51 protein-coding genes (1 of these 51 running past the window's edge) are annotated in these 57,671 nt (G+C 61.8%); 21 read left to right on the top strand and 30 right to left on the bottom strand.

Annotated elements, in window-relative coordinates; all coding sequences use genetic code 11:
* The 5 genes in view from GOX01_RS07310 to GOX01_RS07290 are tightly spaced (at most 14 nt apart) and all read right to left on the bottom strand, a layout consistent with a single transcriptional unit that may run on beyond the window.
* Positions 1-1,223, bottom strand: the 5' portion of a protein-coding gene (locus GOX01_RS07310) for a tetratricopeptide repeat protein (protein ID WP_011252268.1). It extends 1,321 nt beyond the left edge of the window; only the first 1,223 of its 2,544 coding nucleotides appear in the window; it begins with the start codon at positions 1,221-1,223; its stop codon lies beyond the left edge, outside the window.
* Positions 1,220-1,969: a MotE family protein gene (locus GOX01_RS07305; protein ID WP_011252269.1), complete on the bottom strand. Its 750-nt coding sequence runs from the start codon at positions 1,967-1,969 to the stop codon at positions 1,220-1,222. Before GOX01_RS07305 ends, GOX01_RS07310 begins: the two co-directional genes overlap by 4 nt.
* A 6-nt stretch (positions 1,970-1,975) precedes the next feature.
* Positions 1,976-2,473: a DUF6468 domain-containing protein gene (locus GOX01_RS07300; RefSeq protein ID WP_011252270.1), complete on the bottom strand. Its 498-nt coding sequence runs from the start codon at positions 2,471-2,473 to the stop codon at positions 1,976-1,978.
* 14 nt (positions 2,474-2,487) lie between these two features.
* A complete protein-coding gene (gene fliM / locus GOX01_RS07295; protein WP_024716633.1) occupies positions 2,488-3,606 on the bottom strand; it encodes a flagellar motor switch protein FliM in 1,119 nt (372 codons plus the stop codon).
* Positions 3,603-4,076 carry a flagellar basal body-associated FliL family protein gene (locus GOX01_RS07290; protein ID WP_011252272.1) on the bottom strand — a complete coding sequence of 158 codons (474 nt, stop codon included), beginning with the start codon at positions 4,074-4,076 and terminating at the stop codon, positions 3,603-3,605. Before GOX01_RS07290 ends, fliM begins: the two co-directional genes overlap by 4 nt.
* A gap of 63 nt (positions 4,077-4,139) precedes the next feature.
* Here GOX01_RS07290 and GOX01_RS07285 point away from each other — a divergent pair, with 63 nt between their 5' ends.
* Together GOX01_RS07285 and GOX01_RS07280 are read left to right on the top strand one after the other, a co-directional pair.
* The gene (locus GOX01_RS07285) at positions 4,140-5,399 is read left to right on the top strand and encodes a lytic transglycosylase domain-containing protein (RefSeq protein WP_024716634.1); all 1,260 of its coding nucleotides are present in this window, start codon (positions 4,140-4,142) and stop codon (positions 5,397-5,399) included.
* Positions 5,400-5,590: 191 nt separating this feature from the next.
* The gene (locus tag GOX01_RS07280) at positions 5,591-7,006 is read left to right on the top strand and encodes an amino acid permease (protein WP_062269670.1); all 1,416 of its coding nucleotides are present in this window, start codon (positions 5,591-5,593) and stop codon (positions 7,004-7,006) included.
* A gap of 69 nt (positions 7,007-7,075) precedes the next feature.
* Here GOX01_RS07280 and GOX01_RS07275 read toward each other — a convergent pair whose 3' ends face one another.
* Genes GOX01_RS07275 through pstC form a run of 7 tightly spaced genes read right to left on the bottom strand, consistent with a single transcriptional unit; the run spans position 7,076 to position 14,624 of the window.
* Positions 7,076-9,178: a prolyl oligopeptidase family serine peptidase gene (locus tag GOX01_RS07275; RefSeq protein WP_024716635.1), complete on the bottom strand. Its 2,103-nt coding sequence runs from the start codon at positions 9,176-9,178 to the stop codon at positions 7,076-7,078.
* Between the two features lie 37 nt (positions 9,179-9,215).
* Positions 9,216-10,469 (bottom strand): sensor histidine kinase, encoded by a 1,254-nt coding sequence (locus GOX01_RS07270; RefSeq protein WP_024716636.1) that lies wholly within the window; start codon positions 10,467-10,469, stop codon positions 9,216-9,218.
* 18 nt (positions 10,470-10,487) lie between these two features.
* Positions 10,488-11,210, bottom strand: a complete 723-nt coding sequence (locus GOX01_RS07265) for a response regulator (RefSeq protein ID WP_011252277.1) — start codon at positions 11,208-11,210, stop codon at positions 10,488-10,490.
* A complete protein-coding gene (phoU, locus tag GOX01_RS07260) occupies positions 11,207-11,941 on the bottom strand; it encodes a phosphate signaling complex protein PhoU (protein ID WP_011252278.1) in 735 nt (244 codons plus the stop codon). The genes GOX01_RS07265 and phoU overlap by 4 nt, the downstream gene beginning before the upstream one ends.
* 6 nt (positions 11,942-11,947) lie before the next feature.
* Positions 11,948-12,736, bottom strand: a complete 789-nt coding sequence (pstB, locus tag GOX01_RS07255) for a phosphate ABC transporter ATP-binding protein PstB (RefSeq protein WP_041112638.1) — start codon at positions 12,734-12,736, stop codon at positions 11,948-11,950.
* A gap of 38 nt (positions 12,737-12,774) precedes the next feature.
* Complete coding sequence (gene pstA, locus GOX01_RS07250) at positions 12,775-13,647, bottom strand: phosphate ABC transporter permease PstA (protein ID WP_011252280.1); 873 nt, start codon at positions 13,645-13,647, stop codon at positions 12,775-12,777.
* Entirely contained in the window at positions 13,644-14,624 is a 981-nt protein-coding gene (gene pstC, locus GOX01_RS07245; protein WP_011252281.1) for a phosphate ABC transporter permease subunit PstC, read from the bottom strand. Before pstC ends, pstA begins: the two co-directional genes overlap by 4 nt.
* Before the next feature lie 374 nt (positions 14,625-14,998).
* Here pstC and dps point away from each other — a divergent pair, with 374 nt between their 5' ends.
* Positions 14,999-15,538: a DNA starvation/stationary phase protection protein Dps gene (gene dps, locus GOX01_RS07240; protein WP_011252282.1), complete on the top strand. Its 540-nt coding sequence runs from the start codon at positions 14,999-15,001 to the stop codon at positions 15,536-15,538.
* A gap of 63 nt (positions 15,539-15,601) precedes the next feature.
* On the opposite strand, the gene GOX01_RS12870 is transcribed toward dps, so the two are convergent.
* Positions 15,602-15,985 (bottom strand): hypothetical protein, encoded by a 384-nt coding sequence (locus tag GOX01_RS12870; RefSeq protein WP_155720762.1) that lies wholly within the window; start codon positions 15,983-15,985, stop codon positions 15,602-15,604.
* A 442-nt stretch (positions 15,986-16,427) separates the two neighbouring features.
* On the opposite strand from GOX01_RS12870, the gene GOX01_RS07235 reads away from it, so the two are divergent.
* Positions 16,428-17,387: a glycosyltransferase family 32 protein gene (locus tag GOX01_RS07235; protein ID WP_024716639.1), complete on the top strand. Its 960-nt coding sequence runs from the start codon at positions 16,428-16,430 to the stop codon at positions 17,385-17,387.
* A 36-nt stretch (positions 17,388-17,423) separates the two neighbouring features.
* Here GOX01_RS07235 and GOX01_RS07230 read toward each other — a convergent pair whose 3' ends face one another.
* The 7 genes from GOX01_RS07230 to GOX01_RS07200 all read right to left on the bottom strand — a co-directional run bounded on the left by GOX01_RS07230 (position 17,424) and on the right by GOX01_RS07200 (position 29,608).
* Positions 17,424-18,656: a glycosyltransferase family 4 protein gene (locus tag GOX01_RS07230; protein ID WP_062269668.1), complete on the bottom strand. Its 1,233-nt coding sequence runs from the start codon at positions 18,654-18,656 to the stop codon at positions 17,424-17,426.
* Between the two features lie 137 nt (positions 18,657-18,793).
* Positions 18,794-19,786, bottom strand: a complete 993-nt coding sequence (locus GOX01_RS07225; RefSeq protein WP_011252286.1) for a hypothetical protein — start codon at positions 19,784-19,786, stop codon at positions 18,794-18,796.
* A 185-nt stretch (positions 19,787-19,971) separates the two neighbouring features.
* Positions 19,972-22,917, bottom strand: coding sequence for a glycosyltransferase (locus GOX01_RS07220; RefSeq protein WP_231139134.1), 2,946 nt, complete (start codon positions 22,915-22,917; stop codon positions 19,972-19,974).
* A gap of 5 nt (positions 22,918-22,922) precedes the next feature.
* A complete protein-coding gene (locus tag GOX01_RS07215) occupies positions 22,923-24,695 on the bottom strand; it encodes an SEL1-like repeat protein (RefSeq protein ID WP_011252288.1) in 1,773 nt (590 codons plus the stop codon).
* A 93-nt stretch (positions 24,696-24,788) separates the two neighbouring features.
* The gene (locus GOX01_RS07210) at positions 24,789-26,249 is read right to left on the bottom strand and encodes an HlyD family type I secretion periplasmic adaptor subunit (RefSeq protein WP_011252289.1); all 1,461 of its coding nucleotides are present in this window, start codon (positions 26,247-26,249) and stop codon (positions 24,789-24,791) included.
* 2 nt (positions 26,250-26,251) lie between these two features.
* On the bottom strand, positions 26,252-28,402 hold the full coding sequence (locus tag GOX01_RS07205; protein WP_062269678.1) for a peptidase domain-containing ABC transporter: 2,151 nt from the start codon (positions 28,400-28,402) through the stop codon (positions 26,252-26,254).
* Between the two features lie 432 nt (positions 28,403-28,834).
* Complete coding sequence (locus tag GOX01_RS07200; RefSeq protein ID WP_011252291.1) at positions 28,835-29,608, bottom strand: SDR family oxidoreductase; 774 nt, start codon at positions 29,606-29,608, stop codon at positions 28,835-28,837.
* Between the two features lie 131 nt (positions 29,609-29,739).
* Between GOX01_RS07200 and GOX01_RS07195 the strand changes: the two genes are divergently transcribed.
* Positions 29,740-30,657, top strand: coding sequence for a LysR family transcriptional regulator (locus GOX01_RS07195; RefSeq protein WP_011252292.1), 918 nt, complete (start codon positions 29,740-29,742; stop codon positions 30,655-30,657).
* An 85-nt stretch (positions 30,658-30,742) separates the two neighbouring features.
* Positions 30,743-32,197 (top strand): protein adenylyltransferase SelO, encoded by a 1,455-nt coding sequence (locus tag GOX01_RS07190; protein ID WP_062269664.1) that lies wholly within the window; start codon positions 30,743-30,745, stop codon positions 32,195-32,197.
* A gap of 33 nt (positions 32,198-32,230) precedes the next feature.
* Here the strand turns inward: GOX01_RS07190 and GOX01_RS07185 are convergent, their stop codons facing one another.
* On the bottom strand, positions 32,231-32,437 hold the full coding sequence (locus tag GOX01_RS07185) for a hypothetical protein (protein ID WP_024716644.1): 207 nt from the start codon (positions 32,435-32,437) through the stop codon (positions 32,231-32,233).
* Between the two features lie 251 nt (positions 32,438-32,688).
* Between GOX01_RS07185 and GOX01_RS07180 the strand changes: the two genes are divergently transcribed.
* From GOX01_RS07180 to mdoH, 7 genes are all read left to right on the top strand, one after another.
* Positions 32,689-33,969: an adenosylmethionine--8-amino-7-oxononanoate transaminase gene (locus GOX01_RS07180; RefSeq protein WP_011252294.1), complete on the top strand. Its 1,281-nt coding sequence runs from the start codon at positions 32,689-32,691 to the stop codon at positions 33,967-33,969.
* Positions 33,966-35,144 (top strand): aminotransferase class I/II-fold pyridoxal phosphate-dependent enzyme, encoded by a 1,179-nt coding sequence (locus tag GOX01_RS07175; RefSeq protein ID WP_011252295.1) that lies wholly within the window; start codon positions 33,966-33,968, stop codon positions 35,142-35,144. The genes GOX01_RS07180 and GOX01_RS07175 overlap by 4 nt, the downstream gene beginning before the upstream one ends.
* Positions 35,141-35,767, top strand: coding sequence for an alpha/beta hydrolase family protein (locus GOX01_RS07170; protein WP_062269662.1), 627 nt, complete (start codon positions 35,141-35,143; stop codon positions 35,765-35,767). Before GOX01_RS07175 ends, GOX01_RS07170 begins: the two co-directional genes overlap by 4 nt.
* Positions 35,754-36,560 carry a methyltransferase domain-containing protein gene (locus GOX01_RS07165; RefSeq protein ID WP_011252297.1) on the top strand — a complete coding sequence of 269 codons (807 nt, stop codon included), beginning with the start codon at positions 35,754-35,756 and terminating at the stop codon, positions 36,558-36,560. The genes GOX01_RS07170 and GOX01_RS07165 overlap by 14 nt, the downstream gene beginning before the upstream one ends.
* Positions 36,557-37,207 (top strand): dethiobiotin synthase, encoded by a 651-nt coding sequence (gene bioD, locus GOX01_RS07160; RefSeq protein WP_062269660.1) that lies wholly within the window; start codon positions 36,557-36,559, stop codon positions 37,205-37,207. Before GOX01_RS07165 ends, bioD begins: the two co-directional genes overlap by 4 nt.
* 162 nt (positions 37,208-37,369) lie before the next feature.
* Entirely contained in the window at positions 37,370-38,938 is a 1,569-nt protein-coding gene (locus GOX01_RS07155) for a glucan biosynthesis protein (protein WP_011252299.1), read from the top strand.
* Complete coding sequence (gene mdoH / locus GOX01_RS07150; protein WP_011252300.1) at positions 38,914-41,100, top strand: glucans biosynthesis glucosyltransferase MdoH; 2,187 nt, start codon at positions 38,914-38,916, stop codon at positions 41,098-41,100. The genes GOX01_RS07155 and mdoH overlap by 25 nt, the downstream gene beginning before the upstream one ends.
* A 77-nt stretch (positions 41,101-41,177) precedes the next feature.
* Here mdoH and GOX01_RS07145 read toward each other — a convergent pair whose 3' ends face one another.
* Positions 41,178-41,690 (bottom strand): DUF2501 domain-containing protein, encoded by a 513-nt coding sequence (locus tag GOX01_RS07145; protein ID WP_024716645.1) that lies wholly within the window; start codon positions 41,688-41,690, stop codon positions 41,178-41,180.
* A gap of 266 nt (positions 41,691-41,956) precedes the next feature.
* Between GOX01_RS07145 and GOX01_RS07140 the strand changes: the two genes are divergently transcribed.
* Positions 41,957-44,068, top strand: coding sequence for a S9 family peptidase (locus tag GOX01_RS07140; protein WP_034953381.1), 2,112 nt, complete (start codon positions 41,957-41,959; stop codon positions 44,066-44,068).
* Between the two features lie 108 nt (positions 44,069-44,176).
* Here GOX01_RS07140 and GOX01_RS07135 read toward each other — a convergent pair whose 3' ends face one another.
* The 4 genes from GOX01_RS07135 to GOX01_RS07120 all read right to left on the bottom strand — a co-directional run bounded on the left by GOX01_RS07135 (position 44,177) and on the right by GOX01_RS07120 (position 47,994).
* Complete coding sequence (locus GOX01_RS07135) at positions 44,177-45,127, bottom strand: efflux RND transporter periplasmic adaptor subunit (protein WP_062269658.1); 951 nt, start codon at positions 45,125-45,127, stop codon at positions 44,177-44,179.
* A 52-nt stretch (positions 45,128-45,179) separates the two neighbouring features.
* Positions 45,180-45,380 (bottom strand): DUF1656 domain-containing protein, encoded by a 201-nt coding sequence (locus GOX01_RS07130; RefSeq protein ID WP_011252304.1) that lies wholly within the window; start codon positions 45,378-45,380, stop codon positions 45,180-45,182.
* Positions 45,374-47,383, bottom strand: a complete 2,010-nt coding sequence (locus GOX01_RS07125; RefSeq protein WP_011252305.1) for an FUSC family protein — start codon at positions 47,381-47,383, stop codon at positions 45,374-45,376. Before GOX01_RS07125 ends, GOX01_RS07130 begins: the two co-directional genes overlap by 7 nt.
* A gap of 167 nt (positions 47,384-47,550) precedes the next feature.
* A complete protein-coding gene (locus GOX01_RS07120) occupies positions 47,551-47,994 on the bottom strand; it encodes a hypothetical protein (RefSeq protein ID WP_024716647.1) in 444 nt (147 codons plus the stop codon).
* A 215-nt stretch (positions 47,995-48,209) separates the two neighbouring features.
* Here GOX01_RS07120 and ykgO point away from each other — a divergent pair, with 215 nt between their 5' ends.
* The 3 genes from ykgO (at position 48,210) to GOX01_RS07105 (ending at position 49,382) form a co-directional block, all read left to right on the top strand.
* The gene (gene ykgO / locus GOX01_RS07115) at positions 48,210-48,335 is read left to right on the top strand and encodes a type B 50S ribosomal protein L36 (protein WP_007281615.1); all 126 of its coding nucleotides are present in this window, start codon (positions 48,210-48,212) and stop codon (positions 48,333-48,335) included.
* A gap of 41 nt (positions 48,336-48,376) precedes the next feature.
* Entirely contained in the window at positions 48,377-49,048 is a 672-nt protein-coding gene (locus GOX01_RS07110; RefSeq protein WP_011252307.1) for a tetratricopeptide repeat protein, read from the top strand.
* 91 nt (positions 49,049-49,139) lie between these two features.
* On the top strand, positions 49,140-49,382 hold the full coding sequence (locus GOX01_RS07105) for a hypothetical protein (RefSeq protein WP_062269647.1): 243 nt from the start codon (positions 49,140-49,142) through the stop codon (positions 49,380-49,382).
* A gap of 19 nt (positions 49,383-49,401) precedes the next feature.
* Here the strand turns inward: GOX01_RS07105 and GOX01_RS07100 are convergent, their stop codons facing one another.
* Positions 49,402-51,642, bottom strand: a complete 2,241-nt coding sequence (locus GOX01_RS07100) for a primosomal protein N' (protein ID WP_011252309.1) — start codon at positions 51,640-51,642, stop codon at positions 49,402-49,404.
* A gap of 33 nt (positions 51,643-51,675) precedes the next feature.
* On the opposite strand from GOX01_RS07100, the gene GOX01_RS07095 reads away from it, so the two are divergent.
* Entirely contained in the window at positions 51,676-52,641 is a 966-nt protein-coding gene (locus GOX01_RS07095) for a tyrosine recombinase XerC (RefSeq protein ID WP_011252310.1), read from the top strand.
* Positions 52,638-53,558 carry a retroviral-like aspartic protease family protein gene (locus GOX01_RS07090; RefSeq protein ID WP_011252311.1) on the top strand — a complete coding sequence of 307 codons (921 nt, stop codon included), beginning with the start codon at positions 52,638-52,640 and terminating at the stop codon, positions 53,556-53,558. Before GOX01_RS07095 ends, GOX01_RS07090 begins: the two co-directional genes overlap by 4 nt.
* A gap of 82 nt (positions 53,559-53,640) precedes the next feature.
* Here GOX01_RS07090 and GOX01_RS07085 read toward each other — a convergent pair whose 3' ends face one another.
* Positions 53,641-54,354, bottom strand: a complete 714-nt coding sequence (locus tag GOX01_RS07085) for an alpha/beta fold hydrolase (RefSeq protein WP_231139133.1) — start codon at positions 54,352-54,354, stop codon at positions 53,641-53,643.
* Between the two features lie 219 nt (positions 54,355-54,573).
* Between GOX01_RS07085 and GOX01_RS07080 the strand changes: the two genes are divergently transcribed.
* Positions 54,574-55,083 (top strand): MerR family transcriptional regulator, encoded by a 510-nt coding sequence (locus GOX01_RS07080; protein WP_011252313.1) that lies wholly within the window; start codon positions 54,574-54,576, stop codon positions 55,081-55,083.
* Here the strand turns inward: GOX01_RS07080 and GOX01_RS07075 are convergent.
* The gene (locus GOX01_RS07075) at positions 55,080-55,772 is read right to left on the bottom strand and encodes a type 1 glutamine amidotransferase domain-containing protein (protein ID WP_011252314.1); all 693 of its coding nucleotides are present in this window, start codon (positions 55,770-55,772) and stop codon (positions 55,080-55,082) included. The genes GOX01_RS07080 and GOX01_RS07075 overlap by 4 nt on opposite strands.
* 151 nt (positions 55,773-55,923) lie before the next feature.
* On the opposite strand from GOX01_RS07075, the gene GOX01_RS07070 reads away from it, so the two are divergent.
* Positions 55,924-56,853 carry an SDR family oxidoreductase gene (locus GOX01_RS07070; protein ID WP_011252315.1) on the top strand — a complete coding sequence of 310 codons (930 nt, stop codon included), beginning with the start codon at positions 55,924-55,926 and terminating at the stop codon, positions 56,851-56,853.
* Positions 56,854-57,035: 182 nt separating this feature from the next.
* Here GOX01_RS07070 and GOX01_RS07065 read toward each other — a convergent pair whose 3' ends face one another.
* Positions 57,036-57,560 carry a hypothetical protein gene (locus GOX01_RS07065; RefSeq protein ID WP_011252316.1) on the bottom strand — a complete coding sequence of 175 codons (525 nt, stop codon included), beginning with the start codon at positions 57,558-57,560 and terminating at the stop codon, positions 57,036-57,038.
* Positions 57,561-57,671 lie beyond the last annotated feature (111 nt).

Below are 57,671 nucleotides of genomic sequence, written 5' to 3'. Positions count from 1 at the left end.
AGCATCCGCATCATTCCGCGCCAGAGCTGGTCTTCCGGCGTACTCCCGCCATCTTCTACCAGCGAGGAAGAGCCCGGCCGGGCATTGAGCACCGCCGATATCTGTTGCAGCCGGCGTGCTTCGGGCTTTTCCACACCCGCGGGCCAGTCCTGCAAAGCCACGTCCATGACTTCGCCCAGAAGAGGGCCATTGCCAGCCCGTGCTGCCGCCTGCGCAACCCGCATCCGGGCACCAAAGCGATCACCCGAAGACGCCATGGCAGCAGAAGCCACACTCCTCCTGAGCGCTTCCCGCAGTTCTTCTGGGGTTCCCATCCCCAGACTGACACCGCTCAGGGACGAGCCATAGGGTTGAAGCCGGTTGGATGCCATCAGCGGAAAACTGTCCGGCCCCATCGTATCCAGGATCAGTTTCCCACCCGCCTGACGCAGCTCTATGGTATCGGAATCAGCCGCAACCACGACACCAATCAGACTGCTCCGGACCGCGAACCCGGTTCCCAGGCGCCGCATGGGCTGCTGAATGCGGCCTGAGCGCGTCATTCCAAGCAGCAGCCTTCGCCCTGAATCAGGATCATCCAGCGCGACAACCTGGGGCAGACCTTCCGCAACCGGCGGCGTGAACGTCAAGGCGTTTGCATCCTGCCCGAGCAGCATATCGGCCTGAGGCTTTACATCCATGGCAACTGACAGCGTCCACCCGGCCCCGACAGGACGAAGAACAGGATCGCGCTCGTCGGACAACGTTACGGTAATGACCGTCACATCTGACAGGATCCGGCTGGAAACAGATCTGAAAGGTCCGATCCCGGCCAGACCCGCCGTATCCAGGACATGCCGCCCCGCCGCCACGAGCACGATATTCTGCCCATTGCGGAACGCCGCAACAGACGTCAGTTCACCCAGAGGCAGCCACAGTCCGGTTGCGCCCGGGACCTGCACGGATGTTCCATAAGTGGGAGCTATCGTCGCCTGTGACTGGGTTCCGGTGACGGAAACCGGCCCAGCAGAAACCCGTTTTTCCTGTACTGCTTTTTCAGGATGCGGAAAAAGCGGCGACGGATCGTTCAGGAAAGCCCAGCCCGCAGGCAACAGCTTCTCATCAGCGGCTTTTGCAGGCGCAGTTTCTACCTTTTCAGGCTTGGCACCAACGGCTTTAGGCGCAGCCACAGCCGTTTCGAGCAGCGACAGGCTCAGTGCAGTGGCCAGAAACGCCCGTTTCATCCGTTACCACCGATCCGGGTGGCAGGCCGCGCATGAGAGTTCACAAGGAGTTGCGTGGCGAGAATGGCGCGCTGCGGGGACATTGCCTCCATGATTGCGGACGCCTTGCGCGGATTCATCCTGTTGAGCAGCGCTACGCCAACACGCAGATCAAGGATATTGAAGATTGCTGCGGCATCTTCGGGTTTCATCGCCTGATAGATCTTGACCAGCCTGTCAGCATCATCATTCCGCAGCTGGTCCGTATGCTGTTCGCTGTTCTCAAGGGCAGTCCGGGAATTTTCCAGCGCTGTCATCCGTCGCTGCAACTCTTCCTCAGCCGCATCGACAAGGCGCTGGCGGTCATTCAGTGCTGCATCACGCCGATCCAGCTCCTTTTCCCGGCTAGCGAGCTGTTCCACGAGTGCGGGATCTGCTGGCTGAGCCGTTGGTGCTGGCGCAGCTGGCACGGGTCCCTTGCAGCCCCCATGCGCACACAGATCATCCGTTTTCGGAAGAGCCATCGCTAGGGTGGGGGCAGCTCCCGCGGGCTTGGGTGCCGCCGGCGGAGCTTCTGTCGGCGCAGCGGGCGGAGCAGCTTGCGGCTGCGGCTGCGGCTGCGGCTGCGGCTGGGCCATCGCAACAGTTGTCAGAGACGAAGAAGGAGAATCCGCGTCGCCCATCAGATCACCCGCGATCGCGTAGATCTTGACCCCGAGAAGAACGATCATGAGACCGCAGGCAAGATGCAGGATACGGAAAAACATGACGTCTTATCCCTGCTTCTGACGAAGAGCGCGCAGAAGTTCACGCTCGGCAGCACTCTTGCTGCCACTGGGCTTCATGGTCCGCACTTCGTCCGGCTTCAGGCGAAGCGCAGAGCGGAACGGGGCTTCCTCGGGCCGTTCCTCAACACGGGGAGACGCCTTCATGCCTGCGGTGGCGACACGGCCGGCGGGAAGGAGAGATTCCAGTTGCTGGGCCAGCGTCTCGGAGCGTTCGCACAGCATGGCCAGATCCCGCTTCAGGCTCTTGCCGGACTCAACGGTTTTCCCCAGGGCACGCCCGACGAGTTCCGTTGTCTGGCGCAGATGATCAATGCCGGACTGAGCCTGCGCACTGCTGGACTGGAGACTGGCGATCAGGGCATCGAGCTGTCCGCGGTCACGCCGCAGGACGGAGAGGGCACGCCCCAGATAGAGACTGTAGAAAATCGTCACCAGCAGCAGCACTGACAGGGCGATCTCGATCCCAAGCTGAAATCTGTCCATGAAATATGCTCCGCTCAGCTATAGGATGTGGCACGATCCGTGCCGGGTTTCTGGTTAAGAACGTCTTCGATCTTGACGGCGACCTGCCCCTGCTTTCGCCCGACACGCCCCGTAAAAAGGACGTGTTCGCCACACCGCAGGCTGACGGAAGCATCCGGCTTGCGACGCAGGACAAGCTGATCCCCCGGAGCGAGCTTCATGATGTCTTTCAGATTCATGGTCTGCTCTTCCAGAACGGCATCCAGGGTCAGATCCGTCTGCCAGAGCTCTCGGGCGAGATGGTTTTCCCAGATGCCGTCATGACCGAATTTCTCGCCCATGAACTGCTGCAGCAGAATGTCTCTGACAGGCTCGAGCGTGGCATGGGGCAGTACGATATCCACGTCTCCGCCGCGGCCTTCCATATCGATGCCGAACCGTGCGGTAACCACCCCGTTTCCGGCCCGGCAGATCATCGCGAAACGTGAATTCATTTCCAAGCGTTCGAAATGAAAATTGACGGCGCAGAGCGGGCTGAAACTCGTTTCCAGATCATCCAGGATGATCCTGACCATCGGCTCGATCAGCGCGCGCTCAATGGCGGTATGATGCCGTCCGGTCTGGCGGCTGGCCGGAGCGGTAAGAGCGCTGTCGCCACGGACATGCCCCCCAAGAAGGGCATCGACGATGCTGTAGATCAGAGAGGAACTCAGTACGACGACGCCGTAATTGTCCCACTCTTCCGCCTTGAAGACCGCGAACATGGCCTGTCCCGGGACGTTTTCGAGGTAATCTCCAAAACGCTGTGAGCCCAGGCGGTCCATGGACGCCTCGACGTTGTCGCTGGTGAAATTGCGCAGGCTTGTCGTCAGGATTCTGGTAAAACGGTCGAAGACCACTTCAAGCATCGGCAGCCGCTCGGACGAGACACCCGATGTGCTGACCACGCGCTCGATGCCACTGCTGTCAGCAGCGCCCGTGACCACAGAATCCTTGCCGAAAAAGCTGTCGATCTCGGCCTGGCTGAGAACATGGTCTTCATCGCTGTCATGGCCCAGCCCTGCCATGCCCTGTCCAGACAGGGGAAAGGCGGCGGCGGGTATGTCCGTGCCCTGGTCCGCGAAAGCGGTATCAGCCTGTCGGTCGTCACTCACTGCACCAGCACCTCTACGAAAAAGAGATCCCTCACACGCAGGGGCGCCACGATATTGGTGATCTGTGCCAGCATCGTTTCGCGCAGCCGGTAGATACCGCTGCCGGAAAGCTCCGAAGGCTGCATTCCGTGCAGACAGGTCTGGAACGCATCCTGGATCTGCGGCATCAGGGCCGCGATATTGGCGGCGTCCTTGCCGTCCTCGACCTCAAGCCGGGCACCGATCCGGACGTATCGCGTGCGATCCGTACCGGAGTCGAGATTGGACAGAATGGTCGGAATGGTGATGGTGGTCCACTTCACCGGCTGAGGGGCAGTCTTGGCGACCGGGGTTGCCGCATGATGAAAATGCTTCCATGCAAAGGCTCCACCACCAGCCAGAAGCAGGCATGCCAGCACTGCAAGGATGATGATCTTGCGCTTACCCCCCTTCTTGACCGGGGTTTCGTTTTCCGGAGTCTCCGTCGTCACCGTTTGTCTGCCTTCTCTTTCGGACAGCGCTCATCATCGGCATAAAAGATTAACAGTGGGTTTATGATGCTCAGGAAAAGGCGAGTCTTCCTTCAGACGGGAACCATCATCCTGAGCCTTGCGGCCCTTGCAGGCTGCGCGTCCCAGCGTTCTCCGTACAACCGGTACTATTCCTCAAGCGGCGCCTATCGCGCGCCCGGTCCGGCCAGTGATCCGTGGGGTCCGTACATCATCCAGGCCGCAAACCGCTTCTCGATTCCCCAAGACTGGATCCGTGCCGTGATCCATCAGGAATCGGGCGGTCACCAGTTTCTGGACGGGCGGCCCATCACGTCCCATTCCGGGGCAATGGGCCTGATGCAACTCATGCCCCAGACCTATGCCGACATGCGCTCGCGCTACGGTCTGCGTTCAGATCCTTATGAGCCGCATGACAACATCATGGCAGGCACGGGCTATATCAGCATTCTCGCCCGGAAATACGGGGCTCCGGCCTTTCTGGCCGCTTACAATGCCGGGCCGCAGCGGCTTGAGGACTATCTGTACGAAGGGCGGCAACTGCCCAACGAAACCGTCAATTACGTTGCGAGCATCACGCCGCATCTTGGCACGCAGGTCGCCATGACAGGTCCGCTGGCGGCCTATGCCACCGCCGATCAGCTGAACGCCTCGCAGTCGGGCACGGCCCTGGCAGGCCTGGCCCCGGCCCAGACAGCGCCTGCGCCGGTCATGACGGCGTCCGCCCGCAGTGTGGGGCAGGTCTGGGCCAGCCGGCATGTCACGAGTGCCGCCGCCCAGACACCCATCGCAGCCCCCAGCGCCGTTCCGTGCAACCCGGACGATGCCTACGATCCCGATGTGCCGTGTGCCGTCCAGCCCGTCAGCACGCCCCCCCTCGCCGCACCGTCCCCGACCTTTGTTTCCAGACCTGCTGGCGATACGCTGACCATTCAGGAGCCGGTTTCTTCCCGGCCACTCCCGCCTGCCCCCGTCATTCCGACGCCCCATACGCTGCCGACACAGCCAACAGAATCGACCACCATGGTCGTCGGCTACAGGCGTCCCGGAAGCTATGGCCCCTGGGCGGTTCAGGTGGGGGCCTTCGGCAGCATCGGACAGGCGAAGTTTGCGGCCACCATGGCGCGACAGGCCGCGTTTACGTCGCTTCAGTCCGCCCGAATCGAAGTTCATCCCACTCCCAGCCATGGCACTACGGTCTGGCGTGCCCGTCTGACGGGGATCAGCCGTGTCGGAGCGGCGCAGGCCTGCTCGACTCTTTCCGGACAGGGAATGGCCTGCATGGCTGTCCCGCCGGGACATTGAAGGCACAGTCCGGGGAACAGTTTCGGCCTCAGAAGCAATCCGCGTTGGCAATGCGGTCACTTTCGCCTATGTTCCCATGCATGCCACACATAGCTGACGCGCATGAAGCGTAGGCCCTCACGGCCCGGCCTCTCTTCATGCCCCATACAGCTTTACCGACACCTTTTACGACGACTTCCCAGGACGCGCAGATGACGACAAGCCCGGCTCCCGATCACACCCCGACCCATGCAGGGGCCATCAGTGAGGAAGGCTATCACAAGGACCTCGGACGCCGTCATGTGCAGATGATCGCCATCGGTGGCGCCATCGGAACAGGGCTGTTTCTGGGCGCGGGCTCACGGCTTCAGGTGGCCGGGCCGTCCCTTGCGATCATCTATGCGATCTGCGGCGTCTTCTCGTTCCTGATCCTGCGTGCGCTGGGCGAACTGGTCATGTACCGCCCGACCAGCGGCAGCTTCGTGACCTATGCGCGTGAGTTCCTTGGCGAGCGGGCCGCATATATGGCGGGCTGGCTGTCCTTCCTGAACTGGGCCATGACCGGCATCGTCGATATCACCGCCGTGGCGCTCTACATGCATTACTGGGCGGTGTTCCTGCCGGTTCCGCAATGGGCCTTCGCGCTTGCGGCCCTGGCGATCGTCGGCACCATGAACATGATCGGCGTGCGCTATTTCGGCGAAATGGAGTTCTGGTTCTCCCTCATCAAGGTCGTAGCACTGGCGCTCTTTCTTATTGCCGGTGCCATCATCCTCGGGACACGCATGCCGGTAGCGGGCCATACGACCGGCTTTCATCTGATTACCGAAAACGGCGGAATCTTCCCGCATGGCCTGTTCTCCGCCCTCATGCTGCTTCAGGGCGTGGTGTTCGCCTATTCGGGCATCGAACTGCTGGGCACGGCCGCAGGCGAGTGCGAGGACGCGCGTGAGATCCTTCCGCGCGCCATCAACAGCGTCATCTGGCGTATCGCCCTGTTCTATGTCGGCTCCGTCATTCTGCTGGTCTGCCTGCTGCCCTGGACGGAATATCACGCTGGCACGAGCCCGTTCGTGACGTTCTTTCAGGCGCTTGGCATCCCGGGAATCGGCACCATCATGAACATCGTGGTCCTGACGGCCGCGCTTTCCAGCCTCAATTCCGGCCTGTATTCCACAGGCCGCGTCCTGCGTGCCCTTGCCCTTGGCGGCTCCGGCCCGAAGGCTCTGGGCAAGCTGAACCGCAGTTCCGTGCCTTATGTCGGCATCCTTACGACGCTGGGTGTCTATCTGGTGGGCGTGATGCTGAACTACCTCATCCCGTCGCGCGTGTTCGAAATCGTTCTGAACTTCTCGGCGCTCGGCATCATCAGCACCTGGGGCTTCATCCTGCTGTGCCAGCTCCGTCTGCGGGCTGCGATCAACCGCGGAGACATCGCGCCGACAGGCTTCAACATGCCCGGCGCGCCCTATACGACCTGGGCCACTCTGGGCTTTCTGGGCTTCGTCCTGATCATGATGGCCTTCGACTACCCGGACGGCACGATCACGATCGGCGCCATCCCCCTGATCGGTGCCATCCTGATTGGCGGCTGGCGCCTGCTGGATCGCGGTCGCCGCCACGGCTGATCCTCTTTCCCGGCACAAAAAAGGGCGCTCCTGGGAGCGCCCTTTTTCATGTCCGCATGATGCGAAGCCTCACTGCGTCCGACCGAGTTCGGACCACAGATAGGCGTAGCTCAGCGCCTGCGTCTGGGCGATTTCCTTCTGGCTCGCACCAAAACCATGACCGCCCGCCACCTGCTCCCAGTAATAATACGGCAGCTTCAGCTCGCTCATCCGCCATGCAAAACGACGGGCATGAACCGGGCCAACGCGATCGTCCTTCGTGGTCGTCTCGATGAACGGTACGGGATATTTCACATCCGGCTTCAGGTTCTGAAGCGGAGAAATCCCACGCAGGAACGCTTTCTGCTCCGGGATGGAGACCGTCCCATATTCACCCACCCAGGACGCACCCGCCGACATGTGCTCGTAATTCATCATGTCGAGCAGCGGGACTTCGATATCAACAGCCTTCCAGAAATCCGGATGCTGCGTGAACTCGACACCCATAAGCAGACCACCGTTGGAGCCGCCCTGAATCGCCAGATGCTGCGGGGAGGTCACTTTCCGGTCCATGAGATCCTTCGCGACGGAAGCGAAGTCGTCATAGATCCGCTGACGATGCGTCTTCAGCCCTGCATCATGCCAGGCCGGTCCAAATTCCCCGCCACCACGGATATTCGCCAGAACATAAACCCCACCCCGTGACAGCCAGTTATTGCCGATTCCTGCCGAATAGAACGGGAAAAGCGGCACTTCAAACCCGCCATAGGCATAAAGCAGCGTCGGGTTGGTGCCATCCAGCTTCATGTCCCGCCGATGCACGATGAAATACGGAACACTGGTTCCATCCGTCGAGCGCACTTCCTGCTGCTCCACCGTCATGTCCGAGGCATCGAACTGTGCCGGCAGCGTGTGCAGCTTCTGCACCGAAGCTGTATCGCTGTTGAGTTCCCACAGGGTGGTCGGGCTCAGAAATCCGGTCGAGACAGCATAGGCCACCGGGCTGTCCTCGTCGACGCTGGCCAGATCCACCGACATATTCTGCGGCAGCGGCAGATCCCGGTGCGTGAAACCCGTACCGGACGGCGTATAGATCGAGATCCGGCCCCGCACGTTGTCATAAAGCGTGACGATCAGATGGCCGTGGCTCGTGGACACTTCCTCGATCATCTGCTTCCCGGTCGGCGCAACCAGAAGCTGGGGCGCAACGGTTACGGCCGCCGGATCGACCAGCACCACACTCCCCTGCCGGAAAGTCTGCGTCCCGACCTTCCAGTCTTCCTTCAGCTGAACGACCAGACGGCCATTAAACAGCGCCGCCACGTCTGCCTTCAGGGGAATGGCAACCGGCGTCACCTGACCATCGCGATACAGGAACACTTTTGCCGAAAATGCGTCCAGACCTTCGCGGATCAGCGTAACCTGATGCCCCGCCCCGTCATGCAGGACTTCCGGCCCGACCTCGACGTCCTTGCGATTGCCGGTAAAGACCGTCTGCGCTTCGGCCAGAGACTGCCCGCGCTTGAGAAGCTTCACGATATACGGATAGGACGATTCCGTAACATCGGCATCTGTCCAGGGATAGCTGACCAGAAGCGTGTCCCGGTCCAGCCAGCTGGAACCCTGCTTGGCATGGGGCAGGCTGAACCCGCCTTCAACAAACTTTCCGGTCCGCAGATCGAACTCCCGGACGGTCCTGGCGTCCTCGCCCCCATCCGAAAGATGCAGCAGGCAGAGATTCTGCTGACTGTGCAGGCAGTGCACGCCCTCATAAACCCAGTTGCGCTTTTCCTTCGCCGCCAGCGCATCGAGATCCAGCGCCATCGTCCATTCCGGATGCTCGGTCGCGTAGGAATCCGGCGTTGTCCGGCGCAGGATGCCCCGCAGATGCTGGTCATCGCGCCAGAAATTGTAGATCATCCCGTCAATCTGCATCGGCGATGCCAGACGGTCGTGCGTCTGAAGCAGTTTCAGCGATGTGTTGTACAGACCCTGATACAGCGGCCCATGACCCAGAAGACGCAGGGTCCGGTCGTTCTGTGCCTTCACCCAGGACATGGCCTGCGCGCCGTCGATATCGCTCAGCCAGGCAGGGATGGTGTCGGGGGCATCGGCCGCATGAAGCGGCGTGAACATGCTGCCCGTCAGCAGAGCGGCCAGGCCGACACGGCGGAAACTGCGGAGAACTCTCACTGTCACAACACCTTCTGATTGTTTCAGAAGGAGACTGTCATTCCACCACCGAAACCGCAAGTGTCGCCCCCGCAGGCGGCAGCCAGACCAGACAGGTCGTCCCTTTTCCCGGCGCACTCGCAATCCGCAGTCGCCCGCCATGCCGGTCCAGAATGTGCCGCACGATGGACAGACCCAGCCCTGTCCCCTGCCCGGCACCGTCCGTCGGCGCGCCCACACGGTAAAAACGCTCGGTCAGGCGAGGCAGATGATGCGCTTCCATCCCGCAGCCATTGTCCTCGATCCCGAGAATGACGCCTCCATCAGCAGGCCAGCGATCATCCGGACTGGCCGCACGCCGTGCGGACAGGGTGATGGTCAGCGGATCGCCCTCCTGTGCGCCATAACGCAGGGCATTTTCGATCAGGTTGAGCAGGACCTGCACCATTTCATCTTCGTCAGCGCGAACCAGCAGGTCGTTCTCGATCTCCAGCTTCAGAGTGCGCCCTTCCTGCTCGAAACGTGGCGCAACTTCCCCGAGCACCACCGCCATGAGATCGGCCACGTCCACCACGTCCCGGGGGCGCTGATGCTCATGCGCCTGTACGCGCGACAGGTACAGCAGACGGTCGATCAGCCGTTTCAGCCGCTCGGACTGCTGGCGCATGATGTCGAGGAACTGATGCCGCATGACCGGATTTTCCCCGGCCGCCCCCTGCAACGCATCGATGAACCCGCTCAGCGAGGCAAGCGGCGTGCGCAGCTCGTGGCTGGCATGGGCGACGAAATCCATGCGCATCCGGTCCGCAGCCTGCGCCTCGCTCCGGTCGGTCAGCACCACCAGAACACGCCTGTCCTGCCCCTTTCCGCCCGGGAGCCGGCGCAGCATCAGGTGAAGCGTGCGCGGAACCGGCACATCGAGCGTAAAGGTCGTGGAGCAGACCGGCGGCAGATCCCCCCGATTGCTGCTGCCTGATGGACTGGCCGGAACCGGTGCCCGCAACGCCGCGGAAAGTGCGGCGCGCGCTGCAGGGTGACGCAGGATGGCGCCAACCGTTTCCCCGAACTGGGACGCTGCCTCCTCGTTGACCTGCACGATCGCGCCAAGCCCGTCCAGCACCACGGCGCAGGCTGGCAACGGATCAACCGGCAGGTCGGCCGGCGACACAGGTGTCAGATAATCGTCAGGCGGAGACGTCGGCACCCGCGGCTGGCGCAGAAGCAGCCAGACCGCCAGCACCCATCCCGCCAAGGCCACGCAGACGAGGACCATGCCCACCTGCAGGGGCAGCGTATCCGCTGCAGGCGGCAATCCTCCCGGCGGCACGCGTCAGCCGCCGTCCGTCGTCGGGCCGTCATCCAGGGCATAACCGGCCGCGCGCACGGTCCGCACCAGATCGACTTCTCCCGGACCGTTGATGGCCTTGCGCAGACGCCGGATATGGACGTCGATCGTCCGGATCTCGACATGGATGTTCTGGCCCCAGATCCGGCGCAGCAGATTCTCGCGGGAGAATACCTTGCGCGGATTGCGGATCAGCAGGTCCAGCAGGCGGTATTCTGTCGGTCCGAGCGACAGCATCCGCCCGGCCCGCTCCACGCGATGCGTTTCGGGGTCCAGCGTGATGTCCGCAAAGGACAGACGGTCATAGGAAGACTGATGCCGCCGCAGCAGCGCCCGCAGGCGCGCATCGAGCGTATCGATGCTGCATGGCTTCATCAGATAGTCGTCCGCACCCGTATCCAGCCCGCGGATCGCATCCTGCTCGGCCGAACGCGCCGTCAGGAGCAGGACCGGAACATCGCGCAATGCGGGATTGGCGCGGATCCGGCGACACACATCCAGCCCGGACAGGCCCGGAAGCATCCAGTCCAGCACCACGGCATCCGGACGGGCCGTCTCAAGCACCAGAAGGGCCGCTTCCCCGTCCTCTGCCGTCTCGACGCGGTATCCGCGCTGCTCGAGATTGTAGCAGGTCATCAGAAGCAGGGCCGGATCATCTTCGACCAGAAGAACAAGCCCCTTGGCACGCGCCAGCGATGGTCCCTTCACCGGACGTCAGGCTCCTGCATCGTCTCTGCCACCGTCAGGGCCGACGCCGGGGCCCCGCGCGGACGCAGGGACGGCAGGTTGTCGCCCGTCACGGCATAGAATACGCGCTCGGCGATGTTGGTCGCATGATCGCCGATCCGCTCGAGGTTCTTGGCGATGAACAGCAGTTCCGTGCAGGCGCGGATATTGCGGGCATCTTCCATCATGTACGTCACGAGTTCGCGGAACAGCGCCGTGTAATACTCGTCCACGGCACGGTCCGAATGCCAGACTTCCATGGCGCGGTTGGAATCCTGCTGCGTGATGGCATCAATCGACCGGCGCAGGTTTTCCTGCACAAGACGCCCCATGCTGCGCAGACCCGAAAGCGAAATCTGGTTTTCCGGCATCCGGATCCGCAACGAACGCCGCGCGATGGACGAGGCGTAATCGCCAATGCGCTCCAGATCGCCGGTGATCTTCAGGGCGGCTACGATTTCGCGCAGATCGCCTGCCATGGGGCTGCGAAGGGCCAGCAGGCGGATCGCCAGGCCTTCGACCTCGCGTTCGAGCTGGTCGACTTCCGGATCCTGACGCGCGGCCGCATCCGCGGCTTCCTCGTTACGGTCCGCAATGGCGGACAGCGCGAGGGCCACCTGATTTTCCACGATGCCGCCCATCTGCGCCATCATGGACCGGAGCTGGCCCAGCTCCTGCTCGTAGCTTTTGACGATGTGAGATCTGTCAGCCATGACGCGTTATCCAAACCTGCCGGTGATGTAGTCCTGGGTCTGCTGCTGCTTCGGATTGGTGAACATCCGATCCGCGCTGTCTACTTCGATCAGCCGTCCCATATAGAAGAATGCCACCTGGTCCGCGCAACGCGCAGCCTGCTGCATGTTGTGGGTCACGATCGCGATCGTGAACTCTTCCTTGAGTTCGTCGAGAAGCTCTTCGATGCGCGCTGTGGAGATCGGATCCAGTGCCGAGGTCGGCTCGTCGAGGAGCAACACTTCCGGACGTGTCGCAATCGAACGGGCGATGCACAGACGCTGCTGCTGACCACCGGACAGACCGGAAGCCGGAGCGTTCAGACGGTCCCGGACTTCGTTCCACAGTGCCACGCGGGTCAGCACGTCCTGCACGCGCGCGTCCATCTCGGCCTTGTTCAGCTTCTCGTGCAGACGCACACCGAAAGCGATGTTGTCATAGATCGACATCGGAAACGGCGTCGGCTTCTGGAACACCATGCCCACGCGGGCACGCAGGATGTTCAGATCCAGATCGCGCTCCAGAACATTGCGCCCGTCGAAAATCACCTCGCCCGTCGCGCGCTGGCCGGGATACAGGTCGTACATACGGTTGAAGACCCGCAGCAGCGTCGATTTACCACATCCGCTCGGCCCGATCATGGCCGTGACACGGCGGGCCGGGAAGTCGATCGAAATATCGTGCAGGGCGTGGTTTTCGCCGTAGTAGAAGTTCAGGTTGCGGACAGCCAGCGCCACTTCAGGGCTTTTCGCCACCTGCGGATCAGTCTCGGTCATCATGGAATCCTGTATCATCCCCTGCCTTGTTCCCAGGGTCATCCGCGTCGCGCCGAAACGCGGACGGCAATGTTGATGGCCAGCACACCCATCGTCACCAGAAGCGCGCCGGCCCAGGCCAGCTGTACCCAGTCTTCATAGGATGCACCGGCATACTGGTAGATCGTCACCGGCAGGCTCGCCATCGGCCGGTTGAGGCTGAAAGACCAGTTCTGGTTGCCGAGCGACGTGAACAGCAGCGGCGCCGTTTCACCGCTCACCCGGGCCAGAGCCAGAAGAATACCCGTCAGAACGCCCGTCTTGGCAGAACGCAGGCACAGAGAAAGCGTTACCCGCCAGCGTGTCGCGCCCAGAGCTGCCCCGGCCTCGCGCATGGACGTCGGGACAAGCCGCAGCATGTCCTCGGTCGTGCGCACGATGATCGGCACCGCCAGGATTGCCAGCGCAACGGAGCCCGCAAGTGCGGAAAAGTGGCCAAACGGCGCCACCAGGACCTGATAGACGAACAGGCCCACCAGAATTGACGGCACCGACATCAGCACGTCGGACACAAAGCGGACGCAGGACGCGAACTTGTTGGTTTCTGTCCCGTATTCCGAAAGATAGATCCCGCATCCAAGGCCAAGCGGCGTCGCCATCAGCAGCGCCATGAAGGTCTGGATCAGGCTACCCACGATCGCGTTCGCCAGCCCCGAAGAGGAGCCGGGCGGCCCCATCGGCTTCATGATCGCGGCGGCAGACAGACCGGCAAGTCCGCGTGACAGCAGCGTCCACAGAATGGATGCCAGCACCAGCACGAGAATGCCGGCCATCACCATGCCAAAAGCGGTCGCCAGATGATCGGCGCGGCGCCGACGGGCTGCGCGCGGGTTGGGCTTCCAGCCGGTTGTGGAGACGACGGTTTCGCTCATTTCGTATCTCCCCGCAGCATCCGCGCCAGCGCCAGGCTCGCAAAGGACAGCAGCATCAGGATGAAGCCCAGCGCCAGCAGCGCGGACAGACGCAGCGACCCGGCCGGGCTTTCCGGGAACTGAAGGGCGATCAGGGACGCCACCGTACTGCGGGGCGCAAACAGCGACCAGCCGACAGCCGTCACGTTTCCGATCACGAAGGTCACGGCCATGGTTTCACCCAGGGCACGCCCCATCCCGAGGACGATCGCACCGATCATGCCCGTCCGGGACCAAGGCACCACGACCTTCCACATCACGTCCCATCGCGTGGCGCCGAGGCCATAGGCGCTTTCACGCAGCATGGCGGGCATGGCGGCAAACACGTCGCGCATCACGGCCGTCATGAAGGGAGCGATCATGACCGCCAGCACCAGACCGGCCGTCATGAGGCCCGTGCCGAAAGGCGCGCCATGAATAATGAACCTGATCCCCGGAACATGCCTGAAATGGTGGGTCAGGAAGGGCTGGACCGTCCGCGCCATGAAGGGAACGATCGTGAAGAAGCCCCACATGCCGAAGATGATGGAGGGCACAGCAGCCAGAAGCTGCACAGCCGTTCCAACGATCGCGGCAATCCGGGGGGGAGCCATCGCCGTCAGCCAGAACGCCGTCCCGAACGCCAGCGGCAGGGCAATCGCCACACCAATCAGCGTGCTGACGATGGTGCCGAACAGCGGCGCCCAGGCCCCGTACTGGTCAGCGACCGGGTTCCAGACATCATGGAAGGCAAACCCGAGACCGAACGTCCGGAAAGCCTGGCTGCCTCCCACGCCCATAAGGACCACAAGGCCACCCAGCACCACCAGAACCAGAAGCGCCGAAGCGGCGACCAGAAGGTGAAATGCGGTATCGGGCCCGCTGCGGCGGCTTCCACTGTGGGAAAGACCGGCCTTGTCGCGTGCCTCTTCGGGCTGCGTGGCTGTGGCAAGGGTCATGCGTGAGGAGCTCTGACTTGAAAAACGGGCATTATCCGGCAGCTTCAGCCACCACACCAGTGCATTAGCCGTCCTGTCATGGAAGAACAACCGGAACAGGAAGGACACGGGATGAAAGATTTATGTCATCCCCGCAGGCTATGGCCGTTACAAACCGCCCTGAACAGTCAATGGAACGGGCTGGGAGCAGCTCCGAAAACCGCATCCGGCAGCAGATCATAAAATTGCCGCTCCGAACCTGAATTCGCAAGGCAACCGTGGCACGGATGACACGTTTGAATGAACGCCGGCCCCGAAACCCCAAGGGGCGCGAGAAGATTTTCACGACCTGAATCCAAGCTTCGGGTCGCATTCCGATGTTCAGGAGTAGTCCAATGGTTTCCAGAACCGACCGCCACGTGACGCAGAACAACACGGCGGACAACACCAAGAATGTTTCCATCCAGACGCTGAACGCCCGTCTTTCCGACCTGATCGACCTGGCGCTGATCACCAAGCAGGCCCACTGGAACCTCAAGGGACCGCAGTTCATCGGCGTTCATGAAATGCTCGACGGCTTCCGTTCCAGCATCGATGGCTTCTCTGACACAGTCGCCGAACGCGCTGTCCAGCTTGGCGGGACGGCACTGGGGACCGTGCAGGATGTTGCCAAGAACAGCGCCTGCAAGCCTTATCCCACCAACATCTATCGCGTGGCCGACCATCTGGCGGCGCTGATCGACCGCTACGCGACGGTTGCCAACAACATGCGTGAATCCATCAAGGTGACGGACGAGGCAGGCGACGACGATACGGCCGACGTTTTCACGGAAGTGTCCCGTGGCCTCGACAAGCATCTCTGGTTCCTTGAGGCTCATGTTCAGGAGCCGACGGGCCAGATGCGCGATGGCGATCACAAGGGAAGCCGGAGCTGATCACCCCCGGTTCCGACTGACCCTTCCAGCGCCCCGCAGGTCTCATGCGGGGCGTTTTTCTGTTCAGAGACAGCGCTCAAGATGCTCACGGGCAAACACCAGCTCCGGGGCCTCCCGCGTCCAGCGTTCCACCACCTCCGGCTGCGGCGGAATAGCGGCCTGTGGCGGCTCCTGTTGTGCCACGGTCGGCTCCGAGGCCGCCTGAAATGAGGCCCCCTCGGGAAGTACGGGTGAGATCAGGGCAGCCAGATGTTCGAAATCACGCGTCTGCAACGGTCCCGGCGCGACGCCCGGTTTCTGCTGGACGATCCAGTCCTTCGTCAGCTCCCTCAGATTGCCCCATTCCCGCTCCCCCTCCGGTGAGGGCGGGCTCGACATTCCTGCCTGTGTCGCCACTGCAAGAGCATGAAGATCCGGTTCCGTAAGCAGGGACGGATGGGATGACACGTCTTTTCTGCACACCCAGCGGCCCAGAGCGCTTTTCAAAACCGATACGACGTCATTCACCATTGTAACTTCTCCCTGCCTCATTTTGCCCGATTCCCTGTCCGAACGTCAGTCGGTCGGACCTTCGGAATACAGAAAAATCGTGAAAAAAACGGGAAATATCCAAAATCACACCAAGACCATTGATAAATACAATCGCGTTACATTATGATTAACGACAGATACCCGCAGACATTATAGTATAAATGGTTAATAAATACTTAATTCAGAAGCCATTAGCTCACCAGATTCGACGTATGTCAATATACTTCATTCCTGCCATGACCATCAGGCGGTTGCCTATTACGAGAAGCATGGCGCGTCGACAGTCGAGCACGCCTTTGCCATCGCCAATATTCTTCATATTCACAGCAAGGTTCTCGAAGCTTCCTATTTCTACAGGGTGGCTTTCGATCTGCACGGCAAGACGCAGACGGAATTTCCACTACCCCAGTCTCTTCTTCAGGTCAGACTGCTATGTCTGCTGAAATCTTCCAATGCGCCGCCACCGGAGGAACTTGAGGAACTGGCGACATATTCACCTGCGCTCGCCAATTACATTCAGGGTATCCAGATCGCATGGCAGGATGGGAAAGTCGGACAAGGCCTTGATCTCATCGGAAATGCTTTTGAAATATTTCATTCCGGAGAAGAAATAGACAGACTTTATCTGGAACTGGCCCTGCGGTACCCGCCTGTCGGCCTCAGGAGCGGGGAAGATATCGCCAGTCCGAACCCGATCCCCTCTCATCTTTACATGTATTGGGATTGTGACCCACCGGAAGAAATCAGGGACAATATCCGGTACCATCAGGAACTGCTCGGAACCCGGTTTACGATCTTCGATCGCGAGTCCGCCACGAAATGGCTCTACGATCATTACGGCAAGGAAATTGCCGAGATCTTTCGCAAGGTCCGCCATCCCGCCGAAGGTGCCGATCTGCTCCGCCTGTATGTCATCATGGTCAATGGCGGATGGTGGCTCGATGCCGATCTACGGATCCGTTCCCTGGAGGCCTGGAAGAAGCTCACGACCGGCAGCATCAAGGAGTGTCATCTTTTCACGACACATAACTACGTACTGCATAATGACTTTTTCGGCGCCGCCCCGAGCAATGGCATCGTTTCCAACGGCGCCATGATGGCGCTGATCAACACATTTGAACATTGCGGGCTGTATATTGCCTTCAAGACAGGCCCCAGCGTCCTCAACAGGGCTGTCAGCCGTGCGATCTACAATGCGCTGCAGAGTCACAGACCCCTCTGCGACCTTCAGATTGACGACCAGCACCAGTTCGATGAGACGGTCGAGGAATATGAGGTCACTTACAAAATTCACGGCGCAAGCTGGCATAGCGCCTGAGGCGACAGAAGGGTCTGAACCCTCCTGTGTCCTCTTTCAGGACCGGTGCGTTTTCGTGATCCGGTCGACCAGATCGTCGTAACGCTGCAGATAGTCGTTCAGACAGAGTTCGGCCTCGGCGTAACGCCGGGCTTCCTGCCCCAGACGACGGGCCGTCCTGCGATCATCCAGAAGCGCAAGCGTGGCTTCGGCGATCTTTTCGGGCTCCAGAAACGGCACCAGCCGGCCCGTGACGTCATCCGTAATGAACTCACGCACCGGCGCCGTGTCGCTTCCGATGATCGGGCAGCCCGTGGCCATGGCTTCGCGCAGGGACCAGGAGGCGACGAACGGATAGGTCAGATACAGATGGGCATCCGAACGCCGCAGAAGGGCGCGGAAATCGTCATATTCGACCTTGCCGACAAAATGCACGCGCTCGAGATCCAGTCTGTCTCCCAGTTCGCGGAGCATGACTTCGCGCCAGCTTCCGCCATCCGGCGGTAGCGTGCCATAGCTGACCCTGTCTCCGCCGACGAGAATGACATGCGCGTCCTTGCGTTCGGAAAGAATACGGGGGAGCGCGCGCATGACGACGTGGAAGCCGCGATAGGGTTCTAGGTCACGGGCCACATAGGTGACGAGCGGGGTTTTGGGCGTGATCCGGACGTCCTTGATGACAAGGTTGCGCCGTCTGGCCTGCGGTTCGGGGGAGCAGAGCTCCAGATTGACGCCTTCGCGCAACAGGGAAATCTTTTCCTGCGCCCAGACAGGATAGGTTCCGAGCTGGAACTGCGTGGGGCACTGACCATACCCGTTCGCCAGGCAGAGCGCCTGCAGATTGATCGCGTTCTTGACCCGCACGGACGCGGCAAGCTCCGGGGAAGGAGGAAATTCCGGGTCGAACCCCACGTCGTTCTGGTCGGCGTGATAGAAGAACTCAAAATATCCGAGAATTGGGCAGTCCGGAAAGACATCGACCAGATTGAGCAGTTCACCCCAGCCGTGATGGCCGATGATGATATCAGGCTCATACCCCAGCCCCTTGAGCGTTCGGGCGGCCGTTGCGACGGCTTCGGCACGGAGCAGGCCGTATTCGAATTCCCTCAGGCTGCGATGGGTTTCCATCGAAGGCAGGCGCGGCACGCGGTAAATGGCGCGGCGGACACCGGGAATATGATTGCTGTTCGCTTCGGAGATGAAGACGATCTCATGACCCTGCGCCAGAAGATGGCGGACAAAATGCAGGAACTGTCCTGGAAAATTCTGGTGGACGAATAGATAACGCACGTCTTCTCCGGAGCGACAGGACGCCTCTGCGGTTTCCTGTTCGCGCACGGAGAGGACAGCAGATGACAGCGGTTTTCAAAGACGACCGGAGAGGGAAAGTTCCCTCGCCGGTCACTTGGTCGGGCATCAGCGACGGATCAGGATGCCGGGGTGGACTTGCGCTTTCTGGGGGGTGCCGTCTTGGCCGGTGCTGCGGCGGCTTTTGGAGCGCGGGGCTTCGCTGCGGCTTTGGCGCGGGTCGCTTTGGGAGCGGCCTTGGGCGCTGCGGTTTCCTCGCCCTCGGGCAGGATTTCCAGCAGGAAGGCTTCCAGCGGCGCCAGGCTTTCGGCTTCCAGCGCCTCGGAACCGTCCACGGGTCCAAGACGCGTACCGTCCGTGAACGTCGCCGTCAGACGGATCCGGTGCGTCTCGGCGGACTTGCCCTTCAGGCGGACGCGCAGACCCAGAATCGGGAGCGCCATGCCCCGTGAACCGCAGTACTGGCCACCTTCAGCCCACGGAGACAGCCAGCCCTTGCCGAGAACGGCCTGATATTCGATGTCCGACGCCGGGATGCCCTCTTCGGGAGCGACGCTGAAACCTTCGATCCAGCTCTGGCTGCCGGGGACGCCCATCCAGTGTCCGATGCCGCTCGTGACATCGCCACGGCGCTGGATATGGGCGGAAATATCCTTCGAGATCTTTTCCGCAACGGTCTCAGCCATTTCAGCGGCAGCCGATGCGGCCACCGGAGCCGGAGCCGCGGCCGGCTGGGGCGCAGGCTGTGCGGGAGCCGAGGTTACGGGCCCGGCAAGCTGTGCCACCTGCAGACGCGGTGCGGCATGCGTGCTGCCCGGTTCCTGATAGGTGGTCACGAGAACAGCAGCCGGGCCGCGCATCACACGGACCAGCGCAGCGCCGTTCGAACCACCGATCCAGCCATCTTCCTCGAAGGTGCTGACGGTCACGATCCCCGGCGGCGTCCCCGGAGCACGCGAAATCCGGACTCCCGGCAGTCCGGCCGGACCTGCGGGCGCCTGGCCGGCAGCATGGAAGATGCAGAAAATACCTGCATCCAGAACCATCATGTGTGCACCGGCTTTGAGGTCGATGACCCGGTTCTGTCGTGGTGCTTCGGCGGCGTTAGACATTCCCTACTCCCAATTGCGTCCGTTCTTGCGGGCAATAATACTGGCATGTTTCATAAACTGTCACGAGTGGTCATGACAGTTACAAGCAGCAGCCCGACGATGCGTTGCACCAGTTTTCATAAATACCGGCTTCTCTTTCGGCATTATAGTGGCCTGTTTCGATAAGAAAGGTAAATCACCCGTCATCATACTGCCCCCCATCGCCCCAACAAAATCATGGCAAGCTGGTAGGGTGCGACACCGAGGGGCACCGCAAGACCGGTCGCGCTTCTTCTGACCCGTTCGGCCTGCGCGCCCAGGTCAAAGCAGACCGCTTCCAGCCCGCTGCGCCAGACCTGCCCCAGGGCGTAGCACCATGTTTCGGGCGCGATGGAGGGGATCAGTCCCACATCCGGCTGCTGCTGACGGATCAGGGACTGGACCTCGTCTTCGCGATATTCCCCCGTTACCCGGACACCTCGTGAAATCAGCGCATCGTCGTCATGCGTATGGCCCACCAGAGACAGCACAATGGGCAGGCGATGGGTCTGGATCTCGGTCGCCAGCGCCAGCAGGACGTCATAGCCTTTCCACCGGCTGATTCCCCCCACGACACAGACCCTGAGCGGCTGCCCGCGCGTCGCATGACGATGGGGCATGATGTCTTTGTGAAGCGCCGCATCGTCTTCCAGCGGCAGGGCTTCGATACTCAGACCGGGGAAATGGCGGCAGATACGCCGGACCGTATCGTCGGAAGGCGCCATGAGCCTGCGTGCGCCGGATAACTCGCGGGTGGAGCGGGCCAGAAGATCGGCAATGGAGAGGTCTTCACCGAGATAGCTTCCCCATCGTGCCACACAAAGTTCACATCCCGCCGGGTCCGGTTCGCCGCAGTACCGCCCTGCCCCGTCACAGAGCGAGATTCGCGGGCAGAACCAGACATGATCATGAATGAAGACGTCATACGGAACGCCAAGCGCCTCATGCATGGTCCGGATGCAGGGGGCGTGACCGATCAGATGGTGCCACTCCACAGCCCGGACACGCAGGGCAGTGAGCAGGTCCAGCAGGGACGGCAGTTCATCCGGGAGATGGTATTTCAGGTTGGGAAAGCGTTTTCCATCAAGGGCATATTCGAGCAGGCAGCCGCTTTCATGTGGACGAAGGGCGAGAGCAAGCACACCATCCGCCTCGAAAGCCTCCGACCGCTCACGCACGACCCGCCCGACGCCGCCGCCCGCATCATGCTGGACCATGAGAATGGCAGGCCGGCCTGCGCCCTGCTGGAGCAGTCGTGCGGCATCCAGTCTGCGCCGCGTTTCGTGCAGGGGATCGGCGGCAATGAAACGCCCCACGAGGGCCTGATAGCCGGGGTGCAGGGCATTGAGGATGTCCAGATTCCGCGCGCCGAGAGCGTTTCGGGCGGTTCCGAATGACGCAGATCCGACATGGGCGACGTAAAGCTCCGGCGCGGCCAGATGCCGGAAGCCCCGCGCCGTCGCACGGAGGCAGAAATCATTTTCCTCGCCATAGCCCTGAGCAAACAGGTCTTCACGGAAGAGACCCGTTTCGGCCAGACACTCCGCCGAAATCGCCATGCAGAACCCGTGGGCAGTGGGCAGGTCGATCTCCGTGGAGACGGCCCCATTCTTCTGGCACAGCCGGTCCATCGCGCGCATTTCCGCAAGGGACGGAACCGGATTGGAACGCTCCGTGGACGGGTAGGACAGGATGGTCGCATCATTGGAAAGTGGCGTGACCGTGCCAACATCCGATCCTGCAAGCCTTGCCCGCAACCGCTCGACCCAGCCTGCGGGGACGAGCGTGTCGCTGTTGAGAAGCAGGATGTCCCGCCCTGCCGCCGCGCGCATTCCGTCATTGGCGGAGATCGGAAAACCCCGGTTCCGGTCGTGACGGATGAGGATAATCCGTCCGTCCTCCGCCAGTTGATCAAGCGCCTGTGCGAGAGAGGGCTCCGGGGTTGCATCATCCACGACGATCACCGGCACATCCGCCGGGCAGGTCGCAAGAACGGTCCGCAGGCAGGCCATGGTCCGGACCCGGTCAGCATAGACCGGGATCACGACCGCACAGCCTGGGCTCTGGCGCGGAAGATGCGGACGCATCCTGCCCGGCTGGATCTTCACAGGACGTAACCGTGCCGGCAGACCCCGTGTCTGCCCCGAAACCAGTTTCCCCACCAGAGGATCAACGGGAGCACCCGTCAGAAGACGGCCGTTTTCGTTCCACAGCTCAAGGGGACCCTCATCGCGTTCGGGGCACTCTTTGGCCGGAACGTGAAACACCCGGTAGCGCGCCAGGGGGACATCGCTGTCCACATCCTGCGCGAAGTCCTCAGCCCGGAGGGTGGAGCCGTTCCAGAGTGTGATCACCGGGACATGCTCGGGTTCGGCCGGCGTCCAGATCCAGCCCCTCAGGCCATCCGCCGCCGCTTCCACAAAGGACTCGCACCGGGTCAGGGCGGCGATATCCAGCGGGCTGCCGAGAACATGCCGACGGCCGACGCGGACCGCCAGATGCCGTGCTGAGCGCCAGCCTTCCGGAAGGTCATACCGGCCGCCCGTGGCACCCTGTGCGATTTCCCGCCCATCAAGAAACAGACGGACTGGGCGGGACGTCCCGATATGGACGATGCCCGCATTAGACGCCGTCATCCATCCCGGCAGCCCTGCGGAAACTGCGATCTGTTCCGCCAGAGGATAGGTTTCCGGGGTCGCATGAAAGGCGGACAGGGCCGCCTGCATCCGGATTGTGGCATCTTCCATGCGCTGCAGCCGCGCCAGACAGACGGCTTCCAGAAACGCGGCTTCCCGCAGCCCGAAATCCTGACGCAGATCTTCCATGCGGACCAGGCAGTCCATGAGCCTGCCCGCGGAAAGACAGGCCAGCCCGACGGACCATTTCAGATTGGGGTTATGCCGCGACATCCGTTCGGCCCGCTCCAGCCAGAACAGGCCAAGCGATGTGTTTCCGGCCTGAAGGGCGGCCTGCCCCCGGGCAAAGGCTTCCTGCGCTCTGCGGCTCATGGCCTCACGCCACAGGGCGCGGTCCTCGTCGCTGACAGTCCGCCCGAACCCGGCAAACGCTGCGCCGGGGGTCTTCGGACCGGGGGGAGGACGATCAGCAGACACGGAAATCAGTCATCGCCGTCCGGCTGCGCTTCGTCCAGAAGGGCGAGTTCCGCTTCAGCGTCCCTGATATTCTGCGCTTTTGCCCGCTCCAGCCAGATGCGACCTTCCACCGGGTCCGTCACACCGGCCAGTCCGCGCACGAGATAACGACCAAGCATCATCTGGGCGAGGCCGTTTCCTCGCTGGGCGGCCTTGCGGAACCACAGCTGCGCCTGCGGGCGGTTCTCGGGGACGTCATGGCCGCCGCCATACATCGCGGCCAGCGAGAACATGGCGTCCACGTTGCCGCTCTCGGCGGCCTTCCGGTACAGCGTCAGGGCTTTTTCATGATCCTGACGGCCGTTGATGCTCCCGTCCACGAGCAGCCCCGCCACAGTGACCTGTGCCTCGGCCATGCCCGCATCGGCGGCCTTTTCCATCCAGTAGAGCGCCTGTGTGGGATCGGGCTGCACGCCCCGTCCTTCTAGCAGCATCCTGCCATACCAGTACTGCGCGTTGACGACACCATCGGCGGCTTTCTGCATCCAGCGGGCCGCTTCACGCCCGTCCTTCGTGCCAGTCACGCCTTCGGCAAAGCACACACCCAGATTATAGGCCCCGACCAGATCGCCTTTTTCGGCGGCTTTTTCGAAACGGGCATGCAGGGCCTGTTTTTCATCAGGGGTTGCGGACGCTCCGGCGAGAATCAGGTTCCCGAAATCCGCATCCGCATGGGCGTCTCCCGCTTCCGACGCGACCTTGAACCAGTGCGCCGCGACATCGGGGTCCTGATGGACACCATTTCCTGTCAGATAGAGCAGCCCGAGGGCCCGTGCGGCGCCGGCATGTTTCTGCTCGGCCGCCAGACGGTACCATTTGGCGGATTCCACAAGATTGGGAGGCAGATCGCCGCCATTGGCACACAGATCACCAAGCAGGGCGGCGGACTGCGTATCGCCATTCGCTGCGGCGCGCTTCAGCCAGGTTTCAGCCCGGCCGTAATGCCGGGGCGTGCCCGTTCCTTCCAGCAGCATCAGCCCATAGCGCGCCTGGGCCGTTACGATGTTGCGTTCCGCCGCCTGATGGAAATAACTGGCAGCCTTTCCGAGATCCCGGGGCACACCCGAGCCTGACTCGTACATCCTGCCCAGAATATCGAAAGCCGTGCCGAGACCGCCTTTCGTCGCTGCGGTCAGATGCCTGGCGGCGGCAGACAGGTCCTCGTCTGAATGGGCCTCATGGAGAATGGAAAGCGCCACACCAAGATGGCCCTGCGAACACCCTGCGGCCGCGGAACGGTCGTACCAGGACCGGGCCTGCGTCAGATCGCGCAGGTCTTCCGGTCCATTGGTCAGGATATATCCCAGAAGGGCCTGTGCATCCGGGGAACCGGCATCCGCAGCGATTTTGGCCCAGCGCAGACCAAGATGGAAATCCGGATGTCTTGGGCCTGCCTGCGGCACATGCGAGAGATCCAGCCCCTCGCTGGCCGTGCGGATTTCAAATCCTTCGGGCAGGCCCACTGTATAAAGCGTGGCCAGCACGAAGGCCGCTTCAATATGCCCTGCCTCGGCGGCCTGATAGATCCACCGGGCGCCATCTTCGAGACTGGGTGGAACCCCAAGCCCGTCCAGATAGGCGCGCCCGACCCGGAACGCGGCCTCCGCGTCTCCTGTGGCGGCGATGCGGCTGAGAAGCGCGAACCCCTGAACAGCCTGACCGGTTTCCGTGAGATGGATCGCATATTCCAGCTTGCCCCGGGAGGAAAGAAGAGCGGAAAGGCGACGTTTGAACGACATGAGCGACACAGATCCTGAATAACTGTCATACAGGAACGCCCGGTCTGCGCCGGGCGTTCCTTTGAGCGCTTCTGGGGACGCTCCGTGCTTTTATTATGGCTCTCTCATACCATTCGTAAGTGCCGGCGTAATCCTGTTGAACAGATACTGCAGCACGGTCCGTTTTCCGACATCGATATCAGCCGTAAGGGACATGCCCGGCATCGGATGGAAGAAGGAGGGCTGCCCATGCAGGGTGTAACGGTCGATCCGCAGACGGACGCGATAGACACCTGAAGCGGTGGTATCATCGGCAGCCCCACTTCCGTTTGCACCGCCACTGCCGTTCTGGGAGGAAGGTGTGAAAGCATCCGCACTGATGACGCGAACCGTTGCCTCCGCACCGCCGTACTGATCGTAGGGGAAGGTTACGAATTTCAGCAGCGCATGATCACCGACCTGAACGAAACCTACATCCTGCGAACGCAGGACGGCTTCCATTTCAAGGCCGTAGCCCGTGGGAACGAGGGTAATGAACTGCCCGGCAGACTGAAGGACGGAGCCTACTGAGCCCTGTGCGATGGTCAGGACAATACCGTCTTCCGGAGCGCGCAACAGAACAAGATCCTGACGAAGACGCGCCTTTTCATAGGCACTGCGGTATTCAGCCAGATGATGCCCGGCTTCGGTCAGGTCCGAATAGATCTTGGCCTGCCAGTTCCCGATATATCCGTCACGCTCGGCCTTCATGGCGGCCAGCTTCTTTTCCGCGGAGTTGGCGCTCTGCTGGGCAGCGATCTCCGCACGCTCGGCTTCCATCAGCTCCGTCTGGGCGCCCAGGGTCGAAAGACGGGAGCCGACCTGATCGGCCTGTTCCCGCTGTCGCATCTGCAGGACCTCGGACGCAACGCGCATCTTGCTGCCATACATGGCCGCATTGGCCCTGTAGCCCTGAATATCGCTTTCAAGACTGGCGATCTGCTGGGCGTAATTCTCGACATGCGCCTGATATTCGGTCTTGCGGCGCATGAAGGCAGCGCCCTGCTCGACCGAAGCAGGATCGTTCAGATTGACATGATAGTCCTGTCCCGCGGCTTCCGCTTTCAGACGGTCATATTCCGCCTGATAGGCATCACGCTGCAGATGCATGTTCGTGATGTCAGCCTCAGTGATGGTCGGATCGAGATGGGCGAGCACGTCGCCTTTTTTCACGAAATCGCCAACATGGACATCAATGGAACGGATGATGGAGGTTTCAAGCGGCTGCACGACAATGGTCGGCTGCGTTGAAATCAGCCGCCCCGGTGTGGAGACGACGCGATTGATCGGAAAAAAGGCCATAACCGCAAGACAAGCCAGGAACAGACCACCGATCAGCAGGATAATGTAGCGCGCAGCCGGCGTAGCCGGAAGATTGACCAGTCCTGCCGTTGGCGAATGAAACTCAAGCAGCGCCAGTGGCATGTCATTGGGCGCGAAAGGATCGGTGGCCGGCCGCGGAACGTGCTGGTTGAAGTCTTCGTCAGACTGGTCGGAAGACTGGTCACCATTGGGGATCATGTCGGAAGAGCTCATGATTACTCTCCTTCCGTCAGTTGCCCGGCAGAACCGGGACCATCGTTATCTGTCATGTGCCGGTTCTGCTGCAGCCAGAGCATCCGGTAGATTTCACAGCGCTCAAGCAGAACACTGTGAGGTGCGATATCGACCAGCTTACCCTGATCCATAACAGCGATCTGGTGACAGTTTACAAGAGACGACAGACGATGGGAAACGATCACCATCGTCCGGCCCTTGCCGATCCGCTGCAAATTGGCGTTCACGAGCGCTTCGGACTCCGGATCCAGCGCCGATGTGGCCTCATCCAGAATCATCAGCTTCGGATCACTGATGACCGCACGGGCAATGGCAAGCCGCTGCCGCTGACCACCCGAGATGTTGGTCGAACCTTCTTCAATCCAGGTATCATAGCCCGCAGGCATGCGCTCAATGAACTCTTCGGCACCAGCAAGGCGCGCGGCGCGGATCGCATCATCGATCGTCAGCCCCGGGCGGCCCGCCGTGATGTTGTCGCGGATTGTTCCACGAAACAGGAAGTTGTCCTGAAGCACCACGCCAAAGGAACGGCGCAGATGGGTCAGGTTGATTTCACGCAGATCCACGCCATCAAGACGCAGATACCCCGTGTAGTTCCGGCTCACACCCTGAAGAAGTCGGGTGATCGTCGATTTACCGGATCCTGAGCGTCCCACGAGACCCAGCATCGTGCCGGCGGGAATGTCGAACGTCACATCATTAAGGGCTTTTGCTGTCGACCCGGGATAGCAGAAGTCGACATGATTGAACGAGAGCGCGCCCTTGATGACAGGGCGCATGCCCGTTGTCAGCGCCTTGGTTTCCGTCGGCTGGTTCAGAACCATTCCGGCTTCACTCAGGGAGACACTGACCTCGTTGAAGGCTTCCATCAGCTTGGCAAGATTGACGAGCGGGCTGGCGACACGACCACCGAGCATCATGAAGCCCATAAGAGCACCGGACTGCATGGAACTGGCATTCGTCAGGATCAGATAGGCGCCCACCAGGATGATGCCACGGTTGATGAAGATCTCGAACGGCATGACCAGGGTCTGCGGCCAGCTGGCCATGCGACCCGCCGCAAGCTTCCAGCGCACCACATCTGCCGTGCGCTCATCCCACAGTTCACGCCGCGTCGATTCGAGGGCCAGGGTCTTGACCGTCCGGATACCGGCGACCGTCTCGTAGAGGACGGAGCCACGCTTCATTTCAGCAAGCACCTGCCGCCCCATGACACGGGTAACAAGAGGCAGGAAGATCACCACAATAAGACCGATACAGCCTGCAGCGGCCAGCGTTATCCATGCAAGCGTCGGGCTCATCACGAACAGAACGGGCAGGACCACGATCAGGGTGAAGAGATCCAGCAGGGTGCTCATCAGCTGCCCGGTCAGGAAATCCCGGACCTTGAAGACGGCCATGAAACGCCCAAGGATTTCACCCGTCTGTTCGCGCTCATAGAACTCGAGCGGCAGGGCAAGCAGCCTGTTGAAGGCATGCAGAGAAATACGGGCATCCAGTCGGGTGGACAGGATCAGCGAGAGCTCGCGCCGGGCGTAAGTCAGTAGGATTTCATAGAACGAGAGGATGATGACAAAGCCGCTCAGGGAAATCAGCGTCGCCATGGAGTGGTAGTTCACCACCCGGTCGACGACCTGCATGACGATCAGGGCGGGGAAGATCTGAAGGATACTGAGGACCAGCGAGGCAAAGGCGATGTCCCGCATCACCTTCCTTTCGCGAAGCACCATCTTCGCGAACCAGAGCAGATCGAATCTGGCATCGGCCTCGGATTCGTCACGCCGGCGTTTGACCAGCAGCACATCGCCGGTCCAGACCTGCATGAGGCGCAGTTCGTCGACGGGGACCGGGGCATCACCCTCGCCACCCATTGGATCACGGAGCCACACCACGCCCTTTTCGGCATCGGCACGGACCATCAGGCCGGCTGAGCCATCCTTGAACATCAGGACGACAGGCGGGGAATTGCGGATCTTGACGAGATAACGCCACCGCAGGCGCATGCCTTTGGCAACGGCGCCCTGCTCGTTCAGCCAGCGTGCGAGGGTGGCGGGAGACGGCGAATCCTCACCTGGTTCCGCCGCAAAATCGCGGATATCCAGTTCCAGGCCGTGATAGCGGGCTGCGGCCAGGACAGCGTAAAGCCGAATGACGGTCGGACTGACCCTTCCGTCGGGGCCTGACAAGCTCTGGGTATGCTCCACGAAATGTCCTCTATGCTGTTGTCGCGCCAGGGCAGACCAAAGGGCGGCACCACAGGCAGGAACGCCAGTTCATCTTCTTATGAATAGAGAAGACTCTCTTTTCCGTCACCACCCCTGCAGGCAGGAACTGAAAAATACCTGATGCCAGCATAGTCCAGACAGATCAAAAACTCATTAACGCCTTCAAGCATAAACACCCTCGTCACGAGGACGTTTTATTGAAAACACGGGATATGATCAGAGAAAACAATATCCCGTGTCCTGTTATTCCCGGGCGGGTGTTTTTGTCTTTTCCCTTTTCGTCACGGGTTCGGGCTTTTTAGAAAGTGTTGGCTTTCCTCTCCGCCCCTTCAGGGACCGTTACTTCGTCGTGTACCCTCCGTTGACGAGAATGGTCTGTCCGGTCATCCACCAGCCGTCCGAAACCAGGCAGCGGACGATGGGCACGATGTCCTCGATATCGGTCAGACCCGTTTTGCTCAGGGACGACAGGGCGGCGGCCGTCTTGTGATAGGCCACAGCTTCCGGCGCTTCCTGACCATAGAAGAACGGCGTATCCATCGGGCCCGGACCGATCGCATTGACAGAGATACCCCGTGCCCCGAATTCCTTCGAAGCAGCACGCGTGACATGCTCGACGGCAGCCTTCGAGCCGGCATAGGTCGAATAGAACGGTGTATAGGCGCCGAGCAGGGACGTCACGATAGTCACGAGCTTGCCATTGTCGTTCAGATGCCGCCCGGCTTCCTTGATGAAAAAATAGGCAGCCTTGGCGTTGATGGCGAACATCTCGTCGTACTCGTCCTCGGACGTCTCCAGGATCAGCTTCTTGAGAACCTTACCTGCCGTATTGATGGCGATATCCGGTTTTCCCAGTGCCGCGACAACGTCGGTGAACAGTTTTTCATTTGCGGCAGCCGTCGTCAGATCGGCCTGGAAGGCCTGGGCCCGCACGCCCTGCATTTTCAGGGCCGTGACCGTGGCCTCGGCATCCGGACGCGTGGCGGCACTGTTATAATGAATGGCGATGGCGGCTGCGCCCTGAGCGGCAAGATCGAGAGCGATCAGCCCGCCCAGATTCTTGGCACCGCCCGTGATGAGCGCGGTTTTTCCCTTGATGCTGTGATCGGCCATGTTGAAGAGTCCCTCGCGCTGTATGGATGATGACAGGAACCATGATTTGTCAGACAATCCGGAAAAAGCATGAAACCTGACATCATCTGTCAGGATTAACGAACAGATTCCCCCAGCATGCCGGAGACATCATGGACCGCATTGACCTGCTCCGTATTTTCATCCGGGTCGCGGAAAGTGGCAGCTTCACGCATGCGGCCGATACGCTCCAGATGCCCCGCTCCACCGTTTCAACCGCTGTGCAGGAACTGGAAAACCGGCTTGGCACCCGTCTTCTGGCCCGTACCACGCGATCGGTCCGGCTGACGGATGATGGCCGGATGTTCCAGCAGACTGCTCTTCGGCTGCTTGGAGACTTCGAAGACGCTGAAAACCGGTTCCGGCTCCACAGTTCCCAGACGCGCGGGCATGTGAAGGTTAATCTTCCCAGCCGCATCGGACGGCTGATCGTCGCGCCCGCCCTCCCGGAGTTTCTGGACCGTTATCCGGGGCTGGATGTCGAATTGGGCATGACGGATCGCAGCATCAACCTGGCCGAAGACGGGACCGACTGTGTGTTGCGGGTCGGGCCTTTGCAGGATTCGAGCCTGATTGGCCGGAAACTGGGGCTGCTGCCGGTCTTCAATGTCGCGAGCCCTTCCTATCTGGCGCAGCATGGCACCCCGCAGAATCCCGCCGATCTGTCGGCACATCAGGCCGTGCTCTACGCCTCGCCCACCACGGGCCGTATCGAAGACTGGGAATGGGAGCACGATGGCCGGGAAGACAGCAGACCGGTCCGGGGGCGCGTGACGGTCAACAGCGCGGAAGGAGCCGTGGCCTGCTGCCTGGCAGGTCTGGGGGTGGCGCAGCTTCCCGCTTATGACGTTCTTCCCCACATCCGCAGAGGCGAGCTCGTTGATATCCTGCCGCAATGGCGGGCCGCCCCGCTTCCGATGACGCTGTTATACCCGCACCGGACGCATCTCTCCCGCCGACTGGAAGTCTTTACGGAATGGCTGACCGGGCTTCTGGACGCGCACTGTTTTCCCAAAGATGCCGAAAGCTGAACCCCGAAACCGGCTGTGGCCCTTCCCTTTTCCGGCTCTCTGGCCCATCTGAAGACAGACTCCACAAGTCCCGATTGGATTTCTGATGCAGCTCTCTCGCATCTATGCCTCCCTGCCCGAGCGTTTCTCTGCCCCCCTCGCTCCGGCGCCGTTTCGCAATCCGCAGATCGTGGCGCTGAACGAGCCTCTGGCGCGTGAACTCGGCATGGACCCGGACTGGCTGCGCAGCCCGGCGGGGATCGCCTTTCTGAGCCAGGGCCTGCGACCGGACGGCGCCGCGCCGGTGGCCATGGCCTATGCCGGGCATCAGTTCGGGCATTTCGTCCCGAGCCTCGGGGACGGGCGAGCCATGCTGGTCGGTGAAGTGACGGACCGGTCCGGACGCCTGCGGGACATTCATCTCAAGGGCTCCGGGCCAACGCCGTTTTCACGACGCGGGGACGGACGGGCGGCTCTGGGGCCGGTTCTGCGCGAATATGTGGTCAGTGAAGCCATGCATGCGCTCGGCATTCCCACGACACGCGCGCTCGCTGCCCTGACGACGGGGGAAAGCGTTGCCCGCGAGACGATGCAGCCCGGCGGCGTTATCGTGCGGGTCGCCTCCAGCCATGTGCGGGTCGGGACGTTCCAGTATTTCGCAGCGCAGGGCGATATCGAAGGGGTGCGTATTCTTGCGGACCACGTGATCGGACGCCTGTATCCCGACCTGGCAGAGGCGGAAAATCCCTATCTGGCGCTTCTGGAAGCCGTGACCGCACGGCAGGCGGATCTGGTGGCGCGCTGGATGCTGGTCGGCTTCATTCATGGCGTCATGAACACGGACAACATGTCCATCGCAGGCGAAACCATTGATTTCGGTCCCTGCGCGTTTCTGGACGCTTATAATCCAGCAAAGGTCTTCAGCTTCATCGACCAGAACGGACGCTATGCCTATGGCAACCAGCCGGACATGGCGCTGTGGAACCTTGGAAGGCTGGCGGAGGCGCTGCTGCCCCTGCTGGACAGCGATCGCGAGAAGGCGATCGAACAGGCCAAAGACGCGCTGATGCGCTTTGATGACGTGTTCAACGACACCTATCTCGGCGGCTGGCGGCGGAAGCTGGGTCTGGCGCAGGAAGAAAACGGTGATGCCCGGCTGACGGAACGTCTGCTGACGGCCATGCATCGGGGCGACGCGGATTTCACGCTGACATTCCGACGGCTTGGCGACGTGGTTCGGACCGGACAGACGGACAGTCTCGTGGCGCTGTTCGGGCCGGGGTCGGGGATTGAAGACTGGATCGGGGACTGGCAGGCGCGGCTGGGTCGGGAAGAGCGTCCGGTCGAAGCCTGTTACACGGACATGCAGGCGACCAATCCCCGCATCATTCCGCGCAATCACAGGATCGAAGAGATGATCCGGTCAGCGGTGGCGGGCGATTACGCGCCGTTCCACCGTCTGGTTGAGGCGCTGTCACATCCGTTTGATGATGCGGCAGACGGGTTTGAGGTGCCCCCGGCACCTCATGAGAAGGTCATGAATACATTCTGCGGCACCTGACGCGCCGCAGGGGAAAGGATCAGAACAGCCGGATCAGGCGACTTTCGGCGTCAGCAGGCGGCTGCGGTTGAACAGGCTTTTGACCTGGGCATACAGCGCGCCGAAATCCGGCATGCAGGCGTTGTGAAGCGCGCGCACGCTCTCATGCGTGGCATAGAAACGCAGGGTGCTCAGGCTTCCACTCATGATGGCCGTCCCCAGAAAGACGCCATCGACATGAATGACCTTGGAACTCAGCATTGGTCTTCAACCTCGTCATGACTCCCGCGTCGGGAGCACAGAATGTTTCCACGTTCCACACGAGCCCCTCCTCAGGGCTCCACCGATCTGGAACGCGTCACTAACGGGGCTCATGCCACATCGTTGCTTAATGGAACGTGACCTTTTTATGATAGGGCGTGCCGTCTGCGGAACGATCCCGCCCTCTCGCTATGGCGTCACAAGGGCCGGGGGGATGGACTCACCCCGAGCCATGCGGGAAAACGCAAGCCATGTCTCGCAACGCTCTTTCTGCCCCTCACCTGACCGCCGCTGACCAGCCGAATCTGTGGCTGCCTTACACCCAGATGCAGACCGCCCCTTTCCCTGTGGAAGCCGTCAGCACTTCGGGAAGCCGGATCACGCTTGCGGACGGCCGCGAGCTTGTGGATGGCGTGGCGGCCTGGTGGACAGCCTGTCATGGCTACAGCCATCCCCATATTCATGAGGCACTGGTCCGGCAGGCGGAGCGGATGCCGCATGTGATGTTCGGCGGCATGGTGCACGAGCCCGCCATCCGTCTGGCCGCGCGGCTGGCGGCGATGCTGCCGGGCGATCTGGAGAGGGTCTTCTTTACCGATTCCGGGTCAGTCGCGATGGAAGTCGCGATCAAGATGGCGGTGCAATACCACATCAACCGCGGCACGTCGGGCCGGACGAAGATCCTGTCCTTCCGCGGCGGCTATCACGGGGACACGCTGGGCATGATGTCCATCTGCGACCCCGAGGAAGGCATGCACAGCCTGTTCGCCGGCGTGCTGCCCGAGCAGGCTCTGGCCGATCTGCCTGTGGATGGGGACAGTCTGGCCCGGCTTGAAGCCCTGCTGGCGGAACGCGGCGACAGCATCGCGGCCATGGTTACGGAGCCTCTGGTTCAGGGTGCGGGCGGTATGCTGTTCCATGACCCAGAGGTCCTGCGTCATCTGCGCGAACTGTGCGACCGGCACGGGATTTTGCTGATCCTGGACGAGATCTTCACCGGTTTTGGACGCACGGGGACGATGTTTGCCTGTGAACAGGCCGGCATCGTGCCGGATATCGTGGCGCTGTCGAAGGCCCTGACCGGCGGGACCATGGCGCTGGCCGCTACTGTGGCCCGGCGGGGTGTCTTCGAAGCGTTCCTGTCCGACAGCGCCGGACACGCCCTGATGCACGGACCGACCTTTATGGCAAATCCGCTGGCGTGCGCGGTCGCCAATGCGTCGCTGGATCTGTTCGAGACCGAGCCGCGACTGGAGCAGGTCGCCACCATCTCGGCCCAGCTTGCGCGGGAGCTGGAGCCCTGCCGCACGCTGCCCGGCGTGAAGGATGTGCGTGTTCTCGGCGCGATCGGCGTGGTAGAGCTTGAGACGCTGGACGATCCCGATGCGCTCCGCCGGGCCTTCGTGGAGCGTGGCGTGTGGATCAGGCCCTTCCGGAACATCGTCTATCTGACGCCTGCCTTTACCATCATGCCCGAAGAGCTCACACGCCTGACGACAGCCATCGTGGATGTGTTGCGGGAGGGCGCATGAGCCTGTTCGACAGCCACTTCACAGCTACCCTGAGCGAACGCGAAGCCGCCGGAACACGCCGGACCCTACGTCCGGTGGTCCGGCAGGACGGGATGATCGTCCGCGACGGGCGGCGGATGCTGGATGTCTCGTCCAATGACTATCTGGGTCTGGCGGATCATCCGCTACTGCGGGAACGGGCAGCGGACTGGGCGCTGCGCTTCGGAACGGGGGCCCGGGCCTCGCGGCTGGTCAGCGGAACGCTGGATCTGCACCGGCAGGTCGAGACGAAAATGGCCGCCTTCAAGGGCTGCGAGGACGCGATCCTGTTCGCCTCGGGCTGGCAGGCCAACGCGTCCGTCATGCCTGCTTTATGTGCGCTGTCCGTAGCCCGGACGGGCGCGCCGATGCTGGTGTTTTCGGACCGGCTGAACCATGCCAGCCTGCATCATGGCTGCGCGGCGGCAGGCGTGCGGCAGATCCGGTTCCGGCACAATGATCTGTCCCATCTGGAAACTCTGCTGGCCCGCGAGGCCGAAAAACCCGGCCTGCGGATGATCGTGACGGAAAGCGTGTTCTCCATGGACGGAGACCGCGCCGATATTCCGGCTCTGCGGGCGCTGGCCGACCGGGCGGGGGCGTTCCTTTATGTGGACGAAGCCCATGCGACCGGCGTTCTGGGGCCGAAAGGTCGCGGCCTGTCCTGCGGGATGGCTGATCTGACGATGGGAACATGCAGCAAGGCGCTGGGCGGCATGGGCGCTTATGTCGCGGGCTCGAAACCGCTTTGTGACCATCTGGTGAACCATGCGTCGGGCTTCATTTACAGCACGGCTCTGCCCCCTGCGGTTCTGGGAGCGATCGATGCGGCACTGGATGTCGTACCGGGCTTGGATGGGGAACGCGCCCTGCTGCTCAGGCAGGCGGAACGCATTCGGGGCATGCTGCATGGGGCGGCCCTGTCCACGGCGGACTCTACGACGCAGATCGTTCCTGTCCTGATCGGAGAGTCCGAACGCGCCATGGCCGTGGCGACCGGATTGGAGGAAGCCGGTTTCCTGACGGTGGCGATCCGCCCGCCGACCGTGCCAGCCGGAACCGCGCGACTGCGGCTGGCGCTCCATGCCGGGCTGAGAGATGAAGCAATTGATCGTCTGGGGCAGGCCGTTATCGCTCTGACAAGAGACATCGCATGACACGGGCGCTTTATCTTGTGCATGGCTGGGGGTTTGACGCCACCTTCTGGGCGCCAATGCTGACGCATCTGCCGGATGTGAGTACGCAAATCGTCGATTGCGGATATTTCGGCGCAGAACATTGCCCGGCCCTGCCGCAAACGCCCTATCTGGCTGTCGGACATTCGGCGGGATCGCTGGCACTGCTGAGGCAGGACCTGCCGGGATGTGAGGGGCTGGTGTTCTTCAACGGCTTTCCCCGTTTCACAGCCGCACCGGACTTTCCGGACGGGACGCCAGAACGGGTTCTGACCCGGATGCGGGCACGCCTGAAACGTGATCCGGTCGCCGTTCTGCATGATTTCCGCGCTCTTTGCGGAACGGACGCACCCCTTCCCGGCACGCCGGATGTGGATGCATTGGATCAAGGACTGGAAGCACTTCAGACTCTGGATCATCGCCCGCAGGCTACGAATTGGAATGACCGGCTGCACTGGATGACGGGTACGGATGATCCGTTCGGCGCAGCGAAGGCAGGTTTTGCGACACCCGGCGAACGGGATGAAGGCGGCCACCTGCTGCCCCTCACCCATCCCGGAGTTTGCGCAAATTTCGTGCAGCGGTGGCTCGATGACGCGCGCTGATACTCCTGAAAACACCCTGCGCCGAAACAGCATCGCCGCGCGATTTGACGCGGCGGAGGACTATGACGCCGCCGCCCATATCCAGCGCCGCTGCGCCACGGCACTGATGGACCGCATCCGAAGCACCGCCGCAGACCCCACCTCCATTCTGGAATTCGGCTGCGGCACCGGCTTTCTGACGGCACAACTGGCGGCTCATTTCCCGCAGGCCAACCTGCTCGCGACCGATCTGGCGCCTGGCATGATCGCGCGGGCGCGTCAGCGGCTTTCGGAAGAGACCATCCGCTTTCACGTCATGGACGCCGAACATCCGGATATCTCCGGACCGTTCGATCTGATTGCCTCCAGCCTGTGTCTGCAATGGTTCTCGAACCGGAGCGACGGCTTGCGACGGCTCTGCGACCTGCTGGCGCCACAGGGGCGTCTGATGGTCACGACACTGCTGCAGAGCAGTCTGGGCGAATGGAAACAGGCCTGTCTGGCGGAAGGCGCGCCCTGTGGCGTGCCGGATTATCCGTCCGCGCAGACGGTGCAAAGCGAGTGGCGTGCGGGCGGCGTGGGAACATGGGAGGTGCTGACGCTGCAGGATCCCGTCGGCAGTGCGCGGGACTTCCTGCGGGGTCTGCGGCAGATCGGAGCGTCGGTTCCGCGCGCCGGCAGCACGCCTGCCGGAATCGCGGCCCTGCGCCGGGCCATGCGGCATTTTGACCGCACGCATTCCAGCGTGACCTATCAGATCGGCATTGGGACATTCGTGAAATCCGGCGTGAAAACGGAAAGGACAGAGCCATGAATTTTCAACGCGGGGTTTTCGTCACGGGAACGGATACCGGGATCGGCAAGACGCTGGTCAGCGCCATTCTGTGCCGTGCCTGGAACGCCACTTACTGGAAACCGCTTCAGACCGGTCTTGCGGATGAGGAAGGCGATACGCCTACCGTCCGGGACCTTGCCGGGCTGGGTCCTACACGGATCATCCCCCCGGCCTACGCCTTTCAGGCCCCGCTTGCCCCGCTCGCGGCGGGCGACCTGGAAAACGTGACCGTCAATCCAGGACGGCTCGTCCTGCCGCAGGTTCAGGGGCCGCTGGTCGTGGAAGGCGCGGGCGGCCTGATGGTGCCGGTGCGTGAAGACATGATGATCGTGGACCTGATCGAAAGCCTTGGCCTGCCGGTTGTGCTGGTCACACGCAGTGGACTGGGGACGATCAATCACACGCTTCTGAGCCTTGAAGCGCTGCGGCGGCGCGGCATTCCCGTGGCTGGCGTGGTGCCTGTCGGACCGCCGAATTCCGGCAATGAACGGGACATTGCGCGGTTTGGCAAAACGCAGATCCTGTTCCGGATTCCGCATCTCGACGCAATAACAGAAACATCTGTCACCGAATTGTCTGGCAATGTTCCGTTACTTGATGTCTTGCAGCAACAGATTTCACAATAATGTGTCATCCGGGGCGCATGCCATAAAAAGACCGCGCCAGACCTTGTGAAATGGCATCCTCATCATAGAAGAGCACTTCGCAACGAAGGGCTTCCGGCGTATCGCTGGAAGATCGGACTTCGTTTCGGAGATGCCGACAGAAACTGGGATATTGGGAAGAGTATGAGTATCCTGCGCCGTGATCTGGTCAAGCTTGGGGCCGGACTGACCCTTCTAGGAACAGCCTCCCGTATGGCCCATGCCCAGTCCACAGCCACACCCGCAGCGGCTTCTCCACCGGCGGGAACCGCCGCGCCGGAATCGACGCCTTTTGACAATGGCACGGTCCGCCTTCTGGCGCAGCGCCTGTCGAAGAAGCCCTATTCCCCGCCCTCTCCGACGCTGCCCAATGCCATCGCGAATATGGATTTCGACCAGTTCCGCAGCATTGCTTTCAATCCCGAGAAGGCGCTGTGGCATGGTCAGAACCTGGCGTTCGACGTGGAGTTCTTCCCGCGCGGCTTCCTGTACAAACCGCGGATCGGCATGAACGAGGTCACGGGCGGGCAGTCCACGCCCATTCCCTACGATCCAGATCTCTTCACCTATTCCAACCCCGTTCTGCGCGTCACGGATGATCTCGGCTTCTCTGGCCTACGTCTGCGCTATGCGATCAACACGCCGGGTGTCATGGAAGAATGTGCCGTCTTCCTCGGCGCATCCTATTTCCGCGCCGTGGCCAAGGGCCAGAATTACGGACTGTCCGCCCGTGCCTTCGCGGATGGCACCGGCAATCCGAAGGGCGAGGAATTCGCCCTGTTCCGCGAGTTCTGGCTTGAAAAGCCGGAGCCGGGCGTGGAGTCCATCGTCATTCACGCGCTGCTCGACAGCCCGTCCCTGACCGGCGCGTTCCGCTTCACCATCCGTCCGGGCGATACGACCGTCTTCGATGTGCAGTCTTCGCTGTTCCCGCGTCAGGACATCACGGAATCCGGGATCGCGCCGCTCACGGGCATGTTCTATTTCGACGCCAACGAGCGCAATCACGTCGATGACTGGCGTCCGGCCGCGCATGACAGCGAGGCGCTCCAGATCTGGACGGGTGCGGGGCAGCAGCTTTACCGGCCGCTCATCAACCCGACCGACCTCCAGTTCTCGGCCTTCGAGGACAGCAGCCCGCACGGTTTTGGCCTGATGCAGCGCAAGCGCTCCTTCCACGACTACGAGGATCTGGCGCTCAATTACCATAAGCGTCCGTCACTGTGGATCGAGCCCATCGGCAACTGGGGCGATGGTGCGGTCGATCTCGTGGAGATCCCGACGCCCAACGAGGTGAACGACAACATCGTCTCCTTCTGGCGTCCCAAGCAGCCCATGAAGGGCGGCCAGGAATACAGCTACATCTACCGGATGTACTGGGGCTGGGACACGCCGTGGCCGACCCAGATGGCCCGGGTGGCGGCAACGCGGATCGGTGGCGTGACCGATCATGCCGATGCGCGCTTCTTTGCGATCGACTTTACCGGCGCACCGTTCCAGAACGTGCCGCAGGGCACGAATTTCCATCTGATCTCGCAGGCCACGCCCGGCACGATCCGCAACGTCGTGGTCGAGCCGAACCCCGAAATCCAGGGTTGGCGCACGACCTTCGAATTCGTGCCCGGCGATGCGAAAATGTGTGAACTCCAGGCCCAGCTCGCCGGCGATCAGGGTCCGATTTCAGAAAAATGGATGTATCGTTGGACGCCGTGACCGAATTTTCCCCTTCAGCCGGGCCGGCCACAGCCCCGTTCCTGCCGCCGGAAGCGCCGCTGGCCATGAAGGCGCAGAACCTTCACCAGCAGCCGGACCGTCACGGCAGACCTTTCCGTATCCTGCCGACCACGCCGTCCTTCCTGTGGCTGCGCCGCCTGTTCGTTTTTGGCGGCGCGCTCCTGCTGACGGGCTACGGCATGTACAGGATCAACCAGGTCTTCAACTCGCTCGGTGTTTCGGCACTGGGCGTCATCATCCTGGTCCTGTTCGCCATTCTCGCGTTCTGGATTGCCCTGTCCTTCACGTCCTGCCTGGGTGGTTTCGTCTCGCTGATCCGGCGGGGCGGACTGGGGCTTGGCATCCATCGCACGGGACCGCTGCCGAAGCTGAAAAGCCGCACCGCCGTCCTGATGCCGACCTATAACGAGGACCCGACGCGTGTCCTCGCCGGTCTGCGCGCCATTCACGACAGCATTCTCGCGACCGGACAGATCGACGCCTTCGATTTCTTCATCCTGTCCGACACCACCAATCCGGATGTCTGGGTGCAGGAAGAGCGGGCTTTTCTGGAATTCCGCAAGGCCACGAACGGCGACAAACGGATCTTCTACCGCCGTCGTCACAAGAACATCGACCGCAAGGCCGGCAATCTGGGTGACTGGGTCACCCGGTTTGGCTCGTCCTATCAGCAGATGCTCACGCTCGATGCGGACAGCGTCATGGATGGCAGCCTGATCGTGCGCATTACGGCGGCCATGGAGCAGCATGACGGTGTGGGCCTGATCCAGACCCTGCCGGTCATCGTGGGCGGCCGCACGCTTTTTGCCCGGATGCAGCAGTTCGCAGGCCGCGTCTATGGACCGCTGATCGCACATGGCATTGCCTGGTGGCACGGCTCGGAGGGCAATTACTGGGGCCATAACGCCGTCATCCGCACGCAGGCTTTCGCGGAACAGGCCGGTCTGCCGCATCTGAAGGGCCGTGCGCCATTCGGTGGTCACATCCTCAGCCATGACTTCGTGGAAGCCGCGCTCATGCGCCGTGGCGGCTGGGCCATTCACATGGTGCCAGGCCTGTTCGGTTCCTATGAGGAAAGCCCGCCGTCCCTGACGGATGTCGCCATCCGCGACCGCCGCTGGTGCCAGGGCAATCTGCAGCACAGCAAGATCCTTGGCACGAAGGGCCTGCACTGGGTCAGCCGCGTGCACATGCTGACCGGCATCGGCTCCTACATCATGTCGCCGCTCTGGCTGCTGTTCCTGCTGTTCGGCATCCTGATCTCGCTGCAGTCCCATTTCTATCATCCCGAATATTTCGGCACGAAACCCACGCTTTATCCGCACTGGCCGCGGGTCGATCCGGTCCAGGCGAAGCTCGTCTTCATCGGGACGATGGGGATTCTGCTGGCGCCGAAGGCTCTGGCATTCATCGCCATGATGTTCGACCGTGCGGCCCTGCGGGGATCGGGCGGCATTTTCCGGCTGGCAGTTTCCATCGTGCTGGAGACGCTGATCGGCGGCCTGATCGCGCCGATTGCCATGCTAATCCAGACCTCAGGCGTCATCTCGATCCTGCTGGGCCGGGATTCCGGCTGGAACGCGCAGAACCGTGACGATGGCCGGGTGTCACTGAAGGAAGTGGCGCACGGCTACTGGATTTACACGGTGTTCGGGCTGCTTCTGGCAGTCGCGGCCTGGTCGGTCTCGCAGGCGCTGTTCCTGTGGATGACGCCGGTGCTGCTGGGGCTGGTGCTTGCCATTCCACTGGCAGCGCTGACAGCGAGCCGGGATGTCGGGCTGGGCCTGCGCCGGGCCGGTCTGCTGCTGATCGAAGAAGAAACGGCACCGCCGCCAATCCTTCAGCTTGCCGCAGCCAATGATGCGGCGCGGGAACGCGCGGCCCATGCGCCGAACGCTCCGCCGGAAGAGGCTTTTGCCGCACTCCGCCAGAACGCCACGCTTCTCGCCGCCCATGAAGGCGCCCTGCCCCCTCCCCGCAAGCCGGGCAGTCCGATCGATGCCAATCTGCTCGTCGGCCTGGTCAAGCTGAGGGAGGCACCATCCCTGCAGGTCGCGCTGGAACGCCTCTCACGTCAGGAGAAGGCCGCCGTGCTGGGAAATCCCGAAGGCATCCAGCTCATGGAGCAGCTCAAGGCCTGAAACCCCCAGCGCTGTACGGCACAAAAAAACGCCCCGGCCATGACAGCCGGGGCGTTTTTCGTTGAGACGATGAAGCCTCAGTGTCCGACGACGGAAGAGTCTCCGAAGGACTGGGCCTTCTTGACGATGTCGTTACACGTCGTGACGCGCTTGTCCTTGGGCAGGGTGCTGATGTCGAAGACATTGCCGCCAGCCGTCTGGAGCAGGCCCTTGCCACCGAGCGAATAGAACTGGTCGTTCTGGACGTCCGGACGCTTTGCCAGCGTGCGGGATGCCACGATCGGCGACGTGCCGAGCACCAGCTTCTGCTGCACGCAGTAGTAGCTCAGCCCCGCGACGTTGCCGGCCTGGGCGTTCTCGATGGACGGAAGGCCATCCGCGCCCAGCGTGCCCGGCGATGCGGCGGTCAGGATGTTCTTGCCACCAGCAACGGCCTGAAGATTGGCGGACGGCAGGGTGGCCTGCGTTCCGGCCGGGATCGTCGGGACGGGGCTGCTCTGCGGGATCGGCGGCACCGTCTGGGCGACAGCTGCACCCGAAATGGTCAGGCCAGCAGCAGCAAGAACAGCAAAATACTTGTTCGAAATCATGGCACTCTTCTTTCCATATACAGGATGTTCTGTGCGCCCCTGAGAAGGAGATACAGAAATCATCCGGTCTGGAACATCGCGAAGGATGCTCCGTTGCCTTGAGTAACACTCCAGACCGGACGTGGTTTCTTGCGAGATGTCCTTTTTCCTCATGGCCGTCATGCGGGAACTTTTGGATCATCACGTTTTACCGAACACATCAGGGACCTCTGTTTCCCCTTCAGGAGCGGATTGAATGGCGACGGTTTCTGCGTCACAGTTTGCCCATGTCACAGACCCCCGATGCTCCCTCCGCCGCACCCGTTCCTCCCGTCGCCCGCCGTGAGCCGCTGACCACAACGCAGCTTGGCCGGACACGCACGGATTCCTATGCCTGGATGAAGGATGAGAACTGGCAGCAGGTCCTGCGGGACCCGTCTGTCCTGCGCGAAGACATCGCCACACATCTGAAGGCGGAGAACGCCTATGCGGAGGCCGTGCTGGCAGGCATGGAGCCGCTGCGCGAGATACTGCTTCAGGAAATGATCGGCCGCATCCCGCCAGCGGAGTCCTCCGTGCCGGTCCCGGATGGCCCATGGGAATATTATGTCCGCTTCGAGGACGGGGCCCAGCATCCCCTGCGGGTCCGCCGCCCACGCGGCGGTGGCGAGGAGCAGGTGCTTCTCGACGCCGATGCTCTGGCGAAGCAGCATGACTATTATGCGCTCTCGCAGACCGATCATTCCCCCGATCACCGCTATTTCGTCTATGCGGAGGACATTCAGGGCTCCGAGGTCTATCGCATTCAGGTCGAGGATCTGGAGACGGGCGAACTCTGCGCTCCACCAGTGCCGAGCACGACGGGCAGCTTCGCCATTTCTCCCGACAGCCAGTGGCTATTCTGGATCTACCGGGACGACAATGGCCGCCCGTCAAAAATCTATCGGCGCCCGCTGCCGGGGGGCGAGGACGTTCTGGTCTTTGACGAAACCGATCCGGGATTCTTCCTCAGCATCGGCGTCAGCGCATCCCGCAAATGGATCGTCATCGAACGCGGCGACCATGATACCAATGAGACGCTGCTCATCCCGGCGTCTGATCCGACGGCCCTGCCCGTCGTGGCGGCTCCTCTGGTGCGGGGCGAGCGCTATTCCCTGACGCACTGGAACGACCGCTTCATCATCCTGACCAACGCAGGCGGAGCCGTGGACTTCCAGTTCATGCAGACGCCCGACACGGCCACGGGACGCGAAAACTGGACGCCATTCGTGCCGTACCGCGAGGGGCATTATCTGCTGGGCGCTAGCGCTTCACGCGGGCATCTGGCCTGGGCCGAGCGTCGGGATGGAAACATCCATATTCTCGTTGTGCCCGAGGGCACGGAAGGCGGCATCCGCGCGCAGGCCAAGGCCATCGGCATGGACGAGCCCGCCTATGACCTGACGATGCTGGGCACGCTGGAATATGACGCCCCGGTCCTGCGCTACATCTACCAGTCGCCCACCAACCCGGCGCACTGGTACGATTACGACATGGCGAGCGGCGAGCGCGTTCTGCGCAAGATCCGCGAAGTCCCCTCCGGCCATGATGCAAGCCGCTACGAAACGCGCCGCCTGTTCGCAACATCCCCTGACGGCGCACAGGTTCCCATCACAGTCCTGATGCGCAAAGGGCAGGCTCTGGACGGATCGGCGCCGCTGCTTCTGTACGGATACGGCTCCTACGGCATCGCCATGGACGCCGATTTCTCCACGACCGTGTTCAGCTTGGTGGACCGGGGCTGGATCCATGCCATCGCCCATGTGCGTGGCGGGTCCGAAAAAGGCTGGAACTGGTTCCTGAACGGGCGCGGGACGAAGAAGCCCAACACGTTCATCGATTTCATCGCCTGCGCTCGGCATCTCGTCTCGGAAGGCTATGGCTCGGCCGGGCGCATCGTCGCGCAGGGCGGATCGGCTGGCGGTCTGCTGATGGGGGCGATCACGAACATGGCGCCCGAACTTTTCGCGGGCATTGCCGCGCAGGTGCCGTTTGTGGACATGCTCAACACCATGTCCGACGTCTCCCTGCCATTGACGCCGCCGGAATGGCCGGAATGGGGCAACCCGCTGGAAGATCCCGCCGCCTACGACCTGATCGCCAGCTATTCGCCCTATGACAACATCGCGCCCAAAGCCTATCCGCCGCTTCTCGCGATGGGTGGCCTGTCCGACCCGCGCGTGACCTACTGGGAGCCCGCGAAATGGATCGCCAAGCTGCGGGAAGTGACGTCCGGCGGCCCGTTCCTGTGCCGCATCAACATGGAAGCCGGGCACGGCGGTTCGTCCGGCCGCTTCAAAAGACTGGAAGAAGTCGCCCTCGTTCAGGCCTTCGCCATCTGGGCAATCGACAAAGCCTGAAAAGAACTCAACGAATAAAAGTTTTTGGTGAAGCTTTTTTCAAAAAGCTTCGAAGCTCTCCGCCTTTTTGAAAAAAGGCGGAACCCAAAAACTTTTATTCCAAAATCCTCATCTGTGACCGAACAGGTGACGGATGTCGTCGCCGAAATGCTGGAAGGCGGCGTGGGTGGAGCGGTGACGGCGGTTGCCTTCTTCTGACACGACCGTCACGGTGGCCGTCATACCAGCGGCGAGCGTCAGGTCATCGGGGATTTTGTCGATCTTCACGCGGACCGGGATACGCTGCGCCAGACGCACCCAAGTATAGACCGGGTCCACTTCCGGCAGGCCCTGTTTGTTCACCAGCGCGTTGTTGCTGGCGATACCGCGGGTGATGCTCTCGACATGGCCGAAGAGCGGATCGTGATAACCCATCAGATCCATGCGGACGAGATCGCCTTCATCGAGGTCATGGACTTTGGTTTCCTCGAAATAGCCATCCACCCAGTAGGAGCTGGTGTCGATGATGTGGATGTTGACCACACCCGCAGTTGCGAAGTCACCGGGGCGCATGATGAGGTTGGTCACGATGCCGTCGATGGAACTGCGGACTTCCGTTCGCTCCAGATTGATCGCGGCCTGACGTTCCGCAGCCTGCGCCGCATCGTACTGGGCCTCCATCTGCTGGGACAGGGCCTCATACTGCCGTTTTTCCTCGACGGAGACGGCCGTGCCGGGAATGGCCTTGCGCCACTGGGCCTGAACGACACGGAATTCCAGATCGGCCTTGCGCTCGGCAACGCGCGCTTTGGCGGTATCGAGCGCCACCTTGAAGTCAAACGGATCAATGACATAGAGCACGTCCCCCTTGTGGACGAACTGGTTGTCCTTCACCCGCACGTCGAGGATCTGTCCCGACACACGGGGCGCGATATTGGCGACCTGCGCACGCACCTGTCCGTTCCGGGTCCAGGGGGAAGCCGTGTAGTAATCCCACAGAATGACGACCACGAGAGCCGCCACCACGAGAATGCAGAGCGTGATGGTCAAGCGGATCAGGCGATGGGCACTGGCAAGCACGGGACGGTCACCTTGGTTTCGGAAAAAGGAATTCGAAGCGGGGATAAAGGGGTCAGAGGATCAGTGTGTAGATACCGATCAGGCAGATCAGGATGCCGAACTGGGCCAATGGCGGATCCCAGACGAAACGCCACAGATCGAACCAGCCCATGATCCAGCGCAGGATGGCCAGCGTCAGAAGCGCCAGCGCCAGATTGATGACGAACGCCGAAACCAGCACGCCATCGAGATCGACAACCTGTGTCATCACCATCGTTTGCGTCCTATTCCATAATGATGCACGGCGGAACGGTTCAGGCGCACCATGGTCCGCACGGCTTCAAGACCACCGATACAGTTGATGATCATGGACTGCTCTTCGCGGATACCGTCGGACAGACGCTCGAAGAACATGGCCTGAAGTTCGGGAATTTCGGCTTCCAGAAGGCCGAGCCTGTCATGGGCCAGCAGCCGGCGGACATGACGGACCATGGGCCTGAGGCCATGGAGATGCCCCGCCTGATCCAGATAGTGCCGGACACGGGCGATCGTACTGGAAAAGTCCTCCAGGGCCACGAAGCGGTTGAAGACACGTCGGGAACGCAGACCGGGATCGTGCATCCGGTCCGTCCACATCAGGAACTGGCTCAGGCGTTCGTATTTCCGGCTGAGAAGCGGCGGCCCCATCCGCTCGCCATGCCCGGCGAGCTGCGTTTCCAGATCATAGGCAATGGAAACCGCCAGCCGGAACCGGTGCCGTCGCGCGGTGGGGGGCCACAGCAGAACCAGCAGCACGAAGGAGAGCACGGCCGCCATCGCATAGAAGGTGTTGCGGGTGATAAAGGCCAGGGGGTCGTAATTGTGGTGATTACCGAGCCCGATGAACACCAGAAAGAACACGCCGTAATTGAAGCCGATGGCACTCGTTTTCGGATTCATCAGCAGCAGGCAGGAAATGATGGTCTGCGGCAGAAGCACCAGCGCCAGACCCAGCATGCTTTCCACATGCGGCAGGATCATGAAGTCCAGCCAGGCGGCCACCAGAATGCCCGCGGGCATGCCGATGATCGCGCCCTTGCCGAACTGGGCCGTGTCGATGGCCGTGGACGCCAGCGTCAGGACCAGAGCCGTCTGCGACAGAGCCGTAACGGAAGCCGGAATGCTGGACGCCAGACAGAGCGCGGAAGCGACGCTGAAGCCCAGCAGGACGCGCATCGCGTTGATGAACGCCGTCACATAGTCCGGATTGCTCTCGAGATGGGCCAGCTTGAGCGCATCGCCCGCCGGTGTGGCGCGCAGGAGCGTATTCATGCCGGTGCGGATATGCAGACGGTTACTGAGCAGCGTCGAGCAGCGCTCGAAAAACCAGGCTTCCCGCGCCGAAGGGACGAAATCCGGGTCTTCCTTGCGAATACCGTCCAGAATCGTATCCATCGTCTCAAGGCGGGTCGTGCCGTCCTCGGAACGCTCGTGCCAGGCCCGGACGTGACGGATCAGGATGTCGGAAATGCCCCCCGTTTCCAGAAGCCACGCGATGGCACGACTTGTAGTCAGAACCGTCAGCATGCCGATGATGCCCAGCCGCGCGCCCGCCATCCGCAGGCGTCCGCGTTCGACTTCGGTCCGGGCGTAGGAAATCTGGGTCATGAGTGCCAGGATCTCGCCGCTCAGCCCGATCATCTCTTCCGGCGTTGCGATCGGCTCGCCCATGATGGCGGACTTGCCGGTCTGCCGCACACGATGGGACAGCGTCTCCATGGCCGTGGACAGTCTGCGCCAGGCTTCGGGAGAGCCCGAGAGGATGTTCACCACGGCAATGGATGCAACGCCGATGGCGATGCCAGAGGCGCGTGCGATGCTGACAGGGTAGATGTTCTGCGGGTCATCCATCGTGGGGATGGCCACCAGCGCGACCGTATAGCCTGCCAGAAGCGCCCCATAGGACCGGAAATCACGCTCCAGCGAGCCTACGAACGCACAGGCTGAAATCCAGAGGGCTGCGCCACCCAGGGACAGGGCGCGTTCCTCGTTAAACATCGCGACGAGAATGATGGAGACGCTGACGCCCAGCACGGTGCCGGCAAGGCGGTAGAACGCCTTGGACAGCGCCTGACCACGCAGGGGCTGCGCCAGGATCATGACGGTCACGCCCGCACTGGCCGGAGAGTCAAGCTGCGACCAGAAGGCTGTTCCAAGCGCCAGGACAAGTGCAAACCAGGTCCTGAGACTGAACTGGAGCCACCCCGGGCGAAGAACTGACTGTAGTGCTGCGGTCAAGAGCGATACCCCGTACCCGGCACAGACTTCATCAGAAACAGTCCCACGGCCCTCATTACCAGAATCAGACTTCTAACCTTAGGAGCGCTTGCCCGGAAAAGTTAGTCCTCGAATCCTCTGGACACGTTTTGACAGACGGCGTTTTCGCATCTGCGCCGTCCGGGAGACTAGTCTTCCTCGGGCGGGAGGGCGTTGCAGGCCGCAGTCAGCTTGGGATCCGGATGAGCTGTGGCAGTGCGGCAATAGGTTCGAGCATCGGCACCACACATATTCGTGACATCCTCCATTTCCGAGGAAAGAACGTCACGCGCAACGCCGATATCCTGATTGTGTTCGGGATCGATGCCTTCTTCCTTGCTCAGCGCCGTCTGCGCCTGGTGCATCTCCTTGAGCGCGTTGATGCAGGAATCGCCGGCCGCGTCCGGGTTGGTCTGCAGCACCCGGAGGATTTTGTTGATGGCAAAACCCTGCTGGTTGATCGTGGGATCGTCGTCATTGGTCTTGGCCTCGCCATCATCGGCCCGGGCCGCAACAGGGCTGGCGAGGGCGAGGGCGACGGCGAGAGGAAGAAGAGCCAGCAGCAGGGCGGGACGGGAATGGCGCTTGATCATGACTCTTACGTTAGGAGAAAATCCGGACCGGACAAAGACCCTGAACGAGGCTGTTGCAGGTTGTTGCAAACAGGCCGCAGCGAGGAATTCCGCCGCCTGCATGGCTTGCCAGCTTGACTCTGCAGGGCGGGATGGGTAATCGGGGCCATTCTTTCGCGGGCGTTCCGGCCCGCTGTCCGGTCCGCAAGGGCCTTACCCGTCGAGAGCCTGTCACCATGAAGATCCGCAACAGCCTGAAGTCCGCCAAGGTCCGCGACAAGGACTGCCGCGTTGTCCGCCGCCGCGGCCGCGTTTACATCATCAACAAGAAGAACCCGCGCATGAAGGCTCGCCAGGGCTGAACCCCTTGGTCTGCCGGATGACGGACGGGCGGCGCTGGCTGATGGCTGGCGCCGTTCTGCTTTGTAGCCCGGCCCTGACTTTTCTGCCAGTTCAGGCCGCACGCGCCGCAGATCCTGCCGCGTCCGGCCCCGCAGCGCCTTCCGCTGCACAGCCTGTCGTTCCCGCCCCCCAGGCAGGAACCGCAAAGGCCACGCCCCCTGCTTCCTCCCCCCGTCCGCCACGCAAAACGCTCCATGATCGCCTTGTGGATGCGGAAAAGGCTCTCGCCATGGCGGGGAATGAAAAGCAGGCCGGCGAAATCTCCGAACGTGCCGAAGCCCTCCGCAGCCGCGCCCTGACCGGCAGCGTGCAGATGCTCATCAGCGATTCGCATGATGCGCTGGAGAAACATGATTTCCAGCAGGCGCAGGACGATCTGACGGCCGCAATCACGATCCAGCCTGACCAGTCCGTGCTTTACCGCCAGCGCGCCGCCATCCGGCTGGCTGCAGGCGACAGCAATGGGGCCATCGCCGATCTGGGCGTCGAGCTTCAGGCTGATCCCGGTGATCCGACGGCCTGGGGCATACTCGCGGAAGCGGAACATGAGCGGCATGAGCCCGAGGCCGCCCTCAAGGCCTTCCATCAGATGCTGCTGCTGAATCCAAAATCGCCCGATTCCGACAAGCAGCTCAAGACACTGGAACAGGCCCGGGACGGCCAGCAGGACTGACGCTCCTGCCGGTGCGGCCCGCCTGTTGCTCTGGCAACCCCTTGTATTGCCGGGTGTTCATCCCCTGATTCCTTTTTTCAGGAGATTTTATATGACCAAGCAGTCCCCCGCCCATGCAACCGCCATCCCTCAGGCCGAAGCCAAGAAGAGCTGCTGCTCCAAGACGAAGACCTGCTGTCAGAAGGCCACGCGCGCGCGCGAAATCGGTCTGGCTGGCATGACGGCCATGGCAACCTTCGGGCCCAAGCGCTATCGTCCATATTTCCAGCAGCTTCTGTCAGTCATTGCCGTCCTGACTGCCACAGTGGAATTCTTCCGCAGCCGTAAAGGCTAACGATCCCATCCCGAACCCTTTAGAGGAAGGAAATGGGGTCGATATCGATATCGACCTTTGCTCCGCCGGTGGGTTTGATATCCCCAAGCCACTGGCGCAGGATCGGCTGCACGGCGATGCCCCGCATCGTCCGTAGCAGCAGGCGCCTGCGATGCCGTCCCCGCAGGACGGCGAGCGGAGCCGGAGCCGGCCCCAGGACCTGCACCCCTTCCCGCTCCGGCGCAGAAAGCGCGATCTCCCGTGCCAGCGCATCCGCAGCTTCGGCACTGGGGGCGCTCACGATCAGGGCGGCCAACCGTCCGTACGGCGGCCAGAAAGAGGACCGTCTCTGCTCGGCTTCCTGTTCCATGAACGTCTGGAAATCATTGGACACCAGCGCCGTCATGACCGGATGCTCCCCCACATAACTCTGAAGCAGCACGCGGCCGCGATGCTCGGCACGGCCCGCACGACCCGCGACCTGATGCAGAAGCTGCACGGTCCGCTCCGCCGCCCGCAGATCGCCGCCACCCAGCCCCAGATCGGCATCAACGACACCCACAAGCGTCAGCTTGGGGAAATGCCAGCCTTTAGCGACGATCTGCGTGCCGATGATGAGATTGACCTCCCCGTCCGAAATCTTCCGGACCGCTTCCGCCGTGGCAGCCGGAGAGCCGAGCGTATCAGACGACATCACCAGCAGTTTCGCATCCGGGAACCGCAGCTTCGCTTCTTCGGTAATGCGTTCGATCCCCGGCCCGATGGGCACGAGCGAGTTCTCGGCGTGACATTCCGGACAGTCCTTCGGAATCCGCTCGGTATGGCCACAGTGATGACAGGTCAGGATGCCGCGGGCCCGATGCTCCACCAGCCAGGCCGAGCAGTTCGGACACTGCATCCGGTGCCCGCATGCACGACACAGCGTCAGAGGCGCATAGCCGCGCCGGTTGAGGAACAGCATGGCCTGTTCCCCCTTCTCCAGCGTCTCGTCGATGGCGGTGCAGAGCTTGGGCGACAGGAACAGGCCGCGTTCTGGCGGATCGGCTCGCATATCCACGAGTGAAACATCCGGCAGGGTCGCCCCGCCGTGTCGTGCGGTCAGGAGTTCATGCCGGTAACGGCCGCTTTCCACATTCGCGAGTGTTTCGAGCGACGGCGTGGCGGAGACGAGAATGGCCGGCGCATCCGCCAGACGGGCGCGGACAACCGCCATGTCCCGGCCGTGATACATCACGCCCTCTTCCTGCTTGAAGGCGCTCTCATGCTCCTCGTCCACCACGACGAGGCCCAGATCGGCAAAGGGCAGGAACAGCGCCGAGCGGGCACCCACCACAACGCGGGCGCTGCCTTCCGCCACCGCGCGCCATGTCTCGCGCCGCCGCTTGGCCCCGAGATCGGAATGCCAGACGGCGGGTTCTGCGCCGAAGCGGCGGATGAAACGATCCGTCCACTGGGCGGAAAGCGCGATTTCGGGCAACAGGACCAGAACCTGCTTCCCTTTGGCCAGACAGGCCGCCACGGCCTCGAAATAAACCTCCGTCTTGCCTGATCCGGTCACCCCTTCCAGCAGCGTGACCTGAAACCGCCCCGCCTCGACCGGCCCGCAGAGTTCCTGCGCGACTTCGGCCTGTTCTTCGGAAAGCTTCGGCGCGCCATGGCTCGGGTCCGGCGTTGCGAACGGGGCCGCCACGGCGATGACGGCCTCACGCAGCAAACCGGCACTGGCCAGACCACGGATCACGGCAGCACTTGCCCCGCTTCGGGAGCCCAGTTCGGCAGTTGTCATAGGCGTGGACGAGGCAAAATTGAGCACCGAGCGACGGGCCGGCGTGATGCGCAGATCGCCTTCGGGCATCTCCGTCCGCACCCAGCCCAGAGCGGGTTTGGGCGCGTCCTTCAGATGAATCCGCGTCGCCATCGCCAGCACCAGACCCGGCGGGGTGAGCGTATAGGCCGCAACCCAGTCGATGAAGCGGCGCAGGCTTTGCGGGAGAGGCCGAACATCCAGCTTCCCGATCACAGGACGCAGACGCGCAAGCGGAACTTCACGGCCGACCGGCAACGCAAAATCGGCAGGCAGGGTGCGGTCGGTTTCCCAGACACAGCCCACGGTTTCGCGTCGGCCCAGCGGAACCGTGACGAGGTCTCCGGGCTCAAGCGGTATGGGCGCGAGGTAATCGAGCGGCCCCGGAAACGGCAGCGGCACGAGCACCGAAACGCGCGTTCCGGTGGAAGGTGGCTTTCGCCGGGGATCAGGCTTGGATAGGCTGCTGGATGCCATGACCGTATCTAACCTCCCACGCTCCGAAATGCCATGACGGCCACATTAATGGCGCTCGATGCCCTGCGGGACTGGACCGAATGGCTGACACATGAAAGGCGTGCGAGCCCACGCACGGTCGAAGCCTACCGGCACGACGTCCTGCTGGCGCTGACGTTTTTCCAGCAGCATCTGGGCGCCGAGGTGACGCTGGCGGACCTGGGAAAACTCTCGCTGGCGGACCTGCGCGCCTGGCTCGCCCATGAAACGGCCCGCAGCGAACAGCCAACCCGTCGCCCAACCAGCGCCGACTCGCGGGCACGCTCACGGGCGCGGCATGTTTCCGCATTGCGGTCCTTCTTTCGGTATCTGGGCCTGCGGCACGATCTCTCCAATCCCGCCCCCTCACTGCTCGCCACGCCGCGCACGAAAAAGCGCCTGCCCCGCCCTCTCGGGGAAGACGCTGCCCGGGCGGCGGCAGAAGGCATTTCCGATGATGCCGAAACCAGTCTGGCGGCCTTGCGGGACCGCGCGCTTTTCACGCTGCTCTATGGCACCGGACTGCGGATCGGCGAGGCGCTCTCGCTCGACATCCGCGATCTGACCAATGCAGGGCAAAACATGCTCCGGGTCGTCGGCAAAGGCGGCAAGGAACGGCTCGTGCCCCTACTCCCGGCCGTGATGGAGGCGCTGGAAAGCTGGAAAGCAGCCCATCCGTCTCCGACGCCGGATGCGCCCCTGTTCTGCGGGGTGCGCGGCGGGCGGCTCAATCCCGGCGTAGCCCAGCGCGCCATGCGGACCTGGCGCAAGGGCGAAGGCCTGCCCGATTCCGCAACGCCCCATGCCCTGCGCCATTCCTTCGCGACGCATCTGATGGAAGGGGGGGCAGACCTGCGCACCATTCAGGAACTGATGGGCCATGCCAGCCTCTCCACCACGCAGGCCTATACGCTGGCGGACGAGAAGCACCTGCTGGATGTCTGGCGCAAAGCCCACCCGCGGGCGGGTCAGGAGTCATGAGACGCCTTCTGCCAGCCGCCCTGATCCTGGGCATGGCGCTGTACGCGACAGCGGTTCATGCCGCCCCTGTCTGCGAGATGAGCCGCGCCGTCGTGCTGCCGCTTCGCGATGACGGGGGGTATCTGAGCGTGTCCGTGACGGTGAACGGGCGGGCGGCCTCGATGATCGTGGATACGGGCTCCGAAGGCAGCCTCATAACGCCGGCCGGAGTTGCCGCCCTGCGCCTGCCGACCGATCCCGAACACCGGACCATGATGCAGGGTCCCAATGGCAGTCCGCGCCTGGTGCCGAACGTCCGGATTCAGGATCTCCGGCTTGGCACACACCCTGCGGCCGAACTTCCTCTTGGCCCCGGAACAATGGCCGTGGGGATGCTCCCGGGTTCGCCCATGATCACACCCCCCGTTCTGGGCCTGCTCGGGGCGGATGTGCTGGCGGATTACGATCTGGAATTCGATGTCCCGCATCAGCGTCTGACCTTGTGGACGATCCGCCTGGGCTCCCGCTTGTGTCAGCAGCCCCCCGCCTGGACCGGGCACTGGACGACCACGCCCGTACACCGGCAATCCGGACGTCTGACCGTAGCCTTCACGCTGGACGGGCTGGGGGGCACGGCCCTTCTGGACAGCGGCGCGCGCTCACATATCGTGAGTACGGATTTCGCCCATCGGCTGGGCCTGACCGACGACCAGCTCGCCCTCGACCCGGGTGGCCTGACAGCGGGCGTGGACATGAAGGAGCGCGAGTACCACTGGCACCATTTCAGGCGCCTTGAACTGGGAGAGACCGTCTGGACACGACCGGTCCTGACAGTCGCCCCGGTTCACGATCAGGCAGACATGCTGCTGGGCTCGGACTGGTTCGCCCATCACGAAATCTGGCTGTCCTACGCCACGCAGCAGCTCTTCTTCCGGTAAATGCCGACCATGTCGGGAAAGTTTCCCAACGGTCATCAGGCAGGTAAAGCCACAAAGTCTTCACCTGCCTGAAGCACATGCTTTATCGGGTGATAAACGCCAGAATATCGGCATTGATGACGTCTGCATGTGTCGTGTGCATGCCATGCGGATAACCGGGATAGATTTTCAGCGTGCTATTCTGAAGCAGCCTGTCCTGCAGGACCGCCGCGTTCTGGTAAGACACGACCTGATCATCATCGCCCTGCAGCACAAGCACCGGCACTGTGATGGCCTTCAGATCCTCGGTCTGATCCGTTTCGGAGAAGGCCCGGATACCTTCGTAATGGGCCTTGGCGCTGCCCATCATGCCCTGACGCCACCAGTTGCGGATCGTGCCTTCGGAAACTTTTGTTCCCGTGCGGTTGAAGCCATAGAACGGTCCTGTGGGAACATCGAGAAAGAACTGTGCCCGATTGGCTGCCAGTCCTGCCCGCAATCCATCAAGAACTTCGATTGGAGCCCCCTTAGGGCTGCGGTCCGTTCGCACCATCAGAGGCGACACTGCACTGATGAGCACAGCTTTGGCAACACGCCCCTGAGGCTGGCCATATTTCGCGACATAGCGGGCCACCTGTCCGCCGCCTGTTGAATGTCCGATATGGATGGCATTTTTCAGATCGAGATGTTCCACAACAGCCGACGCATCGGCTGCGTAATGGTCCATGTCATGACCGTCGCTCACCTGTGCCGACCGTCCGTGACCGCGACGGTCATGCGCGATGACGCGAAATCCCTTACTCAGGAAAAACAGCATCTGCGCGTCCCAGTCATCAGCGCTCAGCGGCCAGCCATGATGGAAAACAATCGGCTGGGCATCCTTCGATCCCCAGTCCTTATAGAAAATCTCTACACCGTCGATGTGGTGACAAAGGACATGATACGCCTCCTGGCTGATCAATAACGAGATACTGGTCAGAGCCTAACCTTGAAGCTAACTTTAAGGTCAAGCTGCGTTCATGACCGGGGGTAAATCATGAAGATTGGAGAACTGGCACAGCAAACTGGACTTACGCGTTCGCGCATCCGCTTCTATGAGCAGATTGGCCTCCTGAAGACGGTCGAGCGTCGTCCCAACGGATACCGGACCTATCCGCCGCAGGCTGTGATGATTCTGGGTCTTATCACCACAGCGCAGCGGGCCGGGTTTACACTGGATGAAATCCGCACCCTGCTGCCCTCTGATCTGACACACTGGGATCATGCTGCGCTGATGGAGGCCCTGACCCGCAAGATTGCAGATATCGAAGCGCTGCAGCTACGCCTGCCCCAGAGCAGAGCGCATCTGCTCCGTCTGATTGAGGATATTCAGGAGCGCCCCGACGACATGGACTGTGCAGCCAATGCGCATCGTGTCCTGACGAATATGCTTGCGGAGCACCCTGAAGCCCTCGACGTCACGGCAGGCGATATCCGCCTTCTGGATACGAAGGACCGCCGTCAGTCGGTCAGCCCTGGCCACCGTAAAAAGACGGCATCCCGTTAAACCCCATCCAGAAGCGCCACGACTTTCCTTGCCGTCGCCCTGGCGGAAAAGGGGTTCTGCCCTGTTACCAGTCGACCATCGCTCACGACATGGGACATGAATGGCAGAAGTGCCTTTTCGTAAATCGCACCCCGTGCCTTCACCTGCGCTTCCGCATTATAAGGAACTTCGCGCGCAACCCCTGCCAGTTTCTCCTCGGTCCATGAAAAACCGGTGATCTTTCGGCCGGAGACCAGAAAAGAACCGTCCGCACACCGGGTGTTCAGAAGCCCGCAATATCCATGACAGACGGCGGATACGATGCCGCCTTTCTCCCAGATCGCGCAGGTGATGGCCTGAAGACCTTCACTGTCCGGGAAGTCCCACATCACGCCATGGCCACCAGTGAAGTAGATCGCATCATAATTCCCGGGCCGAACGTCATCAGGGCTTTGCGTAGAGTCCAGTAAAGCCCTTTTTGCTGGATCGTTCAGCCAGGCCGTGGCCGACTGATCGCACATGGGCCACTTCAAAGCCTTGGGCTCAAGCGGAACCTTCCCGCCCCGAGGGCTGACAATATGCTGTTCAAAACCCTTGTCGGCAAACACATCCCAGGCATGTGTCAGTTCCGACAGCCACAATCCGGTAGGATGAGCAGGATTGTCGAAATGGGCGACGTTGGTGGCAACGTGAAGGATACGGCGGTTCATGACTGGTCCCTTTCATGGGGCAGGGTACTCAAACACCCATCCTGTAACGTTCGAGCCTGGCTGAAGGTCAATCTCCAGTTTGACCTTAAATCTGTCTCGAACGTTAAGCTGCATGTCCCTCATCTGTCAGACAACGCAGAGGCTAAGACATATGCAGACAATTCTTGGCGCGAACGGTCAGATCGCCACCGAACTGGCGCGAAGCCTGCATCATCACCATACGCGTGACCTGCGCCTGGTGAGCCGCAATCCCCGCAAGGTCAATGAAGACGACACTCTTATGGCTACGGACCTGATGGACGTCCGACAGACAATCGAAGCGGTGAAAGGCAGCGACATCGTCTATTTCACAGCCGGTCTGCCTCCGGACAGCAAACTCTGGGAAGACCGGTTTCCCATCATGCTGAAGAATGCTTTGCAGGCCTGCCGGACTGCTGGCGCCAGCTTTGCCTATTTCGACAACACCTACATGTATCCGCAGAACAGTCAGCTTCAGACGGAGGAAACCCGCTTCGCTCCCATTGGCCGCAAAGGGCGGGTCCGCGCCGCAATGGCATCCATGGTCTTGGAAGAAATAGCGCGGGGAGACATTCCCGTACTCATCGCCCGCGCACCGGAATTCTATGGCCCGGGAAAAACACAGAGCTTCACCAATGCCCTGATTATCGACAGGCTGAAAAGCGGCAAAAGGCCTCTGGTTCCTGTCCGTGACGATACGCGCCGCACCCTCATCTGGACACCGGATGCGAGCCGTGCACTGGCAACCCTGGGCAATACACCGGCTGCTTTCGGGCAGACCTGGCATCTCCCATGCTGTGATGAGCGGCCGACCTATAAGACATTTGTCGCCATGGCGAGCAGGGTTTTCGGACGGACGCCTGCTTATTCCGTCATCGGAAAATGGCCGCTGATCATCGCAGGCATTTTTTCAAAGCAGGTCCGAGAGATCAGGGAACTGCTCCCGCGTTATGAACAGGACAACCTTTTCGATTCAGCGAAATTCAAGCGTCACTTTCCGGAGTTTTCTGTCACGACCTATGAAGAGGGTCTGGAACTGATCGGAAGAGAGCAGAAAGGGTGATGAAGCCTTCCTTCAACCTTTAGGGTCAGGAGGGTCTCAATGATGTGTCGGTGTCTGCTTCTGATCGCCCAATGCCGATAACGGGCCTTCCGTTCCCTCAAAAACAGTTATGCTTACGAGACGTATGATCAAATAAAAAAGGCCCCTTCCCGAAGGAAGGGGCCTTTTTTGAAAAGCGGTGCTTATTCACCCTTGAGGCGTGAATTGCACTGCGACCAGTAGCCGCCGCCCTTCTGGATCCATTTCAGCGAACCGTTGCCGCCATTCGCCTTGTTGGCGTTGTACTGGGCCACGCAGGTCTTCTGACGGGCCTTGCCGGCAGAGAGCTTGCTGAACTCCGGAGAGATGGCCGTCGGGAACACGACATTGCCCGACGAAGCAACGGCAGCCTTGGGCGCGATCGGGGCCTTTGTCGCGGCCGGAGAAGAGTCCGACGCTGCGGCGCTGCTGGAAGCAGCGGGGGTTGCAGCAGCGGTCGGGGCAGTTTCAGCCGCGGCGGCCGGAGCAGCGGCAGCCTTGGTCGTTTCACCACAGCTGGCGGCCTTGAAGGCCTTGTAGGACTGACCGTTCAGGGAACCGTTCTGCTTGGCCGTCTTGAATGCGGCGTGGCATTCCTTGGCCGTCATGGCATGCGCGGGGGCAGCGCTCAGACCGGCGGCCAGAAGTGCCGCGAGGGAGAGGCCGGAAAAGGCTTTTGTAAACGTCATGCAGAAAGAACCTTCATTCTGAAATCGGCGGGAGAAAACAGCCCCCGCAGCATAACCGCCGGATGGGCGCAGTCAGTTGATGCGCTCACCATGCAGAACCATGTCGAGACC

This window comes from Gluconobacter oxydans (genome assembly GCF_006539685.1).
In the GTDB taxonomy this organism is placed as follows: Bacteria; Pseudomonadota; Alphaproteobacteria; order Acetobacterales; family Acetobacteraceae; genus Gluconobacter; species Gluconobacter oxydans.
The sequence above is the reverse complement of the archived record's forward strand: the minus strand, read 5'-3'. Positions and strand labels throughout refer to the sequence as shown.

Bases quoted from the DNA above. Each gene is read 5' to 3' on its own strand.
- GOX01_RS07305 (WP_011252269.1), bottom strand. From the start codon at position 1,969: ATGTTTTTCCGTATCCTGCATCTTGCCTGCGGTCTCATGATCGTTCTT.
- GOX01_RS07300 (WP_011252270.1), bottom strand. From the start codon at position 2,473: ATGGACAGATTTCAGCTTGGGATCGAGATCGCCCTGTCAGTGCTGCTG.
- GOX01_RS07285 (WP_024716634.1), top strand. From the start codon at position 4,140: ATGATGCTCAGGAAAAGGCGAGTCTTCCTTCAGACGGGAACCATCATC.
- GOX01_RS07280 (WP_062269670.1), top strand. From the start codon at position 5,591: ATGACGACAAGCCCGGCTCCCGATCACACCCCGACCCATGCAGGGGCC.
- phoU (WP_011252278.1), bottom strand. From the start codon at position 11,941: ATGGCTGACAGATCTCACATCGTCAAAAGCTACGAGCAGGAGCTGGGC.
- pstB (WP_041112638.1), bottom strand. From the start codon at position 12,736: ATGACCGAGACTGATCCGCAGGTGGCGAAAAGCCCTGAAGTGGCGCTG.
- pstA (WP_011252280.1), bottom strand. From the start codon at position 13,647: ATGAGCGAAACCGTCGTCTCCACAACCGGCTGGAAGCCCAACCCGCGC.
- pstC (WP_011252281.1), bottom strand. From the start codon at position 14,624: ATGACCCTTGCCACAGCCACGCAGCCCGAAGAGGCACGCGACAAGGCC.
- dps (WP_011252282.1), top strand. From the start codon at position 14,999: ATGGTTTCCAGAACCGACCGCCACGTGACGCAGAACAACACGGCGGAC.
- GOX01_RS07225 (WP_011252286.1), bottom strand. From the start codon at position 19,786: ATGTCTAACGCCGCCGAAGCACCACGACAGAACCGGGTCATCGACCTC.
- GOX01_RS07215 (WP_011252288.1), bottom strand. From the start codon at position 24,695: ATGTCGTTCAAACGTCGCCTTTCCGCTCTTCTTTCCTCCCGGGGCAAG.
- GOX01_RS07210 (WP_011252289.1), bottom strand. From the start codon at position 26,249: ATGAGCTCTTCCGACATGATCCCCAATGGTGACCAGTCTTCCGACCAG.
- GOX01_RS07200 (WP_011252291.1), bottom strand. From the start codon at position 29,608: ATGGCCGATCACAGCATCAAGGGAAAAACCGCGCTCATCACGGGCGGT.
- GOX01_RS07195 (WP_011252292.1), top strand. From the start codon at position 29,740: ATGGACCGCATTGACCTGCTCCGTATTTTCATCCGGGTCGCGGAAAGT.
- GOX01_RS07190 (WP_062269664.1), top strand. From the start codon at position 30,743: ATGCAGCTCTCTCGCATCTATGCCTCCCTGCCCGAGCGTTTCTCTGCC.
- GOX01_RS07185 (WP_024716644.1), bottom strand. From the start codon at position 32,437: ATGCTGAGTTCCAAGGTCATTCATGTCGATGGCGTCTTTCTGGGGACG.
- GOX01_RS07180 (WP_011252294.1), top strand. From the start codon at position 32,689: ATGTCTCGCAACGCTCTTTCTGCCCCTCACCTGACCGCCGCTGACCAG.
- GOX01_RS07175 (WP_011252295.1), top strand. From the start codon at position 33,966: ATGAGCCTGTTCGACAGCCACTTCACAGCTACCCTGAGCGAACGCGAA.
- GOX01_RS07170 (WP_062269662.1), top strand. From the start codon at position 35,141: ATGACACGGGCGCTTTATCTTGTGCATGGCTGGGGGTTTGACGCCACC.
- GOX01_RS07165 (WP_011252297.1), top strand. From the start codon at position 35,754: ATGACGCGCGCTGATACTCCTGAAAACACCCTGCGCCGAAACAGCATC.
- bioD (WP_062269660.1), top strand. From the start codon at position 36,557: ATGAATTTTCAACGCGGGGTTTTCGTCACGGGAACGGATACCGGGATC.
- GOX01_RS07155 (WP_011252299.1), top strand. From the start codon at position 37,370: ATGAGTATCCTGCGCCGTGATCTGGTCAAGCTTGGGGCCGGACTGACC.
- mdoH (WP_011252300.1), top strand. From the start codon at position 38,914: ATGGATGTATCGTTGGACGCCGTGACCGAATTTTCCCCTTCAGCCGGG.
- GOX01_RS07145 (WP_024716645.1), bottom strand. From the start codon at position 41,690: ATGATTTCGAACAAGTATTTTGCTGTTCTTGCTGCTGCTGGCCTGACC.
- GOX01_RS07140 (WP_034953381.1), top strand. From the start codon at position 41,957: ATGTCACAGACCCCCGATGCTCCCTCCGCCGCACCCGTTCCTCCCGTC.
- GOX01_RS07130 (WP_011252304.1), bottom strand. From the start codon at position 45,380: ATGGTGATGACACAGGTTGTCGATCTCGATGGCGTGCTGGTTTCGGCG.
- GOX01_RS07120 (WP_024716647.1), bottom strand. From the start codon at position 47,994: ATGATCAAGCGCCATTCCCGTCCCGCCCTGCTGCTGGCTCTTCTTCCT.
- ykgO (WP_007281615.1), top strand. From the start codon at position 48,210: ATGAAGATCCGCAACAGCCTGAAGTCCGCCAAGGTCCGCGACAAGGAC.
- GOX01_RS07110 (WP_011252307.1), top strand. From the start codon at position 48,377: ATGGCTGGCGCCGTTCTGCTTTGTAGCCCGGCCCTGACTTTTCTGCCA.
- GOX01_RS07105 (WP_062269647.1), top strand. From the start codon at position 49,140: ATGACCAAGCAGTCCCCCGCCCATGCAACCGCCATCCCTCAGGCCGAA.
- GOX01_RS07100 (WP_011252309.1), bottom strand. From the start codon at position 51,642: ATGGCATCCAGCAGCCTATCCAAGCCTGATCCCCGGCGAAAGCCACCT.
- GOX01_RS07095 (WP_011252310.1), top strand. From the start codon at position 51,676: ATGACGGCCACATTAATGGCGCTCGATGCCCTGCGGGACTGGACCGAA.
- GOX01_RS07090 (WP_011252311.1), top strand. From the start codon at position 52,638: ATGAGACGCCTTCTGCCAGCCGCCCTGATCCTGGGCATGGCGCTGTAC.
- GOX01_RS07085 (WP_231139133.1), bottom strand. From the start codon at position 54,354: ATGCTGTTTTTCCTGAGTAAGGGATTTCGCGTCATCGCGCATGACCGT.
- GOX01_RS07080 (WP_011252313.1), top strand. From the start codon at position 54,574: ATGAAGATTGGAGAACTGGCACAGCAAACTGGACTTACGCGTTCGCGC.
- GOX01_RS07075 (WP_011252314.1), bottom strand. From the start codon at position 55,772: ATGAACCGCCGTATCCTTCACGTTGCCACCAACGTCGCCCATTTCGAC.
- GOX01_RS07070 (WP_011252315.1), top strand. From the start codon at position 55,924: ATGCAGACAATTCTTGGCGCGAACGGTCAGATCGCCACCGAACTGGCG.
- GOX01_RS07065 (WP_011252316.1), bottom strand. From the start codon at position 57,560: ATGACGTTTACAAAAGCCTTTTCCGGCCTCTCCCTCGCGGCACTTCTG.